49 protein-coding genes (2 of these 49 running past the window's edge) are annotated in these 57,671 nt (G+C 66.0%); 25 read left to right on the forward strand and 24 right to left on the reverse strand.

The annotated features are described in order from the left end of the window. The 12 genes from J2X50_RS06950 to glpK all read left to right on the forward strand — a co-directional run. Positions 1–935, forward strand: the 3' portion of a protein-coding gene (locus J2X50_RS06950) for an extracellular solute-binding protein (RefSeq protein ID WP_429093265.1). The gene continues 394 nt to the left of window position 1, outside the view; only the last 935 of its 1,329 coding nucleotides appear in the window; its start codon lies beyond the left edge, outside the window; it ends in the stop codon at positions 933–935. 234 nt (positions 936–1,169) lie between these two features. Beyond that, on the forward strand, positions 1,170–2,057 hold the full coding sequence (locus tag J2X50_RS06955) for a carbohydrate ABC transporter permease (RefSeq protein ID WP_429093268.1): 888 nt from the start codon (positions 1,170–1,172) through the stop codon (positions 2,055–2,057). Beyond that, entirely contained in the window at positions 2,054–2,875 is an 822-nt protein-coding gene (locus tag J2X50_RS06960) for a carbohydrate ABC transporter permease (RefSeq protein WP_429093270.1), read from the forward strand. The genes J2X50_RS06955 and J2X50_RS06960 overlap by 4 nt, the downstream gene beginning before the upstream one ends. Before the next feature lie 70 nt (positions 2,876–2,945). Then, the gene (locus J2X50_RS06965) at positions 2,946–4,007 is read left to right on the forward strand and encodes an ABC transporter ATP-binding protein (protein WP_429093273.1); all 1,062 of its coding nucleotides are present in this window, start codon (positions 2,946–2,948) and stop codon (positions 4,005–4,007) included. A gap of 376 nt (positions 4,008–4,383) precedes the next feature. Next, entirely contained in the window at positions 4,384–5,910 is a 1,527-nt protein-coding gene (gene glpD / locus J2X50_RS06970) for a glycerol-3-phosphate dehydrogenase (protein WP_429093276.1), read from the forward strand. Positions 5,911–5,948: 38 nt separating this feature from the next. After that, a complete protein-coding gene (locus tag J2X50_RS06975; RefSeq protein WP_429093279.1) occupies positions 5,949–7,031 on the forward strand; it encodes an ABC transporter ATP-binding protein in 1,083 nt (360 codons plus the stop codon). A 9-nt stretch (positions 7,032–7,040) separates the two neighbouring features. Then, positions 7,041–8,108 (forward strand): ABC transporter ATP-binding protein, encoded by a 1,068-nt coding sequence (locus J2X50_RS06980; protein ID WP_429093281.1) that lies wholly within the window; start codon positions 7,041–7,043, stop codon positions 8,106–8,108. A 2-nt stretch (positions 8,109–8,110) separates the two neighbouring features. Further along, positions 8,111–8,977: a carbohydrate ABC transporter permease gene (locus J2X50_RS06985; protein WP_347968254.1), complete on the forward strand. Its 867-nt coding sequence runs from the start codon at positions 8,111–8,113 to the stop codon at positions 8,975–8,977. Position 8,978: 1 nt separating this feature from the next. Then, a complete protein-coding gene (locus J2X50_RS06990) occupies positions 8,979–9,914 on the forward strand; it encodes a carbohydrate ABC transporter permease (protein ID WP_429093284.1) in 936 nt (311 codons plus the stop codon). Between the two features lie 12 nt (positions 9,915–9,926). Continuing rightward, complete coding sequence (locus J2X50_RS06995; RefSeq protein ID WP_347968255.1) at positions 9,927–10,208, forward strand: DUF2160 domain-containing protein; 282 nt, start codon at positions 9,927–9,929, stop codon at positions 10,206–10,208. A 70-nt stretch (positions 10,209–10,278) separates the two neighbouring features. Continuing rightward, positions 10,279–12,003: an ABC transporter substrate-binding protein gene (locus J2X50_RS07000; RefSeq protein ID WP_429093287.1), complete on the forward strand. Its 1,725-nt coding sequence runs from the start codon at positions 10,279–10,281 to the stop codon at positions 12,001–12,003. Positions 12,004–12,090: 87 nt separating this feature from the next. After that, complete coding sequence (gene glpK / locus J2X50_RS07005) at positions 12,091–13,584, forward strand: glycerol kinase GlpK (protein WP_429093290.1); 1,494 nt, start codon at positions 12,091–12,093, stop codon at positions 13,582–13,584. Between the two features lie 9 nt (positions 13,585–13,593). On the opposite strand, the gene J2X50_RS07010 is transcribed toward glpK, so the two are convergent. From J2X50_RS07010 to hutI, 10 genes are all read right to left on the reverse strand, one after another. Next, a complete protein-coding gene (locus J2X50_RS07010; RefSeq protein WP_429093293.1) occupies positions 13,594–14,670 on the reverse strand; it encodes an NAD(P)H-dependent flavin oxidoreductase in 1,077 nt (358 codons plus the stop codon). Positions 14,671–14,696: 26 nt separating this feature from the next. Then, positions 14,697–15,461, reverse strand: a complete 765-nt coding sequence (locus J2X50_RS07015; protein ID WP_340035873.1) for a heme ABC transporter permease — start codon at positions 15,459–15,461, stop codon at positions 14,697–14,699. A 125-nt stretch (positions 15,462–15,586) separates the two neighbouring features. Beyond that, positions 15,587–17,353, reverse strand: a complete 1,767-nt coding sequence (locus tag J2X50_RS07020) for a glucan ABC transporter ATP-binding protein/ permease (RefSeq protein WP_429093296.1) — start codon at positions 17,351–17,353, stop codon at positions 15,587–15,589. 246 nt (positions 17,354–17,599) lie between these two features. Beyond that, positions 17,600–26,149 (reverse strand): GH36-type glycosyl hydrolase domain-containing protein, encoded by an 8,550-nt coding sequence (locus J2X50_RS07025; protein WP_429093299.1) that lies wholly within the window; start codon positions 26,147–26,149, stop codon positions 17,600–17,602. 339 nt (positions 26,150–26,488) lie between these two features. Next, a complete protein-coding gene (locus tag J2X50_RS07030; RefSeq protein WP_429093302.1) occupies positions 26,489–27,061 on the reverse strand; it encodes an NADPH-dependent FMN reductase in 573 nt (190 codons plus the stop codon). 108 nt (positions 27,062–27,169) lie between these two features. Beyond that, a complete protein-coding gene (locus tag J2X50_RS07035; RefSeq protein WP_429093746.1) occupies positions 27,170–27,742 on the reverse strand; it encodes a HutD/Ves family protein in 573 nt (190 codons plus the stop codon). Positions 27,743–27,744: 2 nt separating this feature from the next. Further along, complete coding sequence (hutU, locus tag J2X50_RS07040) at positions 27,745–29,421, reverse strand: urocanate hydratase (protein WP_340035868.1); 1,677 nt, start codon at positions 29,419–29,421, stop codon at positions 27,745–27,747. Between the two features lie 10 nt (positions 29,422–29,431). After that, positions 29,432–30,259 (reverse strand): N-formylglutamate deformylase, encoded by an 828-nt coding sequence (gene hutG / locus J2X50_RS07045; protein ID WP_429093304.1) that lies wholly within the window; start codon positions 30,257–30,259, stop codon positions 29,432–29,434. Then, positions 30,256–31,800, reverse strand: a complete 1,545-nt coding sequence (gene hutH / locus J2X50_RS07050) for a histidine ammonia-lyase (RefSeq protein ID WP_429093307.1) — start codon at positions 31,798–31,800, stop codon at positions 30,256–30,258. The genes hutG and hutH overlap by 4 nt, the downstream gene beginning before the upstream one ends. Continuing rightward, positions 31,797–33,050, reverse strand: coding sequence for an imidazolonepropionase (hutI, locus tag J2X50_RS07055; RefSeq protein ID WP_429093310.1), 1,254 nt, complete (start codon positions 33,048–33,050; stop codon positions 31,797–31,799). Before hutI ends, hutH begins: the two co-directional genes overlap by 4 nt. A 97-nt stretch (positions 33,051–33,147) precedes the next feature. Between hutI and J2X50_RS07060 the strand changes: the two genes are divergently transcribed. Together J2X50_RS07060 and hutC are read left to right on the forward strand one after the other, a co-directional pair. After that, positions 33,148–34,500, forward strand: coding sequence for a formimidoylglutamate deiminase (locus J2X50_RS07060; protein ID WP_429093748.1), 1,353 nt, complete (start codon positions 33,148–33,150; stop codon positions 34,498–34,500). 32 nt (positions 34,501–34,532) lie between these two features. Continuing rightward, positions 34,533–35,282: a histidine utilization repressor gene (gene hutC, locus J2X50_RS07065; RefSeq protein ID WP_429093750.1), complete on the forward strand. Its 750-nt coding sequence runs from the start codon at positions 34,533–34,535 to the stop codon at positions 35,280–35,282. An 89-nt stretch (positions 35,283–35,371) separates the two neighbouring features. Here hutC and J2X50_RS07070 read toward each other — a convergent pair whose 3' ends face one another. After that, complete coding sequence (locus tag J2X50_RS07070; protein ID WP_340035864.1) at positions 35,372–35,716, reverse strand: RidA family protein; 345 nt, start codon at positions 35,714–35,716, stop codon at positions 35,372–35,374. A 199-nt stretch (positions 35,717–35,915) separates the two neighbouring features. Here J2X50_RS07070 and aztA point away from each other — a divergent pair, with 199 nt between their 5' ends. From aztA to J2X50_RS07100, 6 genes are all read left to right on the forward strand, one after another. Beyond that, entirely contained in the window at positions 35,916–36,761 is an 846-nt protein-coding gene (aztA, locus tag J2X50_RS07075; protein ID WP_429093312.1) for a zinc ABC transporter ATP-binding protein AztA, read from the forward strand. Positions 36,762–36,763: 2 nt separating this feature from the next. Further along, positions 36,764–37,630 carry a zinc ABC transporter permease AztB gene (aztB, locus tag J2X50_RS07080; protein WP_429093315.1) on the forward strand — a complete coding sequence of 289 codons (867 nt, stop codon included), beginning with the start codon at positions 36,764–36,766 and terminating at the stop codon, positions 37,628–37,630. Between the two features lie 23 nt (positions 37,631–37,653). Continuing rightward, on the forward strand, positions 37,654–38,589 hold the full coding sequence (gene aztC, locus J2X50_RS07085; RefSeq protein WP_429093317.1) for a zinc ABC transporter substrate-binding protein AztC: 936 nt from the start codon (positions 37,654–37,656) through the stop codon (positions 38,587–38,589). 116 nt (positions 38,590–38,705) lie between these two features. Beyond that, on the forward strand, positions 38,706–39,044 hold the full coding sequence (locus tag J2X50_RS07090) for a TIGR01244 family sulfur transferase (protein WP_347968270.1): 339 nt from the start codon (positions 38,706–38,708) through the stop codon (positions 39,042–39,044). Between the two features lie 61 nt (positions 39,045–39,105). Continuing rightward, complete coding sequence (locus tag J2X50_RS07095; RefSeq protein ID WP_429093319.1) at positions 39,106–39,333, forward strand: type II toxin-antitoxin system Phd/YefM family antitoxin; 228 nt, start codon at positions 39,106–39,108, stop codon at positions 39,331–39,333. After that, entirely contained in the window at positions 39,330–39,707 is a 378-nt protein-coding gene (locus tag J2X50_RS07100) for a type II toxin-antitoxin system VapC family toxin (RefSeq protein WP_429093320.1), read from the forward strand. The genes J2X50_RS07095 and J2X50_RS07100 overlap by 4 nt, the downstream gene beginning before the upstream one ends. Positions 39,708–39,805: 98 nt before the next feature. Here the strand turns inward: J2X50_RS07100 and J2X50_RS07105 are convergent, their stop codons facing one another. The 7 genes from J2X50_RS07105 to J2X50_RS07135 form a co-directional block, all read right to left on the reverse strand. Further along, positions 39,806–40,342, reverse strand: coding sequence for a DinB family protein (locus J2X50_RS07105; RefSeq protein WP_429093322.1), 537 nt, complete (start codon positions 40,340–40,342; stop codon positions 39,806–39,808). A gap of 23 nt (positions 40,343–40,365) precedes the next feature. Then, positions 40,366–41,118, reverse strand: coding sequence for a fumarylacetoacetate hydrolase family protein (locus J2X50_RS07110; protein ID WP_429093324.1), 753 nt, complete (start codon positions 41,116–41,118; stop codon positions 40,366–40,368). Beyond that, positions 41,084–42,001 carry an MBL fold metallo-hydrolase gene (locus tag J2X50_RS07115; protein ID WP_429093326.1) on the reverse strand — a complete coding sequence of 306 codons (918 nt, stop codon included), beginning with the start codon at positions 41,999–42,001 and terminating at the stop codon, positions 41,084–41,086. The genes J2X50_RS07110 and J2X50_RS07115 overlap by 35 nt, the downstream gene beginning before the upstream one ends. Before the next feature lie 90 nt (positions 42,002–42,091). Continuing rightward, complete coding sequence (locus J2X50_RS07120; RefSeq protein WP_429093328.1) at positions 42,092–42,595, reverse strand: HPP family protein; 504 nt, start codon at positions 42,593–42,595, stop codon at positions 42,092–42,094. A 108-nt stretch (positions 42,596–42,703) separates the two neighbouring features. Continuing rightward, positions 42,704–43,738, reverse strand: coding sequence for an L-threonine 3-dehydrogenase (gene tdh / locus J2X50_RS07125; protein WP_429093330.1), 1,035 nt, complete (start codon positions 43,736–43,738; stop codon positions 42,704–42,706). Positions 43,739–43,783: 45 nt separating this feature from the next. Then, positions 43,784–44,974: a glycine C-acetyltransferase gene (locus J2X50_RS07130; RefSeq protein ID WP_429093333.1), complete on the reverse strand. Its 1,191-nt coding sequence runs from the start codon at positions 44,972–44,974 to the stop codon at positions 43,784–43,786. A gap of 116 nt (positions 44,975–45,090) precedes the next feature. Further along, positions 45,091–45,570 carry a cupin domain-containing protein gene (locus J2X50_RS07135; RefSeq protein ID WP_429093336.1) on the reverse strand — a complete coding sequence of 160 codons (480 nt, stop codon included), beginning with the start codon at positions 45,568–45,570 and terminating at the stop codon, positions 45,091–45,093. 274 nt (positions 45,571–45,844) lie between these two features. On the opposite strand from J2X50_RS07135, the gene J2X50_RS07140 reads away from it, so the two are divergent. Then, positions 45,845–46,960 carry a mandelate racemase/muconate lactonizing enzyme family protein gene (locus tag J2X50_RS07140; protein ID WP_429093339.1) on the forward strand — a complete coding sequence of 372 codons (1,116 nt, stop codon included), beginning with the start codon at positions 45,845–45,847 and terminating at the stop codon, positions 46,958–46,960. A gap of 53 nt (positions 46,961–47,013) precedes the next feature. Here J2X50_RS07140 and J2X50_RS07145 read toward each other — a convergent pair whose 3' ends face one another. Together J2X50_RS07145 and J2X50_RS07150 are read right to left on the reverse strand one after the other, a co-directional pair. Next, complete coding sequence (locus tag J2X50_RS07145) at positions 47,014–47,490, reverse strand: cupin domain-containing protein (protein ID WP_429093342.1); 477 nt, start codon at positions 47,488–47,490, stop codon at positions 47,014–47,016. 257 nt (positions 47,491–47,747) lie between these two features. After that, positions 47,748–48,950 carry an acyl-CoA dehydrogenase gene (locus J2X50_RS07150; protein ID WP_429093344.1) on the reverse strand — a complete coding sequence of 401 codons (1,203 nt, stop codon included), beginning with the start codon at positions 48,948–48,950 and terminating at the stop codon, positions 47,748–47,750. Between the two features lie 118 nt (positions 48,951–49,068). Here J2X50_RS07150 and J2X50_RS07155 point away from each other — a divergent pair, with 118 nt between their 5' ends. Next, a complete protein-coding gene (locus tag J2X50_RS07155; protein ID WP_429093346.1) occupies positions 49,069–49,986 on the forward strand; it encodes a LysR substrate-binding domain-containing protein in 918 nt (305 codons plus the stop codon). On the opposite strand, the gene J2X50_RS07160 is transcribed toward J2X50_RS07155, so the two are convergent. Then, on the reverse strand, positions 49,964–52,009 hold the full coding sequence (locus J2X50_RS07160; RefSeq protein WP_429093348.1) for an FAD-dependent oxidoreductase: 2,046 nt from the start codon (positions 52,007–52,009) through the stop codon (positions 49,964–49,966). The genes J2X50_RS07155 and J2X50_RS07160 overlap by 23 nt on opposite strands. A gap of 112 nt (positions 52,010–52,121) precedes the next feature. Here J2X50_RS07160 and queF point away from each other — a divergent pair, with 112 nt between their 5' ends. Further along, positions 52,122–52,583, forward strand: coding sequence for a preQ(1) synthase (queF, locus tag J2X50_RS07165; RefSeq protein ID WP_429093351.1), 462 nt, complete (start codon positions 52,122–52,124; stop codon positions 52,581–52,583). 26 nt (positions 52,584–52,609) lie between these two features. Here queF and J2X50_RS07170 read toward each other — a convergent pair whose 3' ends face one another. The 3 genes from J2X50_RS07170 to J2X50_RS07180 are packed head-to-tail and all read right to left on the reverse strand — an operon-like array spanning position 52,610 to position 55,064. Then, positions 52,610–53,047, reverse strand: coding sequence for a hypothetical protein (locus tag J2X50_RS07170; protein ID WP_429093354.1), 438 nt, complete (start codon positions 53,045–53,047; stop codon positions 52,610–52,612). Between the two features lie 41 nt (positions 53,048–53,088). Next, positions 53,089–53,499 carry a nuclear transport factor 2 family protein gene (locus J2X50_RS07175; protein ID WP_429093751.1) on the reverse strand — a complete coding sequence of 137 codons (411 nt, stop codon included), beginning with the start codon at positions 53,497–53,499 and terminating at the stop codon, positions 53,089–53,091. Then, positions 53,499–55,064, reverse strand: a complete 1,566-nt coding sequence (locus J2X50_RS07180; protein ID WP_429093357.1) for a trimethylamine methyltransferase family protein — start codon at positions 55,062–55,064, stop codon at positions 53,499–53,501. Before J2X50_RS07180 ends, J2X50_RS07175 begins: the two co-directional genes overlap by 1 nt. A gap of 90 nt (positions 55,065–55,154) precedes the next feature. Between J2X50_RS07180 and J2X50_RS07185 the strand changes: the two genes are divergently transcribed. Together J2X50_RS07185 and mutL are read left to right on the forward strand one after the other, a co-directional pair. Further along, positions 55,155–56,057, forward strand: coding sequence for a LysR substrate-binding domain-containing protein (locus J2X50_RS07185; protein WP_429093360.1), 903 nt, complete (start codon positions 55,155–55,157; stop codon positions 56,055–56,057). Between the two features lie 258 nt (positions 56,058–56,315). Then, positions 56,316–57,671, forward strand: the 5' portion of a protein-coding gene (mutL, locus tag J2X50_RS07190; protein WP_429093361.1) for a DNA mismatch repair endonuclease MutL. 489 nt of this gene lie beyond the right edge of the window; the window shows 1,356 of its 1,845 coding nt (coding positions 1–1,356); it begins with the start codon at positions 56,316–56,318; its stop codon lies beyond the right edge, outside the window.

The raw sequence follows: 57,671 nt of genomic DNA on the forward strand, positions 1-57,671 counted from the left end.
GCGTTCCGACCGACCTGTCGCTGCATTTCATGTACTACCGCAAGGACCTGATCGACGCCCTGATGAAGGACGATGCGGCCAAGGCCAAGTTCGCCGAAATCTCGGAGAAGCACCTCGGCAAGAAGCTCGAGCCGAAGAACCCGGACGAGTGGACCTGGGACGACTATGCCGCGACCGCGCTTTATTTCACCCAGGCCGTGAACCCCGACAGCCCGACCCGTTACGGCACCGTGCTGCAGCTCAAGAACCTGCTGTTCAACATGATGGTGTTCCAGTCGCTGCCGCGCTCCTATGGCGGCAACTGGATGGACGCGGGCGGCAAGGTCACGGTCAATTCCGACGCCTACCGCAAGGGCCTCGAGACCTACAAGCTGCTCTATGACGCCGGCGCCAGCCCGCGCGACTCGCTGTCCTACGAGTTCGCCGAGGCCAACGCCGCCTACGCGTCCGGCCAGGTCGCCGCGATGATGCAGTGGAATGCCGCAGCCACCGACCTGACCTCGAAGGACAAGTCGCCGGCAGTCGCCGAGGTCACCGAGACCATCGCTCCGCCGGCTGGCCCCGAAGGCCGCTTCACCCACATCCACGGCCTCGGCTTCGGTCTCAACAAGAACGCCGAGAACAAGGATGGCGCCAAGGCCTTCATCAAGTGGCTGTCGTCGAAGGAAGCAGCCCTCGTCTACGCCAGGAACAGCGGCGCTCCGGCGCTCACCCCCGAAATCGTCAAGGAAGTCGCGACCGAGCGTCCCGACCTCGTCAAGCTCGGCGAGTTCGCCAGCAAGTACGGCTACGTCATGAACGGCGGCACCTCGGCCAAGGCGCTCTCGGTCTACGAGCTCCAGGCCAAGGAGTTCACCGGCTACTGGTCGGGCCAGCAGTCGCTCGACGACGCGCTTGCCAACACCGAGAAGGGCATGACCGAGCTTCTCAAGTAACGGCGTGGCCGGTGGCGGCACCAGTTGCCACCGGCCATTCCCACAGGTTCAGGATTCGGCACCTCCCTGCGCCTCCATGCCCATGGCATGACGAAAGGGCGATCCTAGCACCATTTTCCGTCCCGTTGCGCGGGTCCGAGGTGCCGAGTCCTGAACCTTACATACAGACGCCACCGCCGCCGGGTCCGGCCAGCGACCATTGCTTCCATCGGAATGCCAGCCTTAGATCGATTGATGACAACGCTATCGCAACGCGCCCCCTCGTCCGAATTCCGCCTGCTGGCAACCCCGCTGGTGCTGTTCCTGCTCGTTTTCCTAGGCTTCCCGGCGATCGTCAATCTCGTCTATTCGGTCTCCGAGGTCAGTTTCGAGACCCTGCGCAGCCCCGAGATCACCGGCTTCTCCAACTTCGCCGCCGTCTGGAACGACTCGTCGTTCTGGCAGGCGAGTTGGTTCTCGTTCCGCTTCGGCCTGCTCACCGCCCTCCTCGAATGCGCGCTCGGCCTGTTCCTCGCCATCTTCCTTTCGCCGCTGATCAAAAAGCGCAGCTGGCTGATGGCGATCCTGATGCTGCCGCTGATGGTCGCGCCCGCGCTCGTCGGCCTGATGTACCGCCTCGTGCTGCACGAGTTCGTCGGTCCGGTGCCCTATTATCTCTGGACCTGGTTCGGCGCGAGCTTCTCGTTCCTCGGACCCGCTTCGGCCTTCTGGACGCTGATCGTGGTCGAGACGCTGCAGTGGACGCCGTTTGCCTTCCTGCTCTTCTACATGGCCTACCAGGCCATCCCCAAGGAGATCATCGAGGCGTCCGCCATGGACGGCGCACGCTACCGCCACCGGCTCTGGTACATCGAACTGCCGCTGATGGCGCCGACCATCGTGGTCGCGCTGCTCATCCGCTTCATCGACGGCTTCCGCGTCTTCGACAACGTCTATGTGCTGACCGGCAGCGGTCCCGGCGGCTCCACCGCCTCGCTGTCGATCTACATCTACGAGGCCTTCTTCAAGCAGGGCGCCATCGGCAAGGCGGTCGCGGCTTCCGTCATCCTGTTCGTGGTGTCGTTCGCGGTGCTCTACGGCCTCAACGCAATCGCCGCCCGCCGCAAGGGAGCCGCACGATGATCAACGCCCTTCGCTGGATCGTCTTCGCATTCGCTGCCTTTACGATGAATTTCCCGATCCTCGTCACGCTGTCGACCTCGTTCAAGAGCGCGCGCGAGCTGTCGACCAATCCCGGACTCTGGGTCTATGCGCCGACGCTGGAGAACTACGCCACCGTCTTCACCGTGTCAGACCGGCTGAACATCTTCCTCTACCTGATGAACAGCGTCGCGGTCGCCGCCCTCGGCACGCTGCTTGCCGTGGCGCTTGCCCTGCCCGCCGCCTATGCGATCGCCCGCGGCAAGGTCGGCGAGCGCACGCTCCTGCCCTTCATCGTCAATCTGCGCGCCGTGCCGCTGATCATCTTCGCCATCCCGCTCTACATGATGTTCCAGTGGCTGGCGCTGCTCGACACGCGCCTCGGCCTCGGCCTGATCCTGACCATCGTCAACCTGCCGCTGGCACTCGTCATCCTGGTCAACGCAATCCGCGACCTGCCGGGCGAGCTCGACGAGGCGGCACTCATGGATGGCGCGACGCGCTTCCAGATCCTGACCAGGGTGATCGCGCCGCTCTGCCGCCCGGCCATCGTCACCAGCCTGATCTTCGGCTTCATCACCGCCTGGAACGAGTTCCTGTTCGGCCTGATGCTGACCACGTCCAAGGCGGTGCCCATCACCGTCGGCGCCTCGTTCTTCTTCGCAGCCAGCGGTGGCGGCGTGCAGTGGGGCGTGGCCTCGGCCGTCATGATCGTCGGCGCCTTGCCGCCGATGCTGCTCGGCCTTCTCATGTATCGCCAGATCAGCGGTTCGATGACGGCCGGCGCGGTCAAGGGCTGACACGCACATCGGCCCGAAAATCCCATGATTTTCGGGCCGATGTGCAGAGGGAAAATTGTTCGGAGGTTTCATGGGTACGATTTCGCTCCAGAAGGTCGGCAAGCGCTACGGCGGCACCGAGATCATCAGGGATCTCGACCTCGACATCTCGGACGGCGAGTTCGTCGTCATCGTCGGCCCGTCCGGCTGCGGCAAGTCCACGCTTTTGCGCATGATCGCCGGCCTCGAGGAAACAACCTCGGGCCGCCTCACCATCGACGGCCGCGACGTCACCAAGGCGCCGCCGGTCGAACGCCAGCTCGCCATGGTGTTCCAGTCCTACGCGCTCTACCCGCACATGACCGTGCGCCAAAACATGGGCTTCGGGCTGAAGCTGGCGAAGCTGTCATCGGACGCCATCAAGGCCAAGGTCGACCAGGCCGCCGAAACGCTGAAGCTCACCCACCTGCTCGACCGCTACCCGCGCCAGCTGTCGGGCGGCCAGCGCCAGCGCGTCGCCATCGGCCGCGCCATCGTGCGCCAGCCGGTCGCCTTCCTGTTCGACGAGCCGCTGTCCAACCTCGACGCGGCACTGCGCGTCGACATGCGCCTCGAGATCGCCAAGCTGCACCGCTCGCTCGGCGCCACCATGATCTACGTCACCCACGACCAGGTCGAGGCGATGACGCTGGCCGATCGCATCGTCGTGCTCAAGGAGGGCCGCGTCATGCAGCACGGCAGCCCGCACGAGCTCTACGAACGACCCGCCAACCTGTTCGTCGCCCAGTTCATCGGCAGCCCTAAGATGAACGTGCTCGCCTGCGCGCCGTCAGGCGACGGCAGGCTCGACCTCTCGGGCCAGGGCACGCTGTCCCTCGCCTTTTCCGGCGCGCCGACCCAGCTCGGCGCCCGTCCCGAACATCTCAGCCTGGTCGCGCCCGAGGCCGGCAATTGCCGCGGCACGGTCGAGGTCGCCGAATATCTCGGCGGCAACACCAGCGTCTTCGTCCGCAACGACAAGCTCGGACTGATCAATGTCAGCGCGACTGCCGACACCTCGGTGCGCATCGGCGAGACGGTCGGTATTGCCATCGACGGCGCCCGCGCCTCGTTGTTCGACGCCCAGGGCACGGCGATAGCATCAGCCCTCTGACAGGCAGTATGGCCGGGTCGAGTGGCCCGGCCACGGTACGAAATCCGGTTTCGCTTTTGATTTCGTCACCTCGACACGAAACTCTCCACGCCCAGCTGCCTTGCCTAGGCCGATCTGGCCTGTTTCGCGTCTCCTGCCCGCGCGCCTGACCACAGCCACTTTCCCTGCATCACCGCATACTTTCTGGTTCATCGGCCGATCCTCCGATACTCGGCGGCTTGGTGCGAACATCCGACTTTCGACGTCCACAGGCGCGCGCCTGCCGACGCAGCGTGGCGCGGTACATTTCGTTTGACATTCGTTCGAGTTTCGCTTTACCTCAAATAACTCTTCGAAAAAGCACAGATTTGCTGCACTGCGAAAAGGCGACGAAGGCGTGGGCGGACCAGAACTGCACGACATTTTCGTCATCGGCGGTGGCATCAACGGGTGCGGGATCGCCCGCGACGCAGTGGGCCGCGGCTACTCGGTCTACCTGGCCGAAATGGACGACCTCGCCAGCGGCACCTCGTCATTCTCGACCAAGCTCATTCACGGCGGCCTGCGTTATCTCGAGCACTACGAGTTCCGCCTCGTGCGCGAGGCGTTGATGGAACGCGAGGTGCTGTGGAAGAACGCGCCGCACATCATCTGGCCGATGCGGTTCGTGCTGCCGCACGCCGAGGGCCTGCGGCCCGCCTGGCTGCTGCGGCTCGGCCTGTTCCTCTACGACCACATCGGCGGCCGCAAGCTCCTGCCCGCCACGCGGACGCTCGACATGCGCAGCGATCCGGCGGGCAAGCCGCTCAAGCCGATCTTCAGGCGCGCCTTCGAATATTCGGACGGCTGGGTCAACGACGCCCGCCTCGTGGTGCTCAACGCCCGCGACGCGGCGGACCGCGGCGCCATCATCCGCACCCGCACGAAGGTGACGGCCGCCCGGCGCGAAAACGGCCACTGGGTCGTCAAGACGGAGAACCTGCGCAGCGGCGCTGTCCAGGAGATCAAGGCGCGGCTGATCGTCAATGCAGCCGGTCCATGGGTCGACCGGGTGCTGGCCGAAACGGTCGGGCAGGATGTCCACAACGTGCGGCTCGTACAGGGTAGCCACATCGTTGTGCGCAAGAAGTTCGACGATCCACGCGCCTATTTCTTCCAGAACAAAGACGGCCGGATCATTTTCGCCATCCCCTACGAGGACGACTTCACCCTGATCGGCACCACCGACCAGGATTATGACGGCGACCCGCGCAGCGCGAGGATCAGCCAGACAGAGATCGACTATCTCTGCAATGCGGCGAGCGAGTATTTTGCCGAGCCGGTCAAGCCCGAGCATATCGTCTGGACCTATTCCGGCGTGCGCCCTCTCTATGACGACGGCGCCAGCAAGGCGCAGGAAGCGACGCGCGACTATGTGCTGAAGGCGGACGGCGGCAACGGCCAGGCGCCGATCGTCAACGTCTTCGGCGGCAAGATCACCACCTACCGGCGCCTCGCCGAGTCGATGCTCGAGATCATCGAGAAGCGTCTCGGCCGGAAGGGCCAGCCCTGGACCGCGACCGCGGCGCTGCCCGGAGGCGAGTTCGAGGCGACCGCCTTCGATGCCGAGGTTGCCAAGCTGAAGGCCGCCTATCCGTTTCTGGACATGCGCCTGGCGCGGCGCCTGACCCGTCTCTACGGAACGCGGGCGAAGGCGCTGCTGGGACTGGCGAAATCCGAAGCCGACCTCGGGCGCAATTTCGGCGCCGACCTCTACGAGGCCGAGGTCCGCTACCTTGTCGACAAGGAATGGGCCGTCACCGCCGACGACATATTGTGGCGGCGCACCAAGCGAGGCCTGAAGCTCGGCAAGGACCAAAAGGCAGTCCTCGAAGAATTTCTGCACGGAATAAGCCCAGGTGCGCGCAACGCCGCTGCGGAATAGGCTTTGTGCCTGGTTCTGCCCACGGGAGGAGGCGAACAATGCTGGAACTCAGGAATGTAACCAAGACGGTGGCGGGCGCGGACCATATCCGCGACGCCTCGCTCACGCTTCGGCACGGCAGCCTCAACGTCCTCCTGGGGCCGACGCTTTCGGGCAAGACCAGCCTGATGCGGCTGATGGCCGGGCTGGACAAGCCGACCTCGGGCTCCGTCTGGTTCGACGGCACGGACGTGACCGGCGTGCCGGTCCAGAAGCGCAACATCGCCATGGTCTACCAGCAGTTCATCAACTACCCGGCGATGACCGTCTACGACAACATCGCTTCGCCGCTGCGCGTCGCCGGCGCTGACAAGGGACGCATCGACAGCGAGGTACGGCGCGCGGCAGAACTCCTGAAGCTGACCCCTTATCTCGACCGCACGCCGCTCAACCTTTCCGGCGGCCAGCAGCAGCGGACCGCGCTTGCCCGCGCCATCGTCAAGAACGCCAAGCTGGTGCTGCTCGACGAGCCGCTGGCGAACCTCGACTACAAGCTGCGCGAGGAGCTGCGCGCCGAACTGCCGAAGATCTTCGCCGAGACCGGCGCGATCTTCGTCTACGCCACGACCGAACCGCACGAGGCGCTGCTGCTCGGCGGCAATGTCGCGACCCTTTCGGAGGGCAGGATCACCCAGTTCGGCCCGACGATCGAGGTATTCCGCAAGCCGAACGACCTGATCACCGCGCGGACCTTCGCCGATCCGCCGCTCAACACCATCGTCTTGAAGAAGAGCGGCAGCACCTTCCTCATCGATGGCAGCGTCAGCCTTCCGGTTCCGGCCGAACTGGCCGGTATCGCCGATGCCAGCTACACGATCGGCTTCCAGCCCCATCATCTTTCCTTCGAGAAGCGCACCGCGGACGCCGTGGGCGTCAGGGCAAAGGTCTCGGTCACGGAAATCACCGGCTCGGAAAGCTTCGTGCATCTCAACTTCGCCGACGCCCGGTGGGTGATGCTCACCCATGGCATCAGGGACATCGAGCCCGACGAGACTGTCGAAGTGTTCATCGATCCGCGCCACGTCATGGTGTTTGACGCCGAAGGGCGCGCCGCCATGCCCGCGCAGCCGCTGGCCGCATAGGAGGACGTGATGGCACGCATCGACCTCAGCCATATCCGCCATGCCTACGGCCCCAACCCGAAATCGGGCAAGGACTACGCGCTCAAGGAAGTGCACCACACCTTCGAGGACGGCGGCGCCTATGCGCTGCTCGGCCCGTCCGGCTGCGGCAAGACCACGCTGCTCAACATCATCTCGGGCCTGCTGCACCCGTCGCACGGGCAGTTGCTGTTCAACGGCAAGGACGTCACGCGGCTGTCGACGCAGGAGCGCAACATCGCCCAGGTGTTCCAGTTCCCGGTGATCTACGACACCATGACGGTCTACGACAATCTCGCCTTCCCCTTGCGCAACCGCGGCGTCGCCGAAGCCGAGGTCGACCGCAAGGTGCGCGAAACCCTCGACATGATCGACCTCGCGAACTGGGCGAAGCGCAAGGCGCGCGGACTGACCGCCGACCAGAAGCAGAAGATCTCGCTCGGGCGCGGGCTCGTGCGCTCCGACGTCAACGCCATCCTCTTCGACGAGCCGCTGACGGTCATCGACCCGCACATGAAATGGGTGCTGCGATCGCAGTTGAAGCAGCTTCACCGCCGCTTCGGCTACACCATGATCTATGTCACGCACGACCAGACCGAGGCGCTGACCTTCGCCGACAAGGTCGTCGTCATGTATGACGGCGAGATCGTCCAGATCGGCACGCCGGCCGAACTGTTCGAGCGGCCCAAGCACACATTCGTCGGCTATTTCATCGGCTCGCCCGGCATGAACGTCATGCCCGTGTCGGTCGAGGGCAGACAGGCTCGGCTCGGCGCCCACGTCATCGAGCTGCCTGGTACGCCGAAGGCCGCCGATGGCGCGATCGAACTCGGCATCCGGCCCGAATATGTGCGGGTCGGCCGCAGCGGCATGCCGGTAGCGGTCCACAAGGTCGAGGACATCGGCCGCCACAAGGTGGTGCGCGCCAGGCTCGAAGGGCGCGAGATCGCGGCCGTCATCGGCGAAGACGACGAGGTGCCGGCGGACCCGCATGTCAGCTTCGATCCGGCCGGCATCAACCTCTACGACAAGTCCTGGCGCGTCGAGATGGGAGCCTGACCATGGAAAAGACCTGGAACAACAAAGCCTGGTTCATGGTGCTTCCGGTGCTCGTGCTGGTGGCCTTCTCGGCGGTCATCCCGCTGATGACGGTGGTCAACTACTCGGTCCAGGACACGTTCGGCGGCAACCAGTTCTTCTGGGCCGGCAGCGAGTGGTTCGAGGAAATCCTGAGTTCCGACCGCTTCTGGGAAGCGATGGGCCGCAACCTCATCTTCTCGGCGATCATCCTCGCAATCGAGGTCCCGCTCGGCATCTTCATCGCGCTCAACATGCCGCGCAAGGGCTGGGGCGTGCCGGTGTGCCTGGTGCTCATGGCGCTGCCGCTGCTGATCCCGTGGAACGTCGTCGGCACGATCTGGCAGGTCTTCGGCCGCATCGACATCGGCCTGCTCGGCTATACGCTGTCGGCGCTCGGCTTCGACTACAACTACGTCAACGACCCGTTCGACGCCTGGGTCACCGTCATCGTCATGGATGTCTGGCACTGGACCAGCCTGGTCGTCCTGCTCTGCTATGCCGGCCTCGTGTCCATCCCGGACGCCTTCTACCAGGCGGCCAAGATCGACGGCGCCTCGCGCTGGGCGGTGTTCCGCTACATCCAGCTGCCGAAGATGCAGCGCGTTCTGCTCATCGCCGTGCTGCTGCGCTTCATGGACTCGTTCATGATCTACACCGAGCCCTTCGTCGTGACCGGCGGCGGCCCCGGCAACTCGACCACCTTCCTGTCGATCGACCTCGTCAAGATGGCGGTCGGCCAGTTCGACCTCGGCCCGGCCGCGGCGATGTCCATCATCTACTTCCTCATCATCCTCCTGCTGTCATGGGTCTTCTACACCGTGATGACCAACTACGACGCGGAGCGCTGAAATGAGCGGCGCAAGGGAAACTGTCGTGAATGCGGACAAGGACGGCGTCATGCGAACCGCAGGGACAGCGACGGCACTGCAGCGCGGCGGCGCTTCGGACGAGGCGCTGGCCCGCCGCATGAAGCGGCGCGGCGAGGAATCGCGCTTCTGGTGGGTCGTGCCCACCCTCTACATCGTCTTCCTGATGCTGCCGATCTACTGGCTCATCAACATGAGCTTCAAGACCAACCAGGAGATCCTGGGCACCTTCTCGCTCTGGCCGCAGAACCCGACGCTGCGCAACTACGCGGTCATCTTCTCCGATTCCTCCTGGTATTCGGGCTACATCAACTCGATCATCTACGTGGTCATGAACACCGTGATCTCGATCACGGTCGCGCTGCCCGCCGCCTACGCCTTTTCGCGCTATCGCTTCCTGGGCGACAAGCACCTGTTCTTCTGGCTGCTCACCAACCGCATGGCGCCGCCGGCGGTGTTCGCCCTGCCCTTCTTCCAGCTCTATTCGGCCTTCGGGCTCATCGACACGCATATCGCGGTCGCGCTCGCCCACTGCCTGTTCAACGTGCCTCTGGCGGTGTGGATCCTCGAGGGCTTCATGTCGGGCGTGCCGAAGGAAATCGACGAAACCGCCTATATCGACGGCTATTCCTTCCCGCGCTTCTTCGTGAAGATCTTCATACCGCTGATCGCCAGCGGCATCGGCGTCGCGGCCTTCTTCACCTTCATGTTCTCGTGGGTGGAGCTTCTGATCGCCCGCACGCTGACGACCACCGACGCCAAGCCCATCGCCGCCATCATGACCCGCACCGTCTCGGCTTCGGGGCTCGACTGGGGCGTGCTTTCGGCCGCCGGCGTGCTGACCATCATCCCGGGCGCGCTCGTGATCTGGTTCGTCCGCAACTACATCGCCAAGGGCTTCGCCCTGGGCCGCGTCTGAGGAGCAACGACCATGAACTTCTCGTGGATGGCATGGACGCTTCCGACGGCGACGTTCTTCATCACCATCTTCCTGCTGCTCGCGGGCATGGCCGTCTGGGAATATTTCTCGCCGGGCGGCAACCCGCGGGTCGGCATCCTGCGCTTCGAGACGACCCGCGGCGACAGGCTGTTCGTGTCGCTGCTGGGCAGCGCTTTCATTCAACTCGCATGGCTGGGTCTGGTCGGACCCAACCTGTGGTGGGCTCTCGCTCTCGCAGTGGTCTACGCCATCGGCGTGTTCCGCTACGTCTGAGGGGGAAGGATTGGCGCCACGGCACGTGCCGCGGCACCAGCAATTGCAACTTTGTTCTGGGAGGACTGCAATGCGACTGAGAATACTGACGTCAACTAGCGTGCTCGCACTTATCCTGGGCGCCGGCAATGCCTATGCCGGCATGGAGGAGGCAAAGGCCTTCCTCGATGCCGAGATCGGCGACATGTCGACGCTCGACCGCGCGGCGCAGGAAGCGGAGATGCAGTGGTTCATCGACGCCGCCAAGCCGTTCGCCGGCATGGACATCAAGGTCGTTTCCGAAACGATCACCACCCATGAATACGAGTCCAAGACTCTCGCCAAGGCGTTCTCGGAAATCACCGGCATCAAGGTCACCCACGACCTGATCGGCGAAGGCGACGTCGTCGAAAAGCTGCAGACGCAGATGCAGTCGGGCGAAAACGTCTACGACGCCTACATCAACGACAGCGACCTCATCGGCACGCACTGGCGCTACCAGCAGGCCCGAAACCTGACCGACTGGATGGCCAACGAGGGCAAGGACGTCACCAACCCGAACCTCGACATCGACGACTTCATCGGCAAGTCGTTCACCACCGCTCCCGACGGCAAGCTCTACCAGTTGCCCGACCAGCAGTTCGCGAACCTCTACTGGTTCCGCTACGACTGGTTCAACGACGAGAAGAACAAGGCCGACTTCAAGGCCAAGTATGGCTACGACCTCGGCGTGCCGGTCAACTGGTCGGCCTACGAGGACATCGCCGAGTTCTTCACCGGCAAGGAGATCGACGGCAAGAAGGTCTATGGCCACATGGACTACGGCAAGAAGGATCCCTCGCTCGGCTGGCGCTTCACCGACGCCTGGCTGTCGATGGCCGGCAACGGCGACAAGGGCATCCCGAACGGCAAGCCGGTCGACGAATGGGGCATCAAGGTCGACGCCAACTCGCGCCCGGTCGGCTCCTGCGTCGCGCGCGGCGGCGACACCAACGGCCCTGCCGCCGTCTACTCGATCGAGAAGTACCTCGACTGGATGAAGAAGTACGCCCCGGCGGCAGCGCAGGGCATGACCTTCTCCGAATCCGGCCCTGTGCCGGCACAGGGCGAGGTCGCGCAGCAGATCTTCTGGTACACCGCCTTCACCGCCGACATGGTCAAGGACGGCCTGCCAGTGGTGAATGCCGACGGCACGCCGAAGTGGCGCATGGCCCCCTCGCCGCACGGCGTCTACTGGAAGGACGGCATGAAGCTGGGCTACCAGGACGCCGGCTCGTGGACGCTGCTCAAGTCGACGCCGGACGATCGCGCCAAGGCCGCCTGGCTCTACGCGCAATTCGTCACCTCGAAGACCGTGGATGTGAAGAAGAGCCATGTCGGCCTGACCTTCATCCGCGAATCGACCCTGCAGCACAAGAGCTTCACCGAACGGGCGCCGAAGCTCGGCGGCCTGATCGAGTTCTACCGCTCGCCGGCCCGCGTGCAGTGGACCCCGACCGGCACGAACGTTCCGGACTACCCGAAGCTGGCGCAGCTGTGGTGGCAGGCGATCGGCGACGCCTCCTCCGGCGCCAAGACCGCTCAGGAAGCGATGGACTCGCTCTGCGCTGAGCAGGAAAAGGTGCTCGGGCGTCTCGAACGCGCCGGCATCCAGGGCGACATCGGCCCGAAGCTGGCGGAAGAGAAGGATCTCGCCTACTGGAATGCAGATGCCGTCAAGAACGGGAATCTCGCGCCGCAGCTGAAGATCGAGAACGAGAAGGAAAAGCCGATCACCGTCAACTACGACGAGCTGGTCAAGAGCTGGAGCAAATAAGCCATCGGGCGAACAAACGCCCGGCGGAACATTGGGGAGACGGCGCCAGCCGCCTCCCCTATTCATAGGTGACTGCAGGAGAGGGACATGAGCGGTTTTGTCTTGGCCATCGACCAGGGCACGACGTCCAGCCGGGCGATCGTGTTCGACGGGTCGATGAAGGTGGCCGGCGTCGGGCAGAAGGAATTCACCCAGCATTTTCCCGCCTCGGGCTGGGTCGAACACGACCCCGAGGAAATCTGGGAAAGCGTCGTCGCGACCTGCAGGACAGCCTTGAAGAAAGCCGGCAAGACGGCCGCCGACATCTCGGCCATCGGCATCACCAATCAACGCGAGACCGTCGTCATCTGGGACAAGGCGAGCGGCAAGCCGATTCACAACGCCATCGTCTGGCAGGACAGGCGCACGGCGCCGCTCTGCGCCAAGCTGAAAAAGCAGGGCCTGGAACCGAAGTTCACGCGCAAGACCGGCCTGCTGCTCGATCCCTATTTTTCGGGCACCAAGATCTCCTGGCTGCTGGACAGGGTAAAAGGCGCCCGCAAGCGCGCCGAGCGCGGCGAGCTGCTCGCCGGCACCATCGACAGCTTCCTGATCTGGCGGCTCACCGGCGGCAAGGTGCATGCGACTGACGCCACCAACGCGTCGCGGACCCTGGTCTACAACATCGAGAAGAACGAATGGGACGCCGAGCTGCTCGACATCCTGCGCATCCCCGCAACCCTTCTGCCGGAGGTCAAGGATTGCGCGGCTGACTACGGCGTGACGGAGAAGGCGCTGTTCGGCGCCGAAATCCCGATCCTCGGCGTCGCCGGTGACCAGCAGGCGGCCACCATCGGCCAGGCCTGCTTCGAGCCGGGCATGATGAAATCGACCTACGGCACCGGCTGCTTCGCGCTGCTGAACACCGGCGGCGACGTCGTGCGCTCGAAGAACCGCCTCCTGGCCACCATCGCCTACAGGCTCGACGGCAAGACGACCTATGCGCTCGAGGGCTCGATCTTCATCGCGGGCGCCGCGGTGCAATGGCTTCGCGACGGCATCAAGGTGATCGGCAAGGCCGAGCACAGCGGCCAACTCGCCGCCAAGGCCGACGATACCCAGAACGTCTACTTGGTGCCGGCCTTCGTCGGGCTCGGGGCGCCGCACTGGGATGCCGATGCGCGCGGCGCGATCTACGGCCTCACCCGCAATACCGGGCCGGAGGAGTTCGCGCGAGCCGCGCTGGAGTCCGTCGCCTACCAGACCCGCGACCTGCTCGACGCCATGAAGAAGGACTGGAAGGGCTCCAACGGCAAGACGGTGCTGCGGGTCGACGGCGGCATGGTCGCCTCGGATTGGACCATGCAGCGGCTGGCCGACATACTGGACGCACCTGTCGACCGGCCGACGGTGCTGGAAACCACCGCCCTCGGCGCCGCCTGGCTCGCTGGCTCCCGCGCCGGCGTCTGGCCCAAGGCCAAGCAGTTCGCCAAGGCATGGGCGCTCGACCGACAGTTCAAGCCGGCCATGGACGCCAATGTCCGGGCGACCAAGCTCAAGGGATGGCAGGAGGCGGTTCGGCGCACACTGACCGCGAGGTAGCGCGCCGTCCTATCCGGCGAGCTTGCGAAACAGCGCCTGCGCCTCGGCGGCAAGGGTGCGCGTCAGTTCGCCGGCGGGCATCTCGCGCCCCAGGCGCGCCGCCTGCCCCGACCAGAGCGACATGAAGTCGCCCGAGCCCTTCGGCTCGGACGCTGCCCTGAGCGGCGCCAGCGCACCGCCCGCCAGGGGAAAGTCGGGGGCCATGCCGGACAGCGGGCCGACCTCGCGCATGACGCGGTTGACGATGCCGCGCGCCGGACGGCCGGTGAAGATGTTGGTCAGCGCGGTCGAATCGTCCTTGGCGGAACTGAGCGCAGCCTTGTGTGGCGCCGGCACCTTGGCCTCCGGACAGAACAGATAGGCCGTGCCGATCTGGACGGCGGATGCGCCGAGGGCGAATGCGGCGACGATGCCGCGCGCGTCGCCGATGCCGCCAGCCGCGATCACCGGCACCTTCACCGCATCGACCACCTGCGGCACGAGCGCGAACGTGCCCGCCTGGTTGGCGACGTCGTCGGTCAGGAATATGCCGCGATGGCCGCCGGCTTCGGCGCCCTGGGCGACAATGACGTCGCAGCCGCGCTGCTCGAGCCAGACCGCCTCGCCGGCCGTGGTGGCCGACGACAGCACCTTCGCGCCCGTCGCCTTCACCCGGTCGAGCAGCCGGCCCTCGGGCAGGCCGAAATGGAAGCTCACCACTTCCGGCCGGAACTCCTCGACCATCGCGCAGAAATCGTCATCGAAGGGCGCGCGCCCGGTACGCGGCGCAGGGGCGGCGGGATCGAGCCCCAATTCGAGGTAGAAAGGTTCGAGCCGCTTCTTCCACGCGGCTTCGCGCGCGGCGTCCTCATGCGGCGGCCTGTGGCAGAAGAAATTGACGTTGATCGGCTGCGAGGTGCGCTGGCGAACGATGCCGAGTTCGGCGCGCGCCTTTTCCAGCGTCATCAGCGCGCAGGGTAGACCGCCCAAGCCACCGGCCTCGGACACCGCGACCACCATCTCGGAATCGACCGGCCCCGCCATCGGCGCCTGCAGGATAGGAAGGTCGAGGCCCAGGAGATCAAGAATGCGTCGATCGGGCCACATGATGACTTCCTCCCGTTTCAGACGGTTCAGGACTGGCGGCGATCAGCCCTTCGTGCCGCGATCTGGCGCATCGCCATCACGCGCCGGCGCCAGATTTCTGTCCGCATCGCCATTAGATGCAGAGTGAAGAACAGAAGGGTAAAGCCAAGCGCCATGACCATGAGGGGCCAGAGCAGGCTCGGATGGATGGTCGGGCCGTCGAGCCGGAAGACCGAGGCCGGCTGGTGAAGGGTGTTCCACCACTCGACCGAGAACTTGATGATCGGAATGTTGACGAAGCCGACGAGCGTGATGACCGCCGCCGAGCGCGCCGACCGAGCCGGGTCGTCGAGGGCGCGGGTCAGCGCGATGATGCCGAGATACATCAGGAAAAGCACGAAGACGGAGGTCAGGCGGGCGTCCCACACCCACCAGGTGCCCCACATCGGCTTGCCCCAGATCGAGCCGGTGATCAGCGCCAGCGCCGTGAAGACCGCGCCCACGGGGGCCGCGGACTTGAGCGCCACGTCGGCCAGGGGATGCCGCCAGACCAGCGTGCCCAGCGCCGAGATCGACATCACCGTGTAGCACATCATCGCCAACCAGGCGAAAGGCACGTGGATGTACATGATGCGGACGGTGACGCCCTGCTGGTAGTCGCCCGGGGCGGTAAAGCCGAGATAGAGCCCGACCGCGAGCACGAGCGCGGCGGCACTTGCCAGCCAGGGCACGACCTTGTCCACCAGCGCGATGAATCGCGTCGGGTTGGCGAGATCGCTGAAACGCCAAGCCTGGGAGGTCGTCTGGGTCATGGACGCTACATAGCCGCCCCGGCCTTCCTCCGCAATCGGCCGCAGCGTCGCGGGGCAAAGCGAGCGGGGCGCTCCCGGCCTGGCCGAGGACGCCCCGCAGCCTATTCAGACGGAGAGGCGAACGCTCAGGCGGCCTCTTCGATATGGGTGACGCGACGGACTTCCTCGTCGTCGAGCAGGCCACCTGCCCTGAGCAGCGCCGCAAAGCGGCCGTTGCGTGCCGACAGCTCGCCGAAGCCGCCCATCTCGACGATGCGGCCGCGATCCATGAACACCACGAGATCGGCGTCGCGGACCGTGCTCAGCCGATGGGCGATGATGAAGGTCGTGCGACCTTCGCGCAGCATGTCTATCGCCGCCTTGACGCGGTTCTCGGTCTCGACGTCGAGGGCGCTCGTCGCTTCGTCGAGGACCAGGATGGGCGCGCTCTTGAGGATGGCACGGGCGATGGCGATGCGCTGGCGCTCGCCGCCCGACAGGGCTCCGCCGCGCTCGCCGACGAAGGTGTCGTAGCCTTCGCTCTTGGACAGGATGAAGTCCTGCGCGGCGGCGGCCGCCGCCGCGGCGTGGACTTCCTCGTTGCTCGCGCCAGCGCGGCCGACGCGGATGTTGTCCTCGATCGAGCGGTTGAGCAGGCCAGCGTCCTGGAACACCGTCGCGATCGAATGACGCAGCGACTTCCGCGTCACCGTGCGGGTGTCGACGCCGTCGATCAGGATGCGGCCGTGCTCGGGCGTGTGCACGCGCTGCAAGAGGTTGATGAGGGTCGTCTTGCCGGCGCCAGTGGGGCCGACGATGGCGACCGTCTGGCCGGCACGCACCTCGAAGGACACATCCGTCACGCCCTGGCCGGAATTCGGGAACTCGAAGCTGACGTTGTCGAAACGGACATGGCCGGTAACGCTTTCCAGATCGCGCAGGCCTTCCGGCTCGCGGTAGTCGGTCGCGGAATCCTCCATGCGGTAGAATTCCTCGAGCTTGGCGCGAGCGTCGAAAATCTGGTTGGCGAAGTTGGAAACCTGGTCGAGGCGGCTGATCAGCAAGGTGGCGAAACCGGTGAACGCGACGATGTCGCCGATGCGCAGCTCGCCGCGCGTCACCAGGTAGGCGCCGATGAGCAGGACCACGATCATGGAGACCGTCGACGACAGCCGGTGCAAGGCGGAAGCCAGCGCCCACCAGTCGAGCACCGGGTTCTGCGCCGTGATCAGCGCACGCACGTAGTTGCGCAGCGACTCGGTTTCCTGGCCGAGGCGGTTGTAGCTCTGCAGTACCGCGACGTTGCTGACGGAGTCGGAGACGTGCGAGAATACCTGGTGATGATGGCGCTCGACCATCGCCTGACCTTCCTTGGTCTTGCGCATGACGAGGCGGCCGATGGCGACGTAGAGAGCGCCGAGGCCTATCAGTACCATCGACATGCGCACGTCCATCGCGAAGGCGGTGGGGATGAGCAGCAGCAGCGCTACGCCGGTCGACAGGTGCGTGCGCATGAATTCGAGCCACAGGGTGAACAGCGAGTCCACCGCGCGCAGCAGCGTGTGCAGCGAATGCGACGTCCCGCGCTTCTGATGCCAGGCGAGCGGCATGGTGATCACGCGCTCGAAGGACTGGCACAGCACCTCGGCACGGCGCGCGTGGGCGAGACGATCGGCACCGCGCGCCACCAGCACGAAGGCTATGATGTTGAACGCGCCGAAGCTCGCCCAGAGCGCCATCGTCGGCACAACTTCCGATTTTCCGGCGATCGCATCGATGATGCGGCCGAACAGGATCGGCTCGGCGATGGTCACGATAGCCAACACGATATTGGCAGCGGAGATCAGCGCAACCTTCTTGCCATCGGCGGCAAGGTAGCGGAGGGCTCTCCAATAAACCTCAAGCAAAGACACTTTGGTACCCCTTGAGTCCCGTCCGTCCCTTTATTGTGCAGTGCACCATAGGCCGACAGATAGCGGCCGGTTGTCCGCAAGACAATGCGCACATAGCCGCTCGGTTCAAAAATTTCGAACAAAACATTTCAACGACCAGTAATCTGGTGTGATGCCATAAGGATTTGAGAACTAACGAAAAAAGGCATCGTTGCGGCGAAATGATGACGAAGATGCGCGACGCTTGGCAGCAGTCCGCCCCCGGCCTCAGGCCGGGATGCGGATCAAGACGTCGACTTCACCGCCGTCGCGCAGGGCAAACGAGGCGTCCTTGCTCTTGACGCCGTCGACCTCTGCTTTCGCAGCTTTAGCGGCTTTATCCCTCACGACACGCAACCTGTAGATGGTTCCGCCCAATCGCAGCGTCGCCGCATACCCCTCCCAATGCTTCGGTATGGCGGGGGCAACGACCATGCGATCGCCGCGCCGGCTGATGCCCAATATGCCCTCAACCGCTGCGCGATAAAGCCAGCCGGCGGATCCTGTGTACCAGGTCCAGCCGCCCCGCCCTGCCTTGGCGCCTTCGGAATAGATGTCGGCGGCCACGACATAGGGCTCGACCCGGTAGGTGTCGGCGGCCTTCTCGTCGAGGGCATGGTTGACCGGATTGAGCATCGACAGGCAGCGATAGGCCTCGTCCGCCTGCCCCATCTCGGCCAGCGCTATCACGAACCAGGTCGCGGCATGGGTATATTGCCCGCCGTTCTCGCGCACACCCGGCGGGTAGCTCTTGATGTAGCCGGGATCCTTGTCGGTGTCGGCGAAGGGCGGGGTAAACAGCTTGATGATGCCCAGCTCATCATCGACCAGCCGCCTGGTCGCCTGCTCCATGGCGGTGCGCGACCGGGCCGGGTCGCCCTCGCCCGAGAGCACGCTCCACGACTGCGCGATCGAATCGATCTGGCACTCCTCGGAATTGCGCGAACCGAGCGGCGTGCCGTCGTCGAAGCTGCCGCGCCGATACCATTCGCCGTCCCAGGCTGCATTCTCCAGGGCCCGCTTCAGGGCATTGGCATGCTTGTCCCAGGCGCTCGCTCGTTTCGAATCGCCCTCCGCCTTGGCCAGCGGCACGAAGTCGTTGAGCGTCTTGAGCAGGAACCAGCCGAGCCAGACGCTGTCGCCCTTGCCCTGTTCGCCGACCCGGTTCATGCCGTCGTTCCAGTCGCCACCGAGGATCAGCGGCAGGCCGTTGCGGGCGGTCCGCTTGACCGCGATGTCCAGCGCCCGGGCACAATGCTCGTACAGGTTCGCGACCTTGGTCGATGGCTCCGGCGTGAAGAAGGCATCGTGCTCGCCCGGATTGAGCGCCTGGCCCTCGATGAAGGGCAGCCGCTCGGACAGGATCGATACGTCGCCGGTGACCGAAACATAGCGGGCCGCGGCATAGGCCAGCCAGACCACGTCGTCGGAGATCATCGTGCGGACGCCGGCCCCGGTGCGCGGCAACCACCAGTGCTGGACGTCGCCCTCCGGGAACTGCCGGCCGGCGGCATTGAGGATCTGCTCGCGGGCAAGGCTCGCATCGTGCATCAGGAGCGCCAGCGTGTCCTGCAACTGGTCGCGGAAGCCGAATGCGCCACTCGCCTGGTAGAAGGCCGAGCGGGCGCGTATGCGGCAGGCGAGGCTCTGGTAGGGCAGCCAGTGGTTGACCATCGCATCGAGCGCCTTGTCGGGCGTCTCGACCTCGATGGTGCCGAGGAAAGCGCGCCAGTTGCGCTGGTTCTCCTCGAACCGCTCGTCGAAGCCTCGCTTGAGATGCCGTGCAAGCAGCGTGCGCGCCTCATCCTGCGAAGCTGCGTCGCCGAGCAGCCAGAGCAGCGACACCGAGCCCCCGGCGGGAACGTCGATGTCCCTGGCGATGGCAGCGCAGGGATCGACGCCGGCTTCGACCCTGCCCGACAGTTCGGCCCCGAGCAGCACCGCACGCGGAGCCTCGACTGTTCCACCCGCGCCGATGAACTCCTGGCGGTCGGCGGTCACCGAACCGACCTTGCCGTCGGTCGCCATGAAGGCGACGCGCTCGCCAAATTCGAGGCCATAGCTGTTGCGGGCCGACATCATGCCGGTTGCGTCGTCGAAGGCCGGAACGATGTTCGGGGCCGTCTTGGCGCGACTGTTACCCAGTACCCACTCGGCATAGGCATAGACCCGGAGCTTGACCGGCGTAGCCCCCGAATTCTCGATCTTCAGCCGGGATATCCTGACCGGATCGACGGGATCGACCAGGTGCGTCAGTTCCGTCGTCAGCGACCCGCGCTTGGAGCGGAAAGTCGAAAATCCCTGGCCGTGCCGCGCCTCGTAGCTCGCCCCCGGCTCCCGGGAGACGGCAGCGATGGGCGAATGCACACGGCCCGTGGCGCGGTCGAAGACGTAGATCGCCTCGCCCGGCCGGTTGGTGACCGGGTCGTTGGTCCATGGCGTCAGCTGGTAGTCGCGGCTGTTGCGGCTCCAGGTGAACGTGGCGCCTTCGGCCGAGCTGTGGAAGCCGAAGCCCGGGTTGGCGACGACGTTGATCCAGGGTTGCGGCGTCGCACGATTGCCGTTGAGGCGCACGACATATTCGCGTCCCCCCGCGTCGAAGCCGCCATAGCCGTTCCAGTGATCGAGCCCGTCGCCGCCCTGCTTGCGGGCGTTGCGGGACGGCGACGACTGGAGCATCGCCGGCTCCGCCCGGCCGGCGGTCTGCGCGGCCGCCAGCGCATCGCGCGCCTGGAGTGCGGCAGCCTCGGCACGCTCGATCTGGTCGAAGATAGTGCCGTTGCGGGTGTGCAGGCAGACGCGCGCGAAGGCGAGAAGCGTACGATAGGACGTCTCGTCCATGAGGTCGCGGCGCACCGCGAAGATGTGCTGGCGCGGGCCGAGCTCCTTGCCGCGCAGGCGGCTGTTCTCGCACAGCGCCTCGATCGCCTGCTGCAGGTCCTGGACGTAGGACGAGGCCTGCTCGTTGACGATGACGAGGTCGGCAACGAGGCCCCGGGCGCGCATGTATTCCTGGAAGCGCAGCGCCTGGGCGATGATGTCGATGTCGGCGATGTCCCCGATCCGGATGGCGAGGATCGGGAAGTCGCCGGAAATCGCCATCGGCCAGAGTTCGGACTGGCTGCCCAGGCCCGAGGCGATGGCGTCGGCAGAAAGGCGCAGGAAGGGATCGGGATAGATCAGGTAGCGCGCGAGCTTCTGGACGTTGGCCGCATCCGCAAGGCTGAGGCCGAGGTGCCGGGTCTGCACCTGCGAACGGGTCCACGACAGCATGGCCTGGCGCTGGAAGCTCTCGGGATGGTCGAGCTTGGCCATCGTCTCCTCGAGCTCGTCCCGGGTCGAGCCGACGATGGTCCAGAACGTGAGCGACACCTTCTTGTTGGCCGGCACGCGGACGCGGCGGCGAAGTGCCGCCACCGGATCGAGGGTGAAGCCCGCGCTTCCGGACAGCTTTGCACCGGGATCGAAGGCCGCCGGATCGGCGATGGTGCGGCCACGGCCGATGAAAGCGCGGCGGTCGGTCTCGGCCTCGGTGTCGCGCGCCAGCCCCGACTGGTCGGTGACGAAATGCGCGGCGACGATAGACGCTTCGTCCGCCGAGCGCTTGCGACGGGTGGCGAGGATGGCGCTGCCGTTGTGGGTGACTTCGGTCTCGACGAACATCTTCGAGAACGCCGGATGGGCGTTGTCGTTGACCTCGGGCGCGAGCACCAGTTCGGCGAAGGACGTCACCTCGATGTGGCGGTCGACGGCGGCGTCGTTCCAGATCACCAGGCGACGTGCCTCGCCGTTGCCTTCCGACACCACGATGCACTCGACCTCCGAGCGCAGGGTGCCCACGGTCTTGATGAAATTGGCCTTGTCATCGCAGAAGACGGTCTGCACCTGCTCGCCGGTGGCGCGCTTGGGTTCGGCGGTCGCCGACCACCAGTCCCCGGTCTCGGTATCGCGCAGGAACAGATATGCCCCCAACCGGTCCTCCGTCGGATCCGGCTGCCAGCGGGTGATGGCCATGTCGTTCCAGCGGCTGTAGCCAGATCCGGTGGCGGTCACCATCACCGTATACTGCCCGTTCGACATCAGGTTGGTGGAGCGCAGCGCCCGCATCGGGTTGAGCACGAGGCGCGTGTCGGCGGCGTGTTCGACCGTCTCGTCCTTGGTGCGCTCGCCAGCGTCGGTGCGGACGGTCGCCACGGGAATGTCGCGCGGCGCCTTTTCCTGCAGCAGCAGTTCGGCCGCCTCGATCACCTGGTCGCTGTGGAAGCGATCGCGCATGCGGCCTTCGAAGATCACGTTGGCAACGGCGACGATCGACATGCCCTGGTGGTGGGCCATGTAGTTGTAGACGACGGCATGGTTGGCGCCTTCGGGCACGCGCTGCGGCGTGAAGTCGACCGCGTCATAGTAGCCGTAGCGTCCGAGCGCCCCGATCTTGCGCAGGCGCCTGAGATTGGCGGTCGCCTCGGCCGGCAGGAACTGCGCGGCCAGCACGGTGGCATAGGGCGCGATGACGGTGTTCTGGCCGAGACCGCGCTTGAGGCCCAGCCCCGGCACGCCGAAGTTGGTGTACTGATAGGTGAGCTCGCGATCGCGGCCGTTGTATGCCGCTTCCGAAATGCCCCACGGTATGCCCTTCGAGCGGCCGTACTGCATCTGCCGCCGGACAATCAGCTTGTTGGTCTGGTTGAGGATGCCGCCCTGTGGCTCCTTCATCACCAGCGGCGGCATCAGGTACTCGAACATCGAGCCCGACCAGGACATCAGCGCGCCGCGGAAGCCGATTTCCACGATCGGCCGGCCGAGACGGAACCAATGCTCGGTGGGCACGTCGCCCTTGGCGATGGCAAACAGGCTGGTCAGGCGGGCTTCCGACGCCAGCAGGTCGTAGCAGCTTTCGTCGAGCTGGTGCTCCTCGACCCGGTAGCCGATCGACAGGAGCTTGCGCTCCTTGCGCATCAGGAACGAGAAGTTCATCTCGAAGGCGAAGCGGCGGGCCCGCTCGCGCAGCTCGACCAGCTTGCCGCGCAATGCTGCCACCGACTGGTCGTCGGCGTGCGAATCCTGGACATGCGCCTCGCAGGTCGCTTCCAGGCTCCTGGCCCACTCGGCCAGCACTTCGCTCTTGGTCGAACCGGCCTCGTTGTGGATGGCGCCGGCGAGCTTACGGATCTCGCCCGACAGGACCGCCAGGTTGATGGTGCGGATCGAGGCCATCTCGGGCTGCGACTTGACCGCTTCCACGGCCCTGCGCATGCCGTCGATGCGGTCGTTCAGGCGCTGCCGCAGCGGGCGCAGCTGCCTGCGGTCGTCCGGCAGGTCGGCAAGGCTCTCCTCGATGATCGAGACGATGTCGAGAATGCCCTCGAAATCGCCCTGCAGGTGCACGGACGGCGCCTCGGCCCATTCGGAGCAGGCGGCCGCCACCGCGACCAGATGGCCGGCGAGATTGCCGCTGTCGACGCTCGACACATAGAGGGGATAGAGCGGCTTGAGGGTCGTCGTCTCGTACCAGTTGTAGAGATGGCCGCGGAAGCGATCCATCTTCTCGATGGTCGAGATCGTGGCATCGATGCGCGCCACCGCGTCCGTGAGGCTGATCCAGCCGAAGTCACGCGCCGATATCACCGACAGCATGTACACGCCGATGTTGGTCGGCGAGGTACGGTTGGCGACTACGCCGGTCGGGTTCTCCTGAAAGTTGTCCGGCGGCAGGTGGTTCTGCTCAGCCGTCACGAAGGTCTCGAAATAATGCCAGGTCCGTCGCGCCACGGTGCGCAGCATATGCACGTCCCAGGGCCGTACATGCAGGCGGTCCTCGGTTTCGGCCGAGCGGCTGATGAGCCAGGCAAAAGCAGGCGATCCGGCCCAGAAGACGGCGAAGGCGAAGGCGACGAAGGCACCGGTCGAATCGGTCAGCACCGGCGGCACCAGCCCGACGGCGGCGATGACGACCGCGCCGTACATCATGCGGTAGTAAGCCGCGAGGTCGTTGCCGCCGGACTTGTGCGCCTGCGAAGCCGTGCGCCACTCAAGCAGGTTCTTGCGGCTGACGAACAGGCGATAGAGCGTGCGGATGATGGCATCGCCCATCATCCAGGCGAGATGGGCCATGAGCACGACCTTGAGGGCGACCATGGCGGTGCCGAAGGCCAGATCGCGCCCGAGCGCACTGAAGTGGCCGCGGGCCGTGGCGTCGCGGTTCTTCGGCAGGATGGCGTCGATGATGTCGAAGGTCGGCGCCATGAACAGGCTGAGGATCAAGAGCGCCTGCCACTGCGCGGCCTGCGTGAACGGCAGCAGGGTCCAGCCGGCGATCGCCGCCATGACCCAGAAGATCGGGGTCAGCGAGCGGCGAAGGTTGTCGACCATCTTCCAGCGCGACAGCGCCGACACGCCCGACTTCGGATCGAGGATGTAGCCGAGCAGCTGCCAGTCGCCGCGGGCCCAGCGATGCTGGCGCGAGGCGTCCACCGAATAGCGGGTCGGATAGTCCTCGACCACTTCGACGTCGGTCACGAGCGCCGAGCGGGCGAGCGCGCCTTCGAGCAGGTCGTGGCTGAGCACCGCGTTCTCGGCGATGCGCCCCTTGAGCGCCGCTTCCATGGCGTCGATGTGGTAAAGCCCCTTGCCGGTGAAGGTGCCCTCGCCGAAGACGTCCTGGTAGAGGTCGGAGACGGCAAAGACGTAAGGGTCGAGGCCGCGGTTGGCCGAGAACACGCGCTGGAAGAACGACGCCTCGTCGCCGGTGGTGAGCGAGGGCGTCACGCGGGGCTGCAGGATGGCATAGCCCGCGGTCACCACGCGCCGTTCGGCGTCGAACTCCGGCTTGTTCAGCGGATGGCACATCTTGCCGACGAGCTTCGTCACCACGCCGCGCGTCATGCGCGTGTCAGCGTCCAGCGTCACGACATGGACGACGTTCTCCGGCAGCGGGACGTCGGTCGGCATGAAGGTCGTGTCGCCGTCGCCGCGCAACAAAAGGTTCAGCTCGTGCAGCTTGCCGCGCTTGCGCTCCCATCCCATCCAGCAGCCCTGCCCCGGATTGTAGAGGCGCCTGCGGTGCAGCAGGTAGAAGCGTGGCGCTCCCTCGGTCGGGTAGCGCTGGTTGAGACGGGCGATCTCGCGGCGGGCATATTCATAGATCTCGCGATCGCCGCCGGAAATCTCGGCCTGGCTGTCCGGCCAGTCCGACAGCAGCGCGAAGTGGATCTCGCCGGCCATGTTGGCAAGGTGATGCACCTCGATGTTGCGGATACTCTCCTCGACGTCGTCTCGCGAACCGATCAGCGACGGAACCACGACCAGCGTGCGGGCCTCCGCCGGCACCCCGTCGCGGAATTCGTATCCGACAAGGCGGGTGGGTTCGAGGAATTTCAGGACGATCGTGTTGAAGAACGCAAGGGCGCCTTCGCTCGCCGGGACCGAAAACAGCACCAGCATCAGCGCGATCGCCGAGGTCGGCAGACCGAGGGCGGCGAGCGCGTTGCCGGCCAGGAGCAGCAGCAGTGCGGTCAGTGCGAAGACCGGCAGCACGATGCCCAGCCAGTTGGTCTTGCGGAAGGCGCGATGGACGATCCTGCCGAAAGGTGGGCGATAGCCGATGGCCTGCTCGAGTTCCGGCCGGCGTGGCCCGACGAGGAAGAAGCCCACGTCGGCGCAGTCTTTCTGCATCACGACGTCGGCGGGCGCCGGCTGATGGGCGTCGGCGAAATCCGTCGCCTGCTCGGCCACCTGGTATTCGGACAGCTTGGAATAGCGCGCCAGGTGCTCGATCGCCGTACGGTACTGGTCGCGCGACGCAAAATCGAGGTCGGCGTAGTTGGTGCGCTCGCGCAGCAGCGCATCGACGCGGCTGACGTCCTCGAACCAGACGGTCCAGTCCTGGTCGTTGATCAGGCGCAGTCCGCGGATGATGTTGCCCGTGGTGACGTTGCCGCTCGACAGCGTGCGGTGTTCGCCGATGATGATCTCTTCAGCGTCGCTGCCCGACTTCTCGAGCTCGTTCTCCAGCCAGATCAAAGCCTTGCCGGCGTTCTGCGAACCATCGCGCAAGCGATAGAGCAGTTGCGTCGCAAAGGTCGTATCGCGGGCGTATTCGGCATAGCCCTTGAGCAGGGCGAGGCCGTCGTCCTGTTCCTGCAGCGCCTGCAGGCGGTCGGCGACGTCGTTGGCGACGGCCCGCATGTCGCGGGCGCGGTTCACCCTGACGGCGATGCGGCGCAGGTTCTCCACCAGCACGAATCGCAGCAGCGACGGCAGCGCCCACAACTCGCCGATGTGGAGCGGCTCGACCGACTGGTAGCCCTCCACGATCGCCTTGAACATGTGTGCCGACACCGTGCTGTCGGAATGGGCGACATAGACCCATGCGATGGCGAGTGCGCGCGGCACCGACTGGCCTGGCGCGATCTCGATCGTCGGCAGCTCGCGGTAGAATCGCTTCGGCAGGTCGCGCTTGACCTGGTAGATCGTCTCCTCGACGAGGTAGTTGTTGTCGAGCAGCCACTGCGCGGCAGGCGTGATCGGCTCGCCCCTGCCCTGTGCCGCATTGGTGTCGCGGTAGACCTGCAGGATCTTCTTGGCGCTCTCGCGGATGCGGGCGTGGAAGTCGAAGGCCTCCAGGCCGTGATAGGACCGCAGTTCCTTGCGCGCCATGCTCTCGCCGGTCGCGCGCAGCCGGTCTTCATGCAGCACAGTCGCCCTGATCGGCTGCTCGGCGACAGCCGGCAAGTTCGGCACTGCGTCTTTGATGCGGCGTGGGTCCGTCTGAATATTCATCTACAACATTTCCGTTTGACAGAAAGTCCGCGGCGTCTGCCGGCGTCGCGGACCTGTCGCATAACCGATTCAGGCAGGAACTGGTTGCACCGCAACAGGTCGACCGCTCTTGCATCACGATTGAGTGAAAATATGGCGTCGTCGTCGCCTACGCCGCCATGCGCCTCATAGCAATGCCGGGAACGGATCGGAACGGGCAGATTCCGGCTTTTTCGTGTTCGGAGCTGGTTCTTGCCATGGTTCCGACCTCCCAGCGGAACTTCGATCTGTCTCGTGCCTAGCCGGCCCTGCCTCACGGCAACGACCGGCCCAGACTGGAGCGCCACCGCGCTCCGGCCGTCATCGGGTGCGCGGCAGGACGGTATAGACCCTCACAATGAAGGCATTGAACTCGGCCATGTAGTTCTTGAGGAAATCGGCGGTGCCTTCGTTCGTCACCTCGCCGTCGTCGGTGATCAGGCCCGGCTTGAACTGGATGTAAGCCTCCGGCGCGTTCATCTGCGGCGAATTGCAGAAGCTCAGCACGCTGCGCAGGCTCTGTTGGGCGACGGCCGTGCCGATGGCGCCGGGCGACGTGCCGATGACGGCGGACGGCTTGCGCGTGAAGGAATTCTTGCCGTAGGGCCGGCTGGCCCAGTCGATGGCGTTCTTCAAGCCGCCGGGAATCGAGCGGTTATATTCCGGCGTGACGAACAACACGGCGTCGACATCGGAAAGGGCCTGCTTGAAGGCGCGCGCCGGCGGCGGGAAGTCGGCATCGTAGTCGTAGCTGTAGAGTGGCAGGTCGCGGAAGGAAATCTCTTCCATTTCCAGCTGCTTCGGCGCCAGCCGCACCAGGGCCTTGGCCAGCTTGCGGTTGATCGAGCCGGCCGCGAGGCTGCCGACGAAATAACCGACTTTGTAGGTGTCCATGGCATCGCCTCCATCCGCCGTCGGCTGCCGACCGCCGGCCTGACTACCCTCCGCTGGAGGATAGTCGGCCACTGCGGCCCGCTTGTCACGGGCGAAATTGAGGCGGCTTCAGGAAGGAGCGATCGTCACCTGCAATATCCGGGCTCGCTCCGCAGGCTCGATCGCAAGCACCGCGGGGCCTTCGACATGAAGCGCGTCGAACCGCCCGATCCGGATGGACCCTGCACCGTTCGCAACGTTCGCCGCACCTGCTTCGACGAAGACGAGGCAGGCGCCCGACTCGATGGCGAGTTCGCCCGGTGCCGCCAACTGCAAGCGCCGAACCTCATGGCCGAAACGGCCACGCCGGGTCATCACGTTGAAATCGAGCACCGGCCCTTCGATCAGCGTCGCCGCAGTCGCGACGTCGCCGGGAAAGGCGTAAGGGCCCGACTGTGGATCGAGCACAGCCGGGGCGGCATCGCCCGCCTCCAGCCGCATCACACCTTCCAGTACGGTCAAGGTACGGTCGATGCCGGGGAAGACCGAGAACGGACCGCCGGCTGCGACCTGGGCCATCGAGATGCGCCAGTCGAATTCATCGAACCCGGCCGCGGGCGGCCAGGCGATGATTTCGGTGGTCACGCCGCCGCCGTTCTTCCACGGCGTGGGGCGGCAGTCGGCATGACGGATGACGTGCATGGTCACCCCAGGATGCCCGGCAGGTTGAGGCCGTGCGTCCTGGCGCAGTCCAGGGCGATGTCATAGCCGGCATCCGCATGGCGCATCACACCGGTCGCCGGATCGTTCCACAGCACGCGTTCCAGTCGGCGGGCGGCATCTTCCGTGCCGTCGGCGCAGATGACCACGCCCGAATGCTGCGAGAAGCCCATGCCGACGCCACCGCCATGGTGGAGCGACACCCAGGTTGCGCCCGAGGCGGTATTGAGCAGCGCGTTGAGCAGCGGCCAGTCGGACACGGCGTCCGAACCGTCCTTCATCGCTTCGGTCTCGCGGTTCGGCGAAGCGACGGAGCCCGAGTCGAGGTGGTCGCGGCCGATGACGACGGGCGCCTTGAGCTCGCCCTTGGCGACCATCTCGTTGAAGGCGAGGCCGAGCCGATGACGATCGCCGAGGCCGACCCAGCAGATGCGCGCCGGCACGCCCTGGAAATGGATGCGCTTGGCGGCCATGTCGAGCCAGTTGTGCAGGTGCGTGTTGCCGGGGGTCAGCTCCTTCACCTTGGCGTCGGTCTTGTAGATGTCCTCCGGATCGCCCGACAGGGCCGCCCAGCGGAACGGACCGATGCCGCGGCAGAACAGCGGGCGGATGTAGGCCGGGACGAAGCCGGGGAAATCGAAGGCGTTTTCCACGCCCTCTTCCAGCGCCATCTGGCGGATGTTGTTGCCGTAGTCGACGGTGGGGATGCCCATCTTGTGGAAATCGAGCATCGCCTTGACGTGGATCGCCATCGAAGCGCGGGCCGCCTTGGCGACCGCCTTGGGGTCGCGCTCGCGCTTGTCTTCCCACTCGGCGACGGTCCAGCCCTTGGGCAGGTAGCCGTTGACCGGATCGTGCGCCGAGGTCTGGTCGGTCACCGCGTCCGGCTTGATGCCGCGCTTGACCAACTCGGGGAAGACGTCGGCGGCATTGCCCAGCAGCGCGACCGAAATCGCCTTCTTCTCCTTGCAGGCCTTGTCGATGATGGCGAGCGCGTCGTCCAGATCCTTGGCCTGGACGTCGACATAGCCGGTCTTGAGGCGCATCTCGATGCGGCTCGCCTGGCATTCGACGGCAAGGCAGGCCGCACCCGCCATGGTCGCGGCCAGCGGCTGGGCGCCGCCCATGCCGCCGAGGCCGGCGGTCAGGATCCAGCGGCCGGACAGGTCGCCATTGTAGTGCTGGCGGCCCATCTCGACGAAGGTCTCGTAGGTGCCCTGAACGATGCCCTGGCTGCCGATGTAGATCCAGGACCCGGCGGTCATCTGGCCGTACATCATCAGGCCCTTCTTATCGAGGGCGTTGAAATGGTCCCAGTTGGCCCAGTGCGGCACGAGGTTGGAGTTGGCGAGCAGAACGCGGGGGGCGTCCTTGTGGGTGCGGAACACGCCGACCGGCTTGCCCGACTGCACCAGGAGGGTCTCGTCGGCCTCCAGCTTGCGGAGGGCTGCGACGATGCGATCGAAGCTTTCCCAGTCGCGCGCGGCACGGCCGATGCCGCCATAGACCACCAACTCGCCCGGCTTTTCGGCGACGATCGGGTCGAGATTGTTCATCAGCATGCGCAGCGGCGCTTCGGTGAGCCAGCTCTTTGCGGTCAGTTCGGTGCCGGTGGCCGCGCGGATGACGCGGGCATTGTCGATGCGGGTATGTTGGGTCATTCGGTACCTCCTAGGAGTTTCGGCCGCTCGCCCAGGCGAGCGCGGTTTCGAGGATGTTGGTGAGCGTCGCGCGCATCGGCGCGGCGAAATCGGGGTCGTAGCGGCTCGGCCAGTTGGCCGGCTCGACCTTGCCTTCCGGCTCGAGCATGTAGCCGCGGCAGGACAGCTCCATCTGCAGCGCGTGAACGCCGCTTTCAGGCCGGCCATGGCGGCGGGTGATCCAGCCGCCCTTGAAGCGGCCGTTGACCACCCAGGGGCGGCCGCTCGCGGCCATCAATGCCGCAACCTTGTCCTGCAGCTCGGGATCGGCGCTCGCGCCGGAGTTGGTGCCGAGGTTGAACAGCGGCAGCCTTCCCTCGAACAGCCGGGGAATGACCGACCGGATCGAATGGCAATCGTAGACCACGATCCGGGGATGCAGCCCCCTCAGGCGGGCGATCTCGCCTTCCAGGGCGGCATGATAGGGCTCGAAGTAATTTGAGCGGCGACGCGCCACCTCGGCCTCGTCCGGCTCATGCCCGGGCTTGCAGATCGCTTCGCCGTCGAACGTCGTCGTCGGGCAAAGCTCGGTCGTCGCCTGTCCGGGATAGAGCGAGGCGCCGGAAGGGTCGCGGTTGACGTCGATGACCGAACGCGAAATCGCCGTCCGCACCACCGTCGCACCGAGGTTCGCTGCGAACTCATAGAGATGCTCGATCCACCAGTCGGTGTCGCGCCGCGCCAGCCAGGGCGAGACGAACCCGTCCTCGAGGCCAGCGAGATCGGTTCCCGTGTGGGGGATGCTGACCAGAAGCGGAGCGTCGCCCCGCCTCACCGTCAGCCAGGAGGCCTCGGTCATGCCTGGGCTCCCGAGATGTGCGGCAGGTCGACCCCGGCGACGGCATGCACGATCGCGCCGGTGCGGACCATCGCGATCGCCTTCTCCATGTCGGGATGGAAGTGGCGGTCGTCGTCGAGATGCGGAACCTCCGACCTCACCAGCTTGCGCACGGCCTCGAGCGAGGCGCTCGACGCCAGCGGGGCGTGGAAGTCGCAGCCTTGGGCTGCCGCGAGCAGTTCGATGCCGAGCACGCCGTTGGCGTTCTCGATCATCGACAGCAGGCGGCGGGCGCCATGGGCGGCCATGGAGACGTGGTCTTCCTGGTTGGCCGAGGTCGGGATCGAGTCCACGCTCGCCGGATAGGCCCTCTGCTTGTTTTCCGAGACCAGCGCCGCGGCCGTGACCTGCGGGATCATGAAGCCCGAGTTGAGACCGGGCTTGGGCGTCAGGAAGGCCGGCATGCCGGACAGCGCCGGATCGACGAGCATGGCGATGCGGCGCTCCGACAGCGAACCGATCTCGCAGACGGCCAGCGCGATCATGTCGGCGGCAAAGGCAACCGGCTCGGCATGGAAGTTGCCGCCGGAAAGGGCCGTGCCGTCCTCGGCGAAGATCAACGGGTTGTCGGTGACGCCGTTGGCCTCGGTGGCGAGCGTGTCGGCCGCCTTGCGCAGCACGTCCAGCGCCGCGCCCATCACCTGCGGCTGGCAGCGCAGGCAATACGGATCCTGCACGCGCTCGTCGCCGACGCGGTGGCTTTCGCGAATGGCGCTGCCGACCATCAGGTTGCGCAGCGCGTCGGCCGTCTCGATCTGGCCGCGATGCTTGCGCAGCAGGTGGATGCGCGGGTCGAAGGGCGCGTCCGATCCCTTGGCGGCATCGGTCGACAGCGCGCCTGTGACCAACGCCGACTGGTAGAGGTTTTCAGCCTCGAACAGGCCGGCCAGCGCGTAGGCCGTCGAGAACTGCGTGCCGTTGAGCAGCGCCAGGCCTTCCTTGGCGCCGAGCGTGATCTGCTCCAGCCCGTGGGTGACGAAGGCGACCTTGGCCGGGACGATGCCGTGCGGCGTGTGGCAGTCGCCAACGCCGATCATCGTCGCGGTCATGTGCGACAGGGGCGCGAGGTCGCCGGAGGCGCCGACCGACCCTTGGGCCGGGACGACCGGGATGACGTCGCGGGCAAGCATGGCCTGCAACAGGTCGATGGTCTCTTCCCGCACGCCCGAAGCGCCCTGCGCCAGGCTCGCCATCTTGAGCGCCATCATCAGGCGGGTGACGGCCACCGGCATCGCCTCGCCGACACCTGCGGCATGCGACAGCACGATGTTGCGCTGCAGGGTTTCGAGGTCGGCAGCGGGGATGCGGACGCTGGCGAGCTTTCCGAACCCGGTATTGATGCCATAGACCGGCTCGCCCTTGGCGACGATCCTGGCCACCGCCTCGGCACTGGCCTTGATCTTGGGGCGGCAGGCCGGATCGAGTTCGGGCACGGCGCCGCGATAGATCGCGCGCCAGTCGGCGAGCGTGGCGTTGCCTGGCTTGAGAACGAGCTTTGTCATTTTCCTCTCCAAATACGGGCATGGAGCGGGTTGAGCCCCATGCGATAGACGAGTTCTGCAGGGCTCCCGACATCCCAGATGGCGAGATCGGCCCATTTTCCGGCTTCCAGCGTGCCTGTTTCGCCGAGCAGCCCCAAGGCACGCGCGGCCTCGCGCGTGGTGCCCGCGATGCACTCCTCGACCGTCATGGCAAACAGCGTCGCCGCCATGTTCATGGTCAGAAGCAGCGAGGTGAGCGGCGACGTGCCCGGGTTGTTGTCGGTGGCGACCGCCATCTTCACGCCTTTGCGGCGGAACAGGTCGACCGGCGGCTTCTTGGTCTCCCTGATGAAGTAGTAGGCGCCGGGCAAGATGACGGCGACGGTGCCGGCCTTCGCCATGGCGGCGGCGCCGGCCTCGTCGGTGTATTCGAGATGGTCGGCCGAAAGCGCGCCGTAGCTTGCGGCGAGTGCCGCGCCGCCGAGATTGGACAACTGGTCGGCATGGAGCTTGACCGGCAGGCCGAGTTCCTTCGCCTTGTCGAATACACGCGCGATCTGGTCCGGGGAGAAGGCAATGCCTTCGCAGAAACCGTCGACGGCATCGGCCAGCCCTTCCGCGGCGATGGCGGGCAAATTGGTCCCAACGACCGCGTCGATATAGGCATCCTTGTCCGCATAAGGTTCGGTGCCAGGCAGCGGCGGCAGCCCCGGTGAGAACGCATGAGCGCCGAGATACGTCGTCACAATCGAGACGGAACGCATGCGACCTAGCCGCCGGGCGGCGATCAGGGACATGCGTTCATGCATATGGTTCAGGCCATAGCCAGACTTGATCTCAACAGTCGTCACGCCTTCCGCGATCAGCGCATCGAGGCGCGGCAAGCTCTGCGCGACCAACTCGTCCTCGCTCGCTGCGCGCAGCGCCTTGACCGAGGAGACGATGCCGCCCCCTGCCCGCGCCACTTCTTCATAGGTCGCCCCGGCAAGGCGCATCTCGAACTCGTTGGCGCGGTTGCCTGCGTGGACCAGGTGCGTGTGGCAGTCGATCAGGCCGGGCGTGATCCAGCGGCCCTCACAGTCGACGACCGCCGCACCTTCGCTGAGATTCCGCGGCATGTCGGCTTCCGCGCCGGCGAACACGATGCGGCCGTCGCGGGCAGCGATCGCGCCCTTCTCGACGACGCCGAGGCCCGGCGCGGCTTCGGCCAACGTCGCCAGGCGCGCATTGCACCACACCGTTGCCGCTGCTTTTGATTGCTCTGCAGCCATGATCTTTTTCGTTTCCTCTGGTTGCGAATATGTATATACATAACGAAACGCGATGCAAGCGGTAATGTGCGAGTTGCGAGAGAGCGAGGAAGAAATGGTGGAGACGATCTTTGCGGAGCAGGCACTGCTGGCCGATGGCTGGCATGAGAATGTCAGGCTCGGCATCGCGGACGGAAGAATCGCGTCGGTGGACATCGGGGCCTTGAAGCAGCCGCATGACGAGCCGCAGGCCATCATCGTGCCCGGCATGCCCAACCTGCACAGCCACGCCTTCCAGCGCGGCATGGCCGGACTCGCCGAGATTCGCGGCCCGTCGGCCGACAGCTTCTGGTCCTGGCGCGAGGTCATGTACAAGTTCGCGCTGACGATGACACCCGACCAGGTCGAAGCCGTCGCGTCACAGCTCTATGTCGAGATGCTGGAGGCGGGATTCAGCCGCGTCGGCGAGTTCCACTACCTGCACCACGACCGCGACGGCAGCCCCTATGCGAACATCGCCGAGATGGCGGAGCGCATCGCCGCCGCTTCGACGGCCACCGGCATCGGGCTGACGCTGCTTCCGGTGCTCTATGCCCATTCCGGATTCGGCGGTGCCGCCCCCAACGAGGGCCAGCGCCGATTCATCAACGATACGAATCGCTTCGCGCGGCTTCTTGAAAAGAGCGTCGAAGCCCTGAAGGGCGTCGACGGCGCCGTGGTCGGCCTCGCTCCCCACAGTTTGCGCGCCGTCACTCCGGACGAGCTTGCGGCCGCGACCGCGATGACCACCGGTCCGATCCACATCCATATCGCCGAACAGGTGAAGGAGGTCGAGGACTGCGTCGCCTGGTCCGGGTCGCGGCCGGTCGAATGGCTGCTGCGGCACGCCGACGTCGATTCGCGCTGGTGCCTGATCCACGCCACCCACATGACCGAGGCCGAGACGATCGCCTTCGCCCGCACCGGCGCGGTGGCCGGCCTCTGCCCGATCACCGAGGCCAATCTCGGCGACGGGGTGTTCCCCGCCCCGCTGTTTGCGGAACACGGCGGCAGGTTCGGCGTCGGCTCGGATTCGAATGTCGAGATCGGCGTCGGCGGGGAATTGCGCATGCTGGAATACTCCCAGCGCCTTGCCCACCGTGCCCGCAACGTGCTCGCCGTGCCGGCACGCTCGACCGGGCGCTGGCTGTTCGAGGGGGCGCTGACGGGCGGCGGCCAGGCGCTTGGCGCCGGGGCGGCAGCGCTTGCCGTCGGCGCCTCCGCCGATTTCGTCGCCCTCGACCGGAACCACCCCACCCTCGCAGGCAAGGCCGGCGACCAGATCCTCGATGCCTGGGTGTTCGCCCGCGCCGGCAGGGTCGACGGCGTGTGGACGCGCGGCCGCAAGGTGGTGTCCGGTGGCGCACATTTCCGTCGCGATGCTATTGCGGCTAGATTCCGCGCGGTGATGATGGAACTGACTGCCGGATAGTGGAGAAGAGCGTGCCTGATTCGGGTGTGGAAATGGCGATTGCCGAAGAGATTGCCGGGAGCGATGGCGCGACGTCGCTCCACCAGCGCATCCTTGGCGACATCCGCGACCGTATCGTCTCGGGCGAATGGGGCCCCGGCCATCGCATCCCGTTCGAGCACGAGCTGACCGAGGAATATGGCTGCTCGCGCATGACGGTGAACAAGGCGCTGTCGCAACTCGCCAAGGCCGGCCTGATCGAGCGGCGTCGCCGCTCGGGCAGCTTCGTGCGCCGGCCGCAATCGCAGGCTGCGGTGCTCGAGATCCACGACATCCGCATCGAGGTCGAGGCGTTGGGGCTTCCCTATCGCTACGAACTCATCTCGCAGACCAGGCGTCGCGCGACGACCATGGACCGCGAACGCTTGGGCGCCGACCAATCGTCATCGGGGCAGGTGCTGGCGCTGCAATGCCTGCATCATGCCGGGGCGCGGCCGTTCTGCGTCGAGGACCGCCTCATCAACCTGGGCGCGGTGCCGGAGGCGGCGGATGCGCGGTTCGCGGATGCGGCTCCCGGCCCCTGGCTGATCGGGCAAGTGCCGTGGAGCAGCGCCGAGCATGTGATCCGCGCCACGGCCGCCGACCCCGAGGTCGCGGCGGAGCTGAACCTGGCGCCCGGGGCGGCCTGCCTCGTCATCGAGCGCCGGACCTGGAGCGCCGACCGCCCGGTCACGCATGTGCGGTTCACCTATCCCGCCAACGCTCATGCCGTGGTGGCACGATTCACGCCGCACGACAGCTAGGCTGCCCGGCAAAGAAAACGCCGCGCCTCCATCCAGGAGGGCGCGGCGCATTTTTGCATCGTGCCGCCGCAACGGCGGCACGCAGCACGTCAGGCAGCGGCCGTGACGATGATCTCGACCTTGTATTCCGGGGCGGCGAGCTTGGCCTCGCCGGTGGCGCGGGCCGGAGTGTGGCCCTGCGGCACCCAGGAATCCCAAACCGAGTTCATCTCGGCGAAGGTCGACATGTCGTCCAGCCAGATGATCGCCTGGAGGATCTTGGTCTTGTCGGTGCCGGCCTTGGCCAACAGCGAGTCGATCTCGGCCAGGATGGTCTTGGTCTGCGCGGCCACGCTTTCGCCGGGGGCGCCGACCTGGCCTGCCAGGTAGACCGTATTGTTGTGGATCACGACCTGGCTCATGCGGGGGCCGATGTCGATACGACGAACGCTCATGGAGTTCTCCTTCCGTTGGGTGGTGTCCTCTTTAGAGATTGCCGCCCCCTCGGCGCAAGGCCGCAGGCCACGAAATCCGTGGGCCAGGCGCGGAAGCCCGACCCACCGGTGAAGATCCTCGCCGACGTCCCTCCGGATTGTTGACTAATGTAATAACATCACATATCGAGAGGGCATCGGTAACGCGGCCAGGAAAAATATGCCCGAAGCCTGCCTGACATTCGAGGACCTGACGCTCGGCTACAACAGCCACCCGGCCGTGCACCACCTCAACGGCACCATCGCCGCAGGCTCGCTGACGGCCGTGGTGGGCGCCAACGGCTCCGGCAAATCCACGCTGATGAAAGGCATCGTCGGCGTGCTGAAGCCGATTTCGGGCCAGTGCACGGTCGCCGACGGCAAGCGTATCGCCTACCTGCCGCAGCAGTCGGAGCTCGACCGCAGCTTTCCGGCACGTGTGGTCGACCTCGTCTCGCTCGGGCTGTGGCCGCGGCGTGGCCTGCTCGGGCGTTACACCCGCGACGACCGCGAGGCGGTCGCCCATGCCTTGATGGCCGTGGGCCTGGAAGGTTTCGAGAAGCGCGCCATCGACACGCTTTCGGGCGGCCAGTTGCAGCGCGCCCTCTTCGCCCGGGTGCTCGTCCAGGATGCCGACCTCATCCTGCTCGACGAACCGTTCAACGCGGTCGACGCCAAGACCATCGGCGACCTCATCGCGCTCATCAAGCGCTGGCACGGCGAGAGCCGGACGGTGATGGTCGTGGCGCACGACCTGGAACTCGTGCGGGCCAATTTCCCCGACACGCTGCTTCTGGCCCGCCGGCCCGTCGCCTGGGGCCGGACGGCGGACGCGTTGCGCGCCGAGAACCTGCTCAGGGCGCGGCGTTTCGACGAAGCATGGCACGACGACGCGCCCTGGTGCGCGCCGGACGACGGGCATGAGCATGAGCATGCCCGTACGCATGACCATGACGGCCACCACCATCACGAGCACGGCGACATCCGCGACCGCCCCGACCATGAATCCGGCCCGAGGCCTGCCTGACCATGTATGACCTGCTGATCGCGCCCTTCGTCGAATTCGGCTTCATGCAGCGTGCGCTGGCCGGCTCGCTGCTGCTTGCGCTTGGCGCCTGCCCGGTCGGCGTGTTCCTGATGCTGAGGCGCATGAGCCTTACGGGCGATGCCATGGCCCACGCCATCCTGCCCGGTGCTGCGGCCGGCTTCCTGCTCTACGGGTTGCAGATCGTGCCGATGACGATCGGCGGACTGGTTGCCGGCGTCATAGTGGCGCTCGGGGCCGGCGCGGTTTCGCGCTTCACCGTGCAACGCGAGGACGCCTCGATGGCGGCCTTCTACCTGATCTCGCTGGCACTTGGCGTGCTGATCGTCTCGCTGCGCGGATCGAGCGTCGACCTCATGCACGTGCTGTTCGGAACGGTGCTCGCGCTCAACGACGACGCCCTGACCCTGATCGCCTTGATTTCCGGCGTCACACTGCTGACGCTCGCCATCTTCTGGCGCGCGCTGGTCGCCGAGTGCCTCGACCCGCTGTTCCTGCGCTCGGTCAGCCGCCTCGGAACGCCGGTGCACTTCATCTTCCTCGGCCTGGTGGTGCTCAACCTCGTGGGCGGCTTCCAGGCACTCGGCACGCTGCTGTCGGTCGGCCTGATGATGCTGCCGGCGGCCGCGGCCCGCTTCTGGACGGCGCGCGTCGAACCCATGTGCGTGCTCGCCTTTGCCTTCGGCGCAGTGTCCTGCATCGCGGGCCTCTTGATCTCCTACCACGGCTCCCTGCCCTCGGGTCCCGCGATCATCCTCTCGGCCGGCACGATCTATGCCGCATCGATATTCTTCGGCACGCGCGGCATCTTCAACACCAAGCTGCGCCACCACCGCCACCGCACCGCCTGATCCACTCGCAGAAGGACATGCCCATGCACAGACTGATTGGCCTCGCTTCCGCTTTGACTGTTATAACATTAATATCGACTCCGACGACGGCCTTCTCCGCCGAGCCGCTCAAGGTCGTGGCCAGCTTCTCGATCATCGGCGATTTCGCCAGGAATGTTGGCGGCGACCGCATCGAACTCACCACGCTGGTCGGTCCCGACGGCGACGCTCACGTCTATGAGCCGTCTCCTGCCGATGCGGTGACGATGTCCAAGGCCGACGTCGTGCTGGTCAACGGCCTGCAATTCGAGGGCTTCCTGCAGCGGTTGGTCGAGGCGAGCGCCACGAAGGCCTCGATCGTCGAACTGACCAAGGGCATAGAGCCGCTCAAGATGAAGGAAGCGCATTCGCACGAGCAGGAAGGCACCGCCGAGGATGGCCACCATGACGGCTTCGACCCGCATGCGTTCCAATCCTCCGCCAATGCCAAGATCTATGTCAGCAACATCGCCGGCGCCTTCTGCGCCGCCGACGCGGCCGGCTGTGACGCCTACAAGGCAAACGCCGCACGCTACACGGCCGAACTTTCAGAGGCCGAGGCCTACATCAAGGCATCGGTGGAAGCCATTCCGGCCGACAAGCGGACGATCATCACCTCGCACGACGCTTTCGGATACTTCGAGAATGCCTACGGCGTGACCTTCCTGGCGCCTGAAGGCATTTCCACCGAAGCCGAGGCCTCGGCGGCCGACGTCGCAGCCCTGATCAGGCAGGTGCGCGAGGACAAGGCGTCGGCGATCTTCGTCGAGAACATCACCAACCCTCGCCTCGTCGAACAGATCGCCGCCGAGACGGGCGTGACGGTGGGCGGCACGCTCTATTCCGACGCGCTTTCCAAGGCCAACGGCCCCGCGCCGACCTACATCGACCTGATGAAGAACAATATCGGCACGATAAAGGGTGCGATCCTGGGCAGCTGAGGCTCGGACTTCACGTCTTGGCGGGGCAGCCATTCGACGGTTGCCCTGCCGCGCCGACAGTGGCAAGACTGGCGCCGAACCGCCGCCACAGCGGCCAAGCACCTGCGAGGACTACCATGGAATACCGCCAGATCACCGACGGCTACTCGGTTTCCGGCCAGATCGACCCGGCCGACGTCGCCGCCATCAAGGCCGCCGGCTTCAAGAGCGTCATCTGCAACCGTCCCGACGACGAGCAGCCGGGCCAGCCGTCCGCCGTGAGCGTCAAGGCAGCGGTCGAAGCTGCCGGCCTCGCCTTCCGCCACATTCCCGTCATCAGCGGCCAGATGACCGTCGACAACGTCACCGACATGGCCGGAGCGCTCGACGAGATGGAAGGTCCGGTGTTCGCCTATTGCCGCTCCGGCACCCGCTGCACCAACCTCTACATGGCGATCCAGCAGAGCAAGGGCTGACCGGCGGAACTGTTGCTCGCCAGCCAATTATGACCTAAATTATGGTCATAAGGATCACGGCATGAACATTTCGGTCGCCGAAGCCAAGGCCAAGTTCTCCGAACTCATCAAGCGGGCGGAAGCCGGCGAGGAGATCGTCGTCACGCGGCACGGCAAGGCGGTGGCGCGCGTCGTACCTCCCGAGCCGGAAGAGGGGCCGCTTCCGCGCATCGGAGCGCTGAAGGGCAAGATCTGGATGGCCGAGGATTTCGACGCCCCGCTCGACGAGTTCAAGGAATATGCTGAGTGACCGGCGAGGCATTCCTTGCCGACACTCACGTCATCCTCTGGTCGGTCAACGACGATTCCCGTTTGCATCCGAGGCATCGCCAGGTTCTGGCGTCCTCGGCCGTCGTCTACGCGAGCGCGGCCAGCATCTGGGAAATCGCCATCAAGATGGGTATCGGCAAGCTCGATGCGCCCGCCGACTTGGCATCGCTGCTGCCGCGCATGCAATTTACCCCGCTTGCAGTGACCTTTGCACATGCCCAGAAGGTCGCGTCGTTGCCGCGTCTCCACGGTGACCCGTTCGACCGGCTGCTGATCGCCCAGGCGCAGGTCGAGAACCTCGCCATCCTGACCACCGACACGATGTTTGCACGCTACGACGTGGCTGTTGCCTAGAGCGTTTCCGCTTTTCTTCGAATCGCGGAAACGCTCTATCTCTTTGTTTTTACGCAATTCCGGACGGAAAACCGCTGCGCACTTTTCCTGGAATTGCTCTAAAGCCCCAGGCGCTCGACTTCCTCGCCACGGAACCGGAGATCGTAGTCGAGGAAGAACTCGTCGAGTTGCGGCGGCGCGACCGACGTGCCGGACAGCATCGCGTGCACCTGGCCGCGATGATGGATCTGGTGGATGAAGAGGTGGGCGAGCAGATCGCCGATACGCTCGGGGATTTGCCCCGCCTCGCCGCGATCCGAAAGCACCTGCCGGTCGAGATCGGCTTCCGACAGCCGGTCGCAGCAGGCGACGAGGCGACGGTCGAATTCCGCCTGTGCCTCGGCAAGCTTGGCGGCCTCGTCGAAAGCTCTGAACTTCTCGAAGACCCGCCGCCCCTCCCCGCTCTCCTCGATCATGTCGAGGTAGTAGAGATCCACCTCCAGGATGTGGTTCAGCGTTTCCCTGAGCGAGGGGAAGAAGCTCGTGCGCCCGGCCTCGAACTCGCCTGGCCGCAGGGCCGTCACAGCGCGGTAGACGCGGTCGTTGGACCACAGGTTGTTCCGCGCCATGCGACGGAAATGGCTCGTCAGGTCCATTGCCTCGTCCTGCAACGCCTCGATCAGGGCAATGGCGGGCCGAAGCGGCCGACCTGCTGCTCGATGGCGCCGAAGATCGAATGGCCGGCCGCGTCCTTCATCTCGATGCGGACGGTGTCGCCGAGCGATGCGGATATGACTTCGGCGCCGCCGCGAACCACCGCACCTGCGTGGAGCGGGCGCCCGACGGTCGCATTGGCGATGAGTTGCGGAAACGGAGTCCAGCCTCCGGTCGCGACGGTCCGCGATCCGACCGACAGCGCCAGATGCACGGCACCATCCCAGGCACCGCCCAGTTCGTCGGGCGTCACCGCCACCGGCGACAAGGTGGAGGTGCCGGTCTGGCCGCCGTCGAGCACGGTGTCGGCGGCAAGCACCAGCAATGCCACCGCCTCGCGGGCGCCGGCCTCTCCGGTCGCCAGGCCGACGTCGGTGACGATGGCTGCGACCGAAGCCTCCACCCTTGCATCGCGCGACTTGCCGGTGAGTTCGATCGCATCGCGCGGGGCAATCAAGGCATCGCCACCGCCGACGCGCTGATAGACGCGCGGCAGCGGGGCAAGCGCATCGTGCTCGTGGAAGCGGGCCGACGGCACCGAGCCGATTTCGAGCGACTCGGCCAGCGTCATGAGATGCGGGGAGATGCGGCGCCAATCATCCAGCGCGGCCTGCAGATCGGGCGCCAGGAACGAGGCGTCTGTGTAGCGCGTCAGGTCGCGTGAAACGACCACCAGTTGTCCGTCACGCGTTCGGCTCTTCAGCGTTGCCAGTTTCATGTCGATCCTCCCGATTCCCGACTTCGTCGCCCCCGACTGAAAGAACATGCCCGTCGCGGCCGATCGTCAAGGGACCGGACCACGTTTTCCTGACAGCTTCGATCCAGTCGGGCTCGCCGATCTCGTCGTCGTCGGCCGGGATCAGGTGATTGAGCACCAGCCGCCCGACGCCGGCGCGTGCGGCGATCGTGCCGGCTTCCTCGGCCAGGCTGTGGCTCGCCATCAGATGCTCGCGCAGCCGTGCGCCGTTGCCGGTTCGGGCGACGAGCCGCTCTACGCCTGCCTGAAGCATCGCCTCATGTACAAGAACGTCGGCGCCGCGCGAAAATTCCGCGAGCGGCGGAAAGAACGCGGTATCGGCCGAAACGACGACGCCCGAGCCGCCGCAATCGAAGCGCAAGGCGAAGCACTCGGTCACCGGTGGATGGTCGACGCGCAACGCGCGGACCTCGAGCCCGCCGTCATCCATGACCAGGCCCTCGCCGAACTCGACGATCTCGACCATTTGGCGCAGGTCGGGCCGGCCCTCGTCCTCGATCCGGGTTTCGATATCGAATTCAAGCGCTTGGACGAAGCCCTGCCAGTATCGATTCAAACCCACAGGGCCGAACACCCTGACCGGCGTGGCAAGCCCCGCGGTCCAGGCCGTATGGATGAGCGGCCCCAGTTCGAGCACGTGGTCGGAATGGAGATGGGTGACGAAGACGAGATCCAGCGCCTTGAGGCTGAGGCCCGCATCGGTGAGGCCGCGGGTGACCCCGAGCCCGCAATCGATCACGATCCTGCGCCCGCCGAGTTCCAGCAGCGCAGAAGTCGGCCACGGTCCGCCGGGCCTGATTGCCGGGCCGCCCTTGGTGCCGAGCAGGACCAGGCGGCCGCTCATGCGCCTCGCCCCGGCGAGATGGAAATCATGCGGTGCCTCCTGTTCGTCCGACGGTAGAGCGTCGGGCACGGCCGAGGCAAGGCGAAAGCGTCAGTCAACGCGCCGCGGATACTGCGCGCGAGGCGGAATCCAGTGAAGGACCAGCGCCAGAAGGAGCAGGCTTATGCAGCCCGCGAGCACGACGACGAACAGCGTCCCGCTCTGATAGGGCGATGCGGTGGCCACCAGCGGGATGGCCCCCGCAGGCGGGTGCGTGACGCGGAACATCAGCATCAGCGCGATGGAAAGGCCGACGGCGACGGCGGACACTTCCCAGAGGCCGGGAAAGGCCATCGCCGCGCCGACGCCGAGGAGCGTGGCGATGAAGTAGCCGGCGAACACGTTGATCGGCTGCGCCAGCGGACTGGCGGGCTGCCCGAACATGAGCACGGCGGTGGCGCCCAGCGGGGCGATCAGCATCGGTATGCCGGTGAGCGACGTCAGGCCACCGACCGCCGACAGGCCGATGACGGCCCCCGACCCCGATTTCAAATGGGCGACGAAGTGCCCCTTGGGCTCGTGGCGTGCGGTAAGGGATCGTATGTGGCGGCGCAAGTCGTACCCCCGGCGAAACGGCCCGCTTGAATAGCAAATCGCCGGTGAACTTGGCAACGCAGCATTGTTCGAAAAATTCGCCCTACAGTGAAAAAACTTTCCTACTAGCTACCAATCCATGACGACCTTGCCGGAGTTGCCGCTGCGCATGGCATCGAAGCCCGCCTGGTAGTCGTCGATGCCGATCCGGTGGGTGATGAGACCGGTCACGTCGAGCGGCCCCTGCACCAGCGCGATCATCTTGTACCAGGTCTCGAACATCTCGCGGCCGTAGATGCCCTTGAGGTGCAGCATCTTGAAGATGACCTTGTTCCAGTCGATCTCGAACCCGGTCGGCGCGATGCCGAGGATGGCGATCTTGCCGCCATTGTTCATAGTCTCGATCATGTCGCGGAAGGCCACCGCCGAGCCCGACATTTCGAGGCCGACGTCGAAGCCCTCGGTCATGCCCTCCTCGCGCATGACGTCGACGAGCTTCTCCTTCGCAGCGTTGACCACGTGGTGGATACCCATCTTGCGCGCAAGCGCCAGCCGCGTGGGATTGATGTCGGTGATGATCACCTTTCTTGCCCCCACGCACTGGGCGACCATCGCCCCCATGATGCCGATGGGCCCGGCGCCGGTCACCAGCACGTCCTCGCCAACCAGGTCGAAGGAAAGCGCGGTGTGCACGGCATTACCCAGCGGGTCGAAGATCGCCGCCACCTCGTCTGGCACGTCGTCGGGGATCGGCACCACGTTGTGCTGCGGGATGACGACATATTCGGCGAAGGAGCCCGGCCGGTTGACGCCGACGCCGAGCGTGTTGCGGCACAGATGGCCGCGCCCGGCGCGGCAGTTGCGGCAGTGGCCGCAGACGATGTGCCCTTCGCCGGATACCCTCTGGCCGACCTTGTAGTCCGTCACACCGGCACCGAAATCGGCGACCGTGCCGACGAATTCATGGCCGGTCACCATCGGCACCGGCACCGTCTTCTGTGCCCACTGGTCCCAGTTGTAGATGTGGACGTCGGTGCCGCAGATCGCCGACTTGCGCACCTTGATCAGCACGTCATTGGGGCCGATCTCGGGTATGGGCACCTCTTCCATCCAGATACCGGGTTCGGCCTTGGCCTTCACCAGCGCGCGCATCATGTTGGACATCGTCTTTTCCTCCGAATCCCTTGATCCAGAATCGCTTTCGCGGCCTCAGGAAATCACGCCGAGTTCCCGGCCGACCTCGCCGAATGCCGCGACCGCCCGATCGATGTCCTCGGCCGAGTGGGCCGCGGACATCTGGGTGCGGATGCGCGCCTGCCCCTTCGGCACCACCGGGAAAGAGAAGCCGATCACGTAGATTCCGCGCTTCAGCATGCGCGCGGCCATTTCCTGCGCGAGCGAAGCATCGCCCAGCATCACCGGGATGATGGGATGGTCGGCGCCGGCCAGCGTGAAGCCGAGCCTGCCCATGCCGGCACGGAAGCGCGCGGCGTTGGCGTAGAGCTTTTCGCGCAAGGAGCCGCCCCCGGCGATGATGTCCAGCACCTTGATCGAGGCGCCGGCGATCGATGGGGCGAGCGTGTTGGAGAACAGATAGGGCCGCGAACGCTGGCGCAGCCAGTCGACGACTTCACGCCTGGCCGATGTGTAGCCGCCCGACGCACCGCCAAGCGCCTTGCCCAAGGTGCCGGTGATGATGTCGACCCTGCCCTCGACGCCGCAGTGCTCGGGCGTGCCGCGACCGTTGGCGCCGACGAAACCGACGGCATGGCTGTCGTCGACCATCACCATCGCACCATGCTTCTCGGCCAGATCGCAGACGCCCCCGAGGTTGGCGATGATGCCGTCCATCGAGAACACGCCATCGGTGGCGATCAGCTTGAAGCGGCAACCCTCGGCTTTCTTCAGTTCCTCCTCCAGCGCCGCCATGTCGTTGTTGGCATAGCGGAAGCGCTTGGCCTTCGACAGGCGGACGCCGTCGATGATGGACGCGTGGTTGAGCGCGTCGGAGATGATGGCGTCGTCCTCGCCGAGCAGTGTCTCGAACAGGCCGGCATTGGCGTCGAAGCATGACGAGTAGAGGATCGTGTCCTCCATGCCGAGGAAGCCGGAGATCCTGGCCTCGAGCGCCTTGTGCTCCTCCTGCGTGCCGCAGATGAAGCGAACCGAGGCCATGCCGTAGCCGTAGCGGTCGAGCGCGGCCTTTGCCGCCTCGCGCAATTCGCGGCTGTCCGCGAGGCCGAGATAGTTGTTGGCGCAGAAGTTCAGCACCTTCTGGCCGCCGGCAACTTCGATCTCGGCCGACTGGGTCGAGGTGATGACGCGCTCGGACTTATAGAGGCCCGCCGTCTTCAGTGCTTCCAATTCGGAAGCCAGATGTGAAACAAACGCTTGGCTCATCTTTTGCTGCCCGATTGAGTAGAACCTGGGCAGAGTGTCGTCTCAGGCAGATCGAAAAGCCACCAAAAATGCGAGAGGACGGACGGATGAGTTCCCTCATCCGTCCGGTAACGAGTTCAGGCGAGCGGCGCGCCGATGATGTCGATGCCGTTGCGGGCGCAGGCCTCGGTCAACACCTTGACGACCTCGGGGGTGGGCGCGACCTGCGGCGGGATCTCCGCCTTGGGAGCCGGAACGCTGACTTCGCGCACCATGCGTTCGAAATCGCCGCGGGTGGTGATGGTCAGACAGCGCGCACCTTCCGCGGATTCGACGCGGTAGCTGTGCGGAATGCCCTTGGGCGCGAGCATCGTCTGGCCGGCGTGGCCATAGAGGTCCTTGCCGCCGACATTGAACCGCACCACGCCCTCCAGAATGTGGAAGACTTCGTCCTCGTTGCGGTGGATGTGAAGCGGCGGCGAGGAGCCATAAGGCATCAGGTGCTCGATCACGCTGATCGTATCCGCGCCCGCCTCGCCCGAAAGCCGGATGGTTGCCAGAGTGCCGTTGAACCACAGCATTTCGCCGTCGCTCTCAGTCTTCGCGTGGATGGTCAAAGGGTTTCCTTTCGATGGATGGGAGGCGCCTTGCCGGCGTCGACATCGATCTAGTGGTGCCGCGTATCCGCTCGAATTCACCAAGAACGAAAGCTGTATCTTCCATTTGAAACAATTCGCGTGGCTTTCGAACCAAATCGAAGATTCCGGCTCCGCGCACTTCGCAAGCCCCCTGTCACTAAAGCGACGCCCGGATACGCCGCTTCCCTCGCCGCGAGGCGCGACCGGGCGAGATAACCTTGGCGTCGATCTGGTCCAGCAGCGCGGGGACACCATGGCCGACACCAGCATTTCAACCGTCCGCATTTTCCGGCAGTGGCAGCCGTTTCGCGACGGCACCTATCGCTGTTCCGGCGGTCGCAGCGCCGAGGGCTTCGATTCGACCATCGTCGAGATCGTCAGCCGCGACGGCATCGCCGGCTACGGCGAGATGGCGCCGCTCGGCAGCTTCTACGACCCGGCCTTTGCATCGGGCGCCCGCGAGGCGATGAAGGAACTCGCGCCGCAATTGCTCGGATGCGACGCCGCCGGCATCGAGTCCCTCAACCGGCGTATGGACCTGCTGCTCAAGGGCCACCCTTACGCCAAGTCGGCCATCGACATGGCGCTCTGGGACCTCGCGGGCAAGCGTTCGGGCCTGTCGCTGGCGGCCATGAGCGGCGGCACCGAAGGAACAAGCCTTGCGCTCTATCGCTCCATCGCCCAGCAATCGCCGGAGGCCATGGCCGCCCGCGCGGGGAAATACATCGCCGAAGGCTATCGCCGCCTGCAGGTCAAGGTCGGCCTCGACGTCAATGACGACATTGCCCGGCTGGAGGCCGTCCGCGCTGTCGTGCCGGCGGACACGGTGCTGTTCTGCGACGCCAATGCCAGTTGGGGCACGGCCGAGACCCGGCGTTTCCTGATGGCGACGCGCCACCTCGACTACACGCTGGAGCAGCCTTGCGCGAGCTACGAGGAAAACCTTGCGGTCCGGCGCGCCACCGAGCGGCCGCTGGTGCTGGACGAGACGATCGACGGTGTCGACGTGCTGCTGAGGGCGATCGCCGACGGGCTGGTCGACGGCATCACCATCAAGCTCGCCCGTGTCGGAGGACTGAGCAGGGCCAAGCTGCTCCGCGACATCGCGGTCGCCAAGAACCTCAAGGTCACGATCGAGGACACCGGCGGCGCGCAGATCGACACGGCAGCCTATTCGGGCCTGCTTTTGTCGACGCCGGAAGCGCTGCGCCAGCACACCGTCGACTTCCACAACTGGGTCACGGTCGCCAATGCGCGCGGCGGCTTTGCCATCGCCGACGGCGCGATGCGGCTGCCGGATGGACCCGGCCTAGGCCTCGAGGTGGACACTTCGGCCTTCGGCGCTCCGGTCTTCGCCTGCACGGCGTAGGGATGGAGGCTGGACGGACACGCCCCCGCACCCGTCCAGCCCCAGCATCGGCGCTACAGTGGCGGTGCGCCGACGACCTGTATTGGTGTTGGCGCGGAGCCGTCGAAGAAGCTTTCGCCGGCTTCCGTGGCTCGCGCTGCCCCAGGCTGTTCCCCGGCGGATGCCGGCAGGCTCATCTCGCGGATCATCCGCTCGAACTCTCCGCCCTGGGTGACGATCAGGCAGATGCTGCCCTCTCCCGGTTCGATCCGAAACACATGCGGCAGGCCCTTGGGCGACACCACGGTCTGGCCCGAATGGGCGGAAAAATGCTCGCCGTCGACACGGAAGCGCATCGCCCCTTCGAGAACGTGGATGATGTCGTCGCCGCTCAGTTCGACATGGAGCGGCGTCGAGCCGCCGCGCGGCATGCGGCATTCGACGATGCTTATTCCGTCGCTACCTGCGCTCGCCGGCACGCGGATGATCATCAGATTCTCGCCGAACCATAGATTCTGGCCGGCATTTTCAGCCTCTTTGTGAACGGTCATCGACAAGCCCCCTCTGCTGCCCGGCAAATTGCCGGACAGTCGGGAGATATTGGGACCATGTAACAGCTTGAAGCCTCGGAAGCCTGGAATGTTTCAAAGTCCTGAAACAATTCGCGCGAAAGTCGCATCGCAATCGCACCGTCTAAACCCGCAAGCGAAACCGGATCGCACTTCGGCGCCTCTGCCTACCCATGAAACAGCGGCGGCCGCGAAGCACTGCTTCGCGGCCGCCGGATTTCCTGCCTTGTCGGCAAGCCTCAGAAGAAGGCCTGCAGCCCCGTCTGGGCGCGGCCCAGGATCAGCGCGTGCACGTCGTGCGTGCCTTCGTAGGTATTGACCGTTTCCAGGTTCTGCGCGTGGCGCATGACATGATAGCCGATCTGGATGCCGTTGCCGCCGTGCATGTCGCGGGCGATACGGGCGATGTCGAGCGCCTTGCCGCAGTTGTTGCGCTTGACGATCGAGATCATCTCGGGCGCGAACTTGTGCTCGTCCATCAGTCGGCCGACGCGCAGGCTCCCCTGCAGGCCGAGCGCGATCTCGGTCTGCATGTCGGCGAGCTTCTTCTGGTAGAGCTGCGTGCCGGCCAGCGGCTTGCCGAACTGCTTGCGGTCGAGGCCATACTGGCGGGCGCGGTGCCAGCAATCCTCGGCGGCGCCCAGCACGCCCCAGGAAATGCCGTAGCGGGCGCGGTTGAGGCAGCCGAACGGCCCCTTGAGGCCCGAGACGTTGGGCAGCAGCGCCTCTTCGCCCACCTCGACGCCTTCCATGACGATCTCGCCGGTGATCGAGGCGCGCAGGGACAGCTTGCCTTCGATCTTGGGCGCCGACAGGCCCTTCATGCCCTTCTCCAGCACGAAGCCGCGGATCTGGTTGTCGTGCGCGGCCGACTTCGCCCAGACGACGAAGACGTCGGCGATCGGCGCGTTGGAAATCCACATCTTCGAGCCGGTCAGACGGTAGCCGCCGGCGGTCTTCTCGGCGCGGGTCTTCATGCCGCCCGGATCGGAGCCCGCGTCCGGCTCGGTCAGGCCGAAGCAGCCGATCCATTCGCCCGAGGCGAGCTTGGGCAGGTATTTCTTGCGCTGTTCCTCGGAGCCGTAGGCGTAGATCGGGAACATCACCAGCGACGACTGCACGCTCATCATCGAGCGATAGCCCGAATCGATGCGCTCGACCTCGCGCGCCACCAGCCCGTAGGTCACGTAGCCGGCGCCGAGGCCGCCATATTCCTCGGGAACGGTAATGCCGAGCAGGCCGGCCTCGCCCATCTCGCGGAAGATCGCCGGGTCGGTCTTCTCTTCGAGATAGGCGTTCTCGATGCGTGGCGCGAGCTTGTCTGCGGCGAAGGCCGCAGCACCATCGCGCACCATGCGCTCGTCTTCGGTCAGCTGGTCTTCGAGGAGGAAGGGATCGGCCCAGACAAAGCTGCCGCCGCCTGCCGGTGTGGATGCGCTCATGGTTCCTCCGGAGAATAAGGTGATTTGACCCATCCTAGACCGCATCGGGCCATTTCGCTAACAAGTAATCTCGCATAGTTTATGCGTAAAATCGATAAACTCTAAGCCGGGACCGCCGATGCGCCGTGCCTATGTACCAACAATTGCCGAGCTTGAGGCCTTTCGCGCCTGCGCCCGCTACGGCACGACAATTCGCGCTGCCGATCAGCTCAACCTGACCCAGAGTTCCGTCAGCCGTTCGATCGGGCAGTTGGAGGACCGGCTGGGCGTCGCGCTCTTCCATCGCATCCGGCAACGCCTGACACTGTCGGATGCCGGCCGGCGTTTTGCCCGGGATGCCGAGGAGATCCTCGACAGCCTGCATGAGGCAGCGGTGCGCACGATGGCGTTCGGCGGCCAGTCCGACGTCCTCAGCCTCGCCGTCCTGGCAACCCTTGCCGACCGCTGGCTGATCCCGCGGCTGGCGAGGTTCCACGCCGCCCATCCGCATGTCGCCATCGACCTCGCGGTGCGGCTGGAAACGGTCGACCTCGAAACCGAGGCCTTCGACGCCGCCATCCAGCGCGGCCCGGCGGAGGCAGGCCAGCCGGGCATGCTGCGCCTGTTCGACGAGGACCTTGTCGTCGTGGCGTCGCCAGCGCTGCTCGACGGCCGGGCCGCGCTCGACGACGTCGAACTCGCCGCCCTGCCGCTGCTGCAGCAGTCGACCCGCCCGACGCTCTGGCTGCAATGGTTCCAGGCGGCAGGCGTCGATCCGCGCACCACCTTGCGCGGCCACCGCTTCGAGCAGTTCTCCATGGTCGTCGAAGCCGCCGTCGCCGGCCTCGGCGTGGCGCTCGTGCCGGAAATCCTGGCCGAAAGGGAACTTGCCGCCGGCCAACTGGTGATGGCCTCGCCCAACCGCATCGCCGGCGAGTTTCCCTATCGGCTGGCCTTTAGGCCCGGCGGCGAGGATCGGCCAGGCCTGCGCGAATTCGTCCGTTGGCTCTCCAGCGAAGTTGCCGGCCAGCCGCTCAGATCCTCAGGCCGAACCTGATGCCGTCATAGATGGCGGCGTGGATGTTGCGGGCCTCGACCGCATCGCCGATGCGCAGGAGCAGGAAACGGCCGTCGGGGTTCTTGTCCGGGAAGATCTCGCCGCCGTTGACGAGGCGCTCGTAGTCTATCGCGCCGCCGTTCTTCGACAGCGGCTTGAGTTCGAGATAGAGGTCATCGAGCGGCAGCGTGCCGTGTTCGACCGCTACCTGGTCGACGCGGCGCTCCTCGCTCCAGCCCGCGGCGAAGTCGGAGGACAGCGTGGCGACGAGCTGGTTGCCCTCGCGCCGCACCGATTTGAGCCGGGTGTTGATGGTGATCTTCACGCCGGCCCGGTGGAAGGCTTCCATGTAGGGCACGTGGTTCATGCCGCCGATCTCGGGCGCGAAGAAGCGCTCGGGCGAAACCAGCTCCAGCCTCGCGCCGGCCTTGCCGATCAGCTCCGCCGCCGTCATGCCCTGGTGGCCGCCATTGTCGTCATAGAGCAGCACGTTCTCGGCCGGCTTGACGCTGCCGGCGACGATGTCCCAGCTCGACGTCACCAGATCGTCGCCCGCGTCGAGCGGCGGGTTCTGCGGCAGGCCGCCGGTGGCGATCACCACCGCATCCGGGTCGAGCGCCAGCACGTCGTCGCTGCCGGCCCAGATGTCGTAGCGGATCTCGACCCCGAGGCGCTCCAATTCGGCCAGCCGCCAGTCTACGATGCCGATGAGTTCGCGCCGGCGCGGGTTCTGGGCGGCGAGCCGCACCTGTCCGCCGGCCTGGCTCGCGGCCTCGAGCACGGTCACCTTGTGGCCGCGCTCGGCGAGCACCCGTGCCGCCTCGAGGCCGGCAGCGCCGGCGCCGACCACCACCACCTTGCGCAGCGGCCCTTCGGTGCGGGAAATCACATGCGGGATCGTCGCCTCGCGGCCGGTGGCTGCATTGTGGATGCAGAGCGCCCCGCCGCCCTCGTAGATGCGGTCGAGGCAGTAGGTGGCGCCGACGCATGGCCTGATGCGGTGCTCCTCGCCCGCCATTACCTTCCTGGTGATGTGCGGATCGGCGATGTGGGCGCGCGTCATGCCGACCATGTCGAGCTTGCCGGTGGCGATCGCATGTCGCGCGGTTGCGACATCGGCGATGCGCGCGGCGTGGAAGACCGGGAACTTCGTCGCCGCCCGCACCTCGCCGGCGAAATCGAGATGCGGCGAGGACGGCATGCCGTGCAACGGGATGACCTTGGTCAAGGCCGCGTCGGTGTCGATGTGGCCGCGTATGACGTTGAGGAAGTCGATCTTGCCGGACGAGGCCAGGCGGCGGGCGATGTCGACGCCCTCGTCCTTCGACAAGCCCTTCTCCATGTCCTCGGCGGCGACCATGCGGATGCCGACGATGAAGTCCGGCCCCACGGCCGCGCGCACCGCGTCGAGCACCCGCCAGGTGAAGCGGAGGCGGTTGTCGAGCGAGCCGCCGTACTCGTCATCGCGCTGGTTGGTCGCCGGCGACCAGAACCCGTCCATCAGGTGGCCGTAGGCCTCGAACTCGATGCCGTCCAGGCCCGCCGCCTGCATGCGCTGGGCGGCCGAGGCGTAGTCGGCGACGATGCGGTCGAGGTCCCAGTCCTCGGCGGTCTTGGGGAAGGTGCGGTGGGCGGCCTCGCGCACCGGCGAGGCGCTCAGCACCGGCAGCCAGTCGGCCTTGTTCCAGTTGGTGCGCCGGCCGAGATGAGTGAGCTGGATCATCACCTTGCAGTCGTGCTCGCGGCAGGCCTCCGCCAGTTCGGCAAGCCACGGCACGATGGCGTCGTCGTAGGCGTGCAGGTTGCCGAATGCGGCGGGGCTATCGCGCGAGACGATCGCCGACCCCGCCGTCATGGTCAGCGCCATGCCGCCCCTGGCTTTTTCGGCATGGTAGAGCCGGTAGCGCTCCTTGGGCATGCCATCCTCGGAATAGGCCGGCTCGTGGCTGGTCGACATGACGCGGTTCTTGAGCGTCAGGTGCTTGAGTTGGAACGGCTGGAGCAGCGGGTCGGTACTTGTCATTGCCTTCCTGCATCATCAAGCGCTAATAAGCGCCACCCATAGATCTGGTCGTCGAGTTTCGCGCGCCGAGGCGCCGGAGCATTGAGCCAGAACCAGTCCGAAGAGCCGCCCAATGACCATCACCGATACCCTGACCCAGCTCGGCACGAAGGTGGAGACCCCGACCTCGCCGGAAACCGCCGTGCTCGAAACCGTGCCCTACGGCCGCGTCGACGGACCGCCGGCCATCGTGCGCTTCACCTGCCCGGAATTCACCTCGCTCTGCCCGGTGACCGGCCAGCCGGATTTCGCCCACATCGTCATCGACTATGCCCCGGACAAGCTGCTGGTCGAGTCCAAGTCGCTCAAGCTGTTCATGGTTTCGTTCCGCAACCATGGCGCCTTCCACGAGGACTGCACCGTGATGATCGGCCGCCGCGTCGTCGAGGCGAGCAAGCCACTGTGGCTGCGCATCGCCGGCTACTGGTATCCGCGCGGCGGCATCCCGATCGACGTGTTCTGGCAGACCGGCACGCCGCCCGAGGGCTCGTGGCTGCCCGAAACCGGCGTCGCGCCCTATCGCGGGCGCGGCTGACATCCGTTCGGCGGGACAGCGGGCGATCATTCGCATCGATACTGGCTGAGCGCCCATTCGTTCATCACCGACAAAAAGTCGGCGACCTTCCAATCGCCGTCGACCTTCTTCAGCTTCCACTGCATGCGGTGCGGCTCGTGCGCGGCGGTGAAGGCCGCCACGACGATCGCCGTATCGCCGGTTTCGGATCCGATGATCTTCAGGGAGCCATCGACCTCGGCCTTGTCGTAGGCGGCGTTGTCGAGCGTCATGTTGACGTCGAAGCAGTCGCCCTGCCCCGATTTTTCAAGCTGGTCGCGCGCATCGAGCACGGCCTTGGCCGGTCCGGTGAAGCGGGCGCGCTCGGCGGGGTCGAGTTCGAGCCCGATGCGATCGTAGAACGGCTTGACTGCCTCCACTGCCGTCCCGGCCAGGGCCGGCGTGACCAGCAAGGGCAGGATGGCGGTTGCAAGAGCGGCTTTCATGGCGGCCTCGGCGTTGGATGGGCTGCCCTCCATACCACGCATCATTGACGGCTGCCTTGCGCCGCAGCGTCATCTTTCACCTCGACGCGAACGATCCTGCCGTCGGCGTCGAAATGGACCGTCTCCTTGCCAGACCGGTCGAGACGCACACCGGAGAGGGCGTGCGTCGCCTCCAGCCGCCAGCGCGACCATGCCGCGCGTGGCGACAGCGCCGCCACCGCCTCGTCCTTCGAGACCTGGTCGCCATAGGCGGCGAAATAGTCGCGAAAGGCAGCCATGATCGCATCCCGGCCGACAACAATAGCGCCGATCCCGTCCGAAACGTATTCGGCATCGGTTGCGAAGCAGGCCTCGATGGCGGCGAAGTCGAGTGCCTCGATCGCCGCGTGGTAGTGCCTCAACGCCGCGACCGGGTCGAAGGACGGGTCGGCCAAGGGGCTGTCGTCCGGCATCAGTACCACGCGTCTTCCATCGACGCCTTCTTGCGCGTCATGAACTCCTTGAGCGCCTCGTCGATGCCGGGATCGAGCGGCGGCGCCTCGTATTCGGCGAGCATGGTCTTCCAGCGCCTGTTGGCGCGGGTGGCGGCATCGACCGAGCCTGCGGCCTCCCATTTCTCATAGGGCTCGTTGTCGGCGATGGCCGAGTCCCAGAACGCAGTCTCGTAGTTCTGCATCGTGTGGGCGCAGCCGAAGAAATGGTTGCCGGGGCCGACCTCGCGGAAGGCGTCGAGCGCTAGCTGGTTGTCGTCGATCTTCACGCCGTCGAGATAGGTGTGCAGCGCGCCGCAGAAATCGGCGTCCATGACGAACTTCTCGTAGGACATGGACAGGAGCCCGTCGAGGAAACCGGCGGAATGCAGGATGAAGTTCGCCCCGCAATGCACGGCGGCCAGCATCGACATCGTGCCCTCGTTCATTGCGTGCGCATCGGGCAGCTTGGACGTGGTGAAGTTGCCGGAACATCTGAGGGGCAGATTAAGTCTCCGCGCAAGCTGCCCGATGACCATTGAGCCGATGGCAGGTTCCGGGGTGCCGAAGGTCGGCGAGCCCGAGCGCAACGACATGGACGACAGGAAGTTGCCGAAGATGACGGGCGCGCCCGGCCGTTCGAGCTGGGTCAGGGCGCAGCCGGCCATGGTTTCGGCCAGCGACTGGGCGATGGCGCCGGCATTGGTCACCGGGCCCATGGCGCCGCCGAGGATGAAGGGCACGATCACCGCCGCCTGGTTGGCGCGGGCATAGGCGCGCAGCGCGGTGGTCATGGTCGCGTCCCAGACCAGCGGCGAGTTGACGTTGACGTTGCCCAAGATGACGCAATTCTGGTCGACGAAACCGTCGCCGAAGACGATGCGCGCCATGTCGATGGAATCTTCCGCGCGGCTTTCCGAGGTCACCGAGCCCATGAAGGCGCGGTCGGAATAGCGGATGTGGCTGTAGACCATGTCGAGGTGGCGCTTGTTGACCGGCACGTCGACCGGCTCGCAGATCGTGCCGCCGGAATGGTGCAGCCAGGGCGAGGACTGCGCCAGCTTCACGAAGTTGCGGAAGTCCTCGATGGTGCCGTAACGGCGGCCCTTGTCGAGGTCCATGACGAAGGGCGAGCCATAGGCCGGCGAAAACACAACGCTCTTGCCGCCGATCTCGACCGAGCGTTCGGGATTGCGCGCGTGCTGGGTGAAGGTTGTGGGTGCCGTCTTCAGCACCTCGCGCAGCAGGCCTGGCTCGAACTTGACCAGCACACCCTCGACCTGTGCCCCTGCCCGCCGCCAATGGTCGAGCGCAACCGGGTCGTCGCGGAACTCGATGCCGATCTCGGCAAGGATGCGGTCGGCCGTCTGCTCGATGCGAACGAGGTTTTCCTCTGACAGGATGTCGTAGGTCGGGATGTTCCTCAGGATGTAGGGCCGGCCGTGCGCCTCGGGGCCGTGCGAACGCTGCTCCCGGCGTGCATTGCGGCCGCCGCGCTCGCGGCGCTTGGCGGGCTCGCTCAGGGCTTCGGCTGTGGCAACGCTCATGTCGGGCTCCAAATCATCTGGCATGAAGCTAGCCTTTGGATCGCGCGCTGTGACGCTTGAAAATCCTCATCACTTGCATAAGCTTGCCTTATGCAAAGCCTTCGCCACCTGCTGCCCTCGGCTGGCAGCCTGATCGTCTTCGAAGCCGCCGGACGGCTGGCGAGCTTCACCGCCGCCGGCCGCGAGCTCGGCATGACGCAGGCGGCGGTTTCCTATGCGATCCGGGGACTTGAGGACCAGCTCGGCGCCAAGCTGTTCCGGCGCCGCCACCGCCACGTGGTCTTGACCGAAGCGGGCGAGCGTTTCCTCGCCGACGTCACGCTCGGCCTTTCCCATATCCGCAAGTCGGCCGAGGAACTGAGGGCACGCGCCGGCGGCATGCACGTGACGCTTTCGGCCTCGACGGCGTTCACATCGTTCTGGATGATGCCGCGCCTGCAGAAATTCCGCGACGACCTCCCCGGCATCGACTTGCGCATCCAGACCGCCGACCGCGACCTCGACCTGGTGGCCGAAGGCATTCCCTTGGGCATACGCGGCGGCGACGCCGCCGACTGGCCCGACTACGAGCTGCTGCCGATCTCAGGCGAGGAGATCTACCCGGTCGCCGGACCCGCCTATCTGGCGCGCGCCGGCACGCCCACGACACCCGCCGAGATCACCCTGCATCATCTGATCCACCTGGAAGAACCCTATCGCCCGGCCGCCACATGGAACGAATGGTTCCAGTCAGCCGGGCTCAACGGTGCCGTCGCCAAGCACGGGCTGGTCATCAACGACTACGTTCTCGTCATCCAGGCGGTGATGGAGGGCCAGGGCATCGCGCTTGGCTGGCGCCACCTCACCGACCGGCTGATCGCGGCGGGGCTTCTGGTCAGGCTGTCCGACCACGTGATGACGACGAACAAGGGCTTCCATGTCGCCTGGCCGAGGAACCGGCCGCTCAGCGAAAGCGCCGAAAAGGTGCGCGACTGGCTGGCGGCGCAGGCGTGAGCTCGAGCGGATGGTGCGCCACGCGTCCGCAATGTTGCGCCGCCCCTCATCCCCCTGCCGGGACCTTCTCCCCGCAGGCGGGGAGAAGGGGCAAGCGGAGCCGTTGCGGCCAGCCGCCTTCTCCCCGTCACTATACGGGGAGAAGGTCCCGGCAGGGGATGAGGGGCGGCGCGACGCCGACCGCCTATACGCTGTGGATGGCCCTGCCCCGCGCAATGTGGCTGTCCCGGCGCGACCGAATCCCGCTATAGTCTCGCGATGCCAATTCGCCAGCTTTCCGAAACGATGATCAACCAGATCGCCGCCGGCGAGGTCGTGGAACGGCCTGCCAGCGTGGTCAAGGAACTGGTCGAGAACGCGCTCGACGCAGGGGCTGCACGCATCGAGGTGGCGACGGCCGGCGGTGGGCTGAACCTGATCCGCGTCGTCGACGACGGGTCGGGCATGCCCGAGAGCGAGCTTTCGCTGGCGATCTCGCGCCACTGCACCTCCAAGCTCGACGACGACATCCACGACATCCGCTCGCTCGGCTTCCGCGGCGAGGCGCTGCCCTCGATCGGCTCCGTGTCGAGGCTGACCATCCGCTCGCGCACCAGGGCGGCCGACAGCGGCGCCGAGATCTCGGTCGAAGGCGGGCGGATCGCCGCCGTGCGGCCGGCGCCGAGCAACCGCGGCACGACGGTCGAGGTGCGCGACCTGTTCTTCGCCACCCCTGCCCGGCTCAAGTTCATGAAGACCGAGCGGGCGGAGGCGACGGCCATCGCCGATACGGTCAAGCGCATCGCCATCGCCTTCCCCGCCGTGCGTTTCACGCTGTCGGGCACCGACCGCTCGACGCTGGAGCTTTCGGCCACCGGCGACGCCGCCGATGGAAGGCTTGCCCGCATCGCCCAGGTGATGGGCAACGACTTCCCCGACAACTCGATCGCCATCGATGCGGCGCGCGAAAGCGTGCGGCTCGAGGGCCATGTCTCGATCCCCTCCTACACGCGCGCCAACGCGCTGCAGCAATATGCCTATGTCAACGGCCGCCCGGTGCGCGACAAGCTGATCGCCTCGGCGATCCGTGGCGCCTATGCCGACGTCCTGCCGCGCGACCGCCACGCGGTGACGGTGCTGTTTCTTTCGATCGACCCCGCCCATGTCGACGTCAACGTGCACCCGGCCAAGGCCGACGTGCGCTTCCGCGATCCAGGCCTGGTGCGCGGACTGATCGTCGGCGCGATCCGCCAGGCGCTGGCGGGTGCGGGCATCCGCCCGGCCACCACCGGCACCGAGGCGATGGTGAGCGCATTCCGTCCGGGCGGGCCTTCCTATGCCCACCCCGGCCCATCGGCCAGCCACCGCAGCTACAATCCAGAGTTTCGAGCCGCCCCTTCGGCCGGCTTCGATGCAGCGCGGTCGCCGTTCCGGCCGCTCGACACGGGCTTCGCCGAGGCCGAGCAGGCGAGCTTCGACACGGGACCGCTGCACAGCGCCGATGCGCGCGCCGGCCAGGCCGAGGTGGTGGAAGCGCTGCTGCAGACCGAGCTTGGCGCCGCCCGGGCGCAGGTGCACGAAAACTACATCGTCGCGCAGACCAGGGATTCACTGGTCATCGTCGACCAACACGCC

Origin of the sequence: Aminobacter sp. BE322, assembly GCF_050433525.1 — a bacterium.
Lineage (GTDB): Bacteria > Pseudomonadota > Alphaproteobacteria > Rhizobiales > Rhizobiaceae > Aminobacter.

Coding starts and splice junctions, on each gene's coding strand:
- J2X50_RS07175 (WP_429093751.1), bottom strand. CDS start 53,499: ATGCCGGACGACAGCCCCTTGGCCGACCCGTCCTTCGACCCGGTCGCG.
- J2X50_RS07170 (WP_429093354.1), bottom strand. CDS start 53,047: ATGAAAGCCGCTCTTGCAACCGCCATCCTGCCCTTGCTGGTCACGCCG.
- aztC (WP_429093317.1), top strand. CDS start 37,654: ATGCACAGACTGATTGGCCTCGCTTCCGCTTTGACTGTTATAACATTA.
- J2X50_RS06975 (WP_429093279.1), top strand. CDS start 5,949: ATGCTGGAACTCAGGAATGTAACCAAGACGGTGGCGGGCGCGGACCAT.
- J2X50_RS07155 (WP_429093346.1), top strand. CDS start 49,069: ATGCGCCGTGCCTATGTACCAACAATTGCCGAGCTTGAGGCCTTTCGC.
- J2X50_RS07000 (WP_429093287.1), top strand. CDS start 10,279: ATGCGACTGAGAATACTGACGTCAACTAGCGTGCTCGCACTTATCCTG.
- J2X50_RS07185 (WP_429093360.1), top strand. CDS start 55,155: ATGCAAAGCCTTCGCCACCTGCTGCCCTCGGCTGGCAGCCTGATCGTC.
- J2X50_RS07130 (WP_429093333.1), bottom strand. CDS start 44,974: ATGAGCCAAGCGTTTGTTTCACATCTGGCTTCCGAATTGGAAGCACTG.
- J2X50_RS07010 (WP_429093293.1), bottom strand. CDS start 14,670: ATGTGGCCCGATCGACGCATTCTTGATCTCCTGGGCCTCGACCTTCCT.
- tdh (WP_429093330.1), bottom strand. CDS start 43,738: ATGTCCAACATGATGCGCGCGCTGGTGAAGGCCAAGGCCGAACCCGGT.
- queF (WP_429093351.1), top strand. CDS start 52,122: ATGACCATCACCGATACCCTGACCCAGCTCGGCACGAAGGTGGAGACC.
- J2X50_RS07160 (WP_429093348.1), bottom strand. CDS start 52,009: ATGACAAGTACCGACCCGCTGCTCCAGCCGTTCCAACTCAAGCACCTG.
- J2X50_RS07110 (WP_429093324.1), bottom strand. CDS start 41,118: ATGAAACTGGCAACGCTGAAGAGCCGAACGCGTGACGGACAACTGGTG.
- J2X50_RS06995 (WP_347968255.1), top strand. CDS start 9,927: ATGAACTTCTCGTGGATGGCATGGACGCTTCCGACGGCGACGTTCTTC.
- aztB (WP_429093315.1), top strand. CDS start 36,764: ATGTATGACCTGCTGATCGCGCCCTTCGTCGAATTCGGCTTCATGCAG.
- hutG (WP_429093304.1), bottom strand. CDS start 30,259: ATGACCGAGGCCTCCTGGCTGACGGTGAGGCGGGGCGACGCTCCGCTT.
- hutH (WP_429093307.1), bottom strand. CDS start 31,800: ATGACAAAGCTCGTTCTCAAGCCAGGCAACGCCACGCTCGCCGACTGG.
- J2X50_RS07145 (WP_429093342.1), bottom strand. CDS start 47,490: ATGACCGTTCACAAAGAGGCTGAAAATGCCGGCCAGAATCTATGGTTC.
- J2X50_RS06985 (WP_347968254.1), top strand. CDS start 8,111: ATGGAAAAGACCTGGAACAACAAAGCCTGGTTCATGGTGCTTCCGGTG.
- J2X50_RS07095 (WP_429093319.1), top strand. CDS start 39,106: ATGAACATTTCGGTCGCCGAAGCCAAGGCCAAGTTCTCCGAACTCATC.
- J2X50_RS06965 (WP_429093273.1), top strand. CDS start 2,946: ATGGGTACGATTTCGCTCCAGAAGGTCGGCAAGCGCTACGGCGGCACC.
- aztA (WP_429093312.1), top strand. CDS start 35,916: ATGCCCGAAGCCTGCCTGACATTCGAGGACCTGACGCTCGGCTACAAC.
- glpK (WP_429093290.1), top strand. CDS start 12,091: ATGAGCGGTTTTGTCTTGGCCATCGACCAGGGCACGACGTCCAGCCGG.
- J2X50_RS06980 (WP_429093281.1), top strand. CDS start 7,041: ATGGCACGCATCGACCTCAGCCATATCCGCCATGCCTACGGCCCCAAC.
- J2X50_RS07015 (WP_340035873.1), bottom strand. CDS start 15,461: ATGACCCAGACGACCTCCCAGGCTTGGCGTTTCAGCGATCTCGCCAAC.
- J2X50_RS07140 (WP_429093339.1), top strand. CDS start 45,845: ATGGCCGACACCAGCATTTCAACCGTCCGCATTTTCCGGCAGTGGCAG.
- J2X50_RS06960 (WP_429093270.1), top strand. CDS start 2,054: ATGATCAACGCCCTTCGCTGGATCGTCTTCGCATTCGCTGCCTTTACG.
- J2X50_RS07090 (WP_347968270.1), top strand. CDS start 38,706: ATGGAATACCGCCAGATCACCGACGGCTACTCGGTTTCCGGCCAGATC.
- J2X50_RS06990 (WP_429093284.1), top strand. CDS start 8,979: ATGAGCGGCGCAAGGGAAACTGTCGTGAATGCGGACAAGGACGGCGTC.
- J2X50_RS07070 (WP_340035864.1), bottom strand. CDS start 35,716: ATGAGCGTTCGTCGTATCGACATCGGCCCCCGCATGAGCCAGGTCGTG.
- hutI (WP_429093310.1), bottom strand. CDS start 33,050: ATGGCTGCAGAGCAATCAAAAGCAGCGGCAACGGTGTGGTGCAATGCG.
- J2X50_RS07180 (WP_429093357.1), bottom strand. CDS start 55,064: ATGAGCGTTGCCACAGCCGAAGCCCTGAGCGAGCCCGCCAAGCGCCGC.
- J2X50_RS06955 (WP_429093268.1), top strand. CDS start 1,170: ATGACAACGCTATCGCAACGCGCCCCCTCGTCCGAATTCCGCCTGCTG.
- J2X50_RS07035 (WP_429093746.1), bottom strand. CDS start 27,742: ATGCACGTCATCCGTCATGCCGACTGCCGCCCCACGCCGTGGAAGAAC.
- J2X50_RS07105 (WP_429093322.1), bottom strand. CDS start 40,342: ATGGACCTGACGAGCCATTTCCGTCGCATGGCGCGGAACAACCTGTGG.
- hutU (WP_340035868.1), bottom strand. CDS start 29,421: ATGACCCAACATACCCGCATCGACAATGCCCGCGTCATCCGCGCGGCC.
- hutC (WP_429093750.1), top strand. CDS start 34,533: ATGGCGATTGCCGAAGAGATTGCCGGGAGCGATGGCGCGACGTCGCTC.
- J2X50_RS07030 (WP_429093302.1), bottom strand. CDS start 27,061: ATGGACACCTACAAAGTCGGTTATTTCGTCGGCAGCCTCGCGGCCGGC.
- J2X50_RS07025 (WP_429093299.1), bottom strand. CDS start 26,149: ATGAATATTCAGACGGACCCACGCCGCATCAAAGACGCAGTGCCGAAC.
- J2X50_RS07150 (WP_429093344.1), bottom strand. CDS start 48,950: ATGAGCGCATCCACACCGGCAGGCGGCGGCAGCTTTGTCTGGGCCGAT.
- J2X50_RS07115 (WP_429093326.1), bottom strand. CDS start 42,001: ATGAGCGGCCGCCTGGTCCTGCTCGGCACCAAGGGCGGCCCGGCAATC.